Annotated in this window: 40 protein-coding genes (1 of these 40 running past the window's edge); 14 read left to right on the forward strand and 26 right to left on the reverse strand. The window is 33.1% G+C overall.

Going from position 1 to position 57671, the window contains the following annotated elements; genetic code table 11:
* The 10 genes from CVU84_15490 to CVU84_15535 all read right to left on the reverse strand — a co-directional run.
* The coding region (locus CVU84_15490) for a hypothetical protein (GenBank protein PKM93389.1) at positions 1-676 on the reverse strand (676 nt) is incomplete at its 3' end.
* Complete coding sequence (locus tag CVU84_15495) at positions 673-1380, reverse strand: DNA-binding response regulator (protein PKM93390.1); 708 nt, start codon at positions 1378-1380, stop codon at positions 673-675. The genes CVU84_15495 and CVU84_15490, both read right to left, overlap by 4 nt.
* Positions 1381-1524: 144 nt before the next feature.
* Positions 1525-2628: a hypothetical protein gene (locus CVU84_15500; GenBank protein PKM93391.1), complete on the reverse strand. Its 1104-nt coding sequence runs from the start codon at positions 2626-2628 to the stop codon at positions 1525-1527.
* A 22-nt stretch (positions 2629-2650) separates the two neighbouring features.
* Positions 2651-3808: a hypothetical protein gene (locus tag CVU84_15505; protein PKM93392.1), complete on the reverse strand. Its 1158-nt coding sequence runs from the start codon at positions 3806-3808 to the stop codon at positions 2651-2653.
* Between the two features lie 39 nt (positions 3809-3847).
* The gene (locus CVU84_15510; GenBank protein PKM93393.1) at positions 3848-5926 is read right to left on the reverse strand and encodes a hypothetical protein; all 2079 of its coding nucleotides are present in this window, start codon (positions 5924-5926) and stop codon (positions 3848-3850) included.
* A gap of 55 nt (positions 5927-5981) precedes the next feature.
* Positions 5982-7610 (reverse strand): hypothetical protein, encoded by a 1629-nt coding sequence (locus CVU84_15515; protein ID PKM93394.1) that lies wholly within the window; start codon positions 7608-7610, stop codon positions 5982-5984.
* Between the two features lie 37 nt (positions 7611-7647).
* On the reverse strand, positions 7648-9021 hold the full coding sequence (locus CVU84_15520) for a hypothetical protein (protein PKM93395.1): 1374 nt from the start codon (positions 9019-9021) through the stop codon (positions 7648-7650).
* Between the two features lie 8 nt (positions 9022-9029).
* On the reverse strand, positions 9030-10730 hold the full coding sequence (gene grpE / locus CVU84_15525; GenBank protein PKM93396.1) for a nucleotide exchange factor GrpE: 1701 nt from the start codon (positions 10728-10730) through the stop codon (positions 9030-9032).
* A 30-nt stretch (positions 10731-10760) separates the two neighbouring features.
* Positions 10761-12434, reverse strand: coding sequence for a hypothetical protein (locus CVU84_15530; protein ID PKM93397.1), 1674 nt, complete (start codon positions 12432-12434; stop codon positions 10761-10763).
* Positions 12435-12446: 12 nt separating this feature from the next.
* Positions 12447-15218 (reverse strand): hypothetical protein, encoded by a 2772-nt coding sequence (locus tag CVU84_15535; GenBank protein ID PKM93398.1) that lies wholly within the window; start codon positions 15216-15218, stop codon positions 12447-12449.
* Positions 15219-15376: 158 nt separating this feature from the next.
* Between CVU84_15535 and CVU84_15540 the strand changes: the two genes are divergently transcribed.
* Positions 15377-16462, forward strand: a complete 1086-nt coding sequence (locus CVU84_15540; GenBank protein ID PKM93399.1) for a threonine-phosphate decarboxylase — start codon at positions 15377-15379, stop codon at positions 16460-16462.
* Positions 16463-17527: 1065 nt separating this feature from the next.
* Here CVU84_15540 and CVU84_15545 read toward each other — a convergent pair.
* Positions 17528-17749, reverse strand: a complete 222-nt coding sequence (locus tag CVU84_15545) for a heavy metal transporter (protein ID PKM93400.1) — start codon at positions 17747-17749, stop codon at positions 17528-17530.
* 158 nt (positions 17750-17907) lie between these two features.
* On the opposite strand from CVU84_15545, the gene CVU84_15550 reads away from it, so the two are divergent.
* Positions 17908-18750 (forward strand): ribonuclease, encoded by an 843-nt coding sequence (locus CVU84_15550; protein PKM93401.1) that lies wholly within the window; start codon positions 17908-17910, stop codon positions 18748-18750.
* Between the two features lie 162 nt (positions 18751-18912).
* Here CVU84_15550 and CVU84_15555 read toward each other — a convergent pair whose 3' ends face one another.
* Entirely contained in the window at positions 18913-21381 is a 2469-nt protein-coding gene (locus CVU84_15555) for a hypothetical protein (protein PKM93402.1), read from the reverse strand.
* 379 nt (positions 21382-21760) lie between these two features.
* On the opposite strand from CVU84_15555, the gene CVU84_15560 reads away from it, so the two are divergent.
* Together CVU84_15560 and gltD are read left to right on the forward strand one after the other, a co-directional pair.
* A complete protein-coding gene (locus tag CVU84_15560; GenBank protein ID PKM93403.1) occupies positions 21761-26290 on the forward strand; it encodes a glutamate synthase large subunit in 4530 nt (1509 codons plus the stop codon).
* 11 nt (positions 26291-26301) lie between these two features.
* Positions 26302-27768 carry a glutamate synthase gene (gene gltD / locus CVU84_15565; protein PKM93404.1) on the forward strand — a complete coding sequence of 489 codons (1467 nt, stop codon included), beginning with the start codon at positions 26302-26304 and terminating at the stop codon, positions 27766-27768.
* Positions 27769-27942: 174 nt separating this feature from the next.
* Here the strand turns inward: gltD and CVU84_15570 are convergent, their stop codons facing one another.
* Entirely contained in the window at positions 27943-28737 is a 795-nt protein-coding gene (locus CVU84_15570; protein PKM93405.1) for a hypothetical protein, read from the reverse strand.
* Positions 28738-29110: 373 nt separating this feature from the next.
* Positions 29111-29464, reverse strand: a complete 354-nt coding sequence (locus CVU84_15575; protein ID PKM93406.1) for a hypothetical protein — start codon at positions 29462-29464, stop codon at positions 29111-29113.
* 318 nt (positions 29465-29782) lie between these two features.
* Here CVU84_15575 and CVU84_15580 point away from each other — a divergent pair, with 318 nt between their 5' ends.
* Together CVU84_15580 and CVU84_15585 are read left to right on the forward strand one after the other, a co-directional pair.
* On the forward strand, positions 29783-30475 hold the full coding sequence (locus tag CVU84_15580; protein ID PKM93407.1) for a hypothetical protein: 693 nt from the start codon (positions 29783-29785) through the stop codon (positions 30473-30475).
* A 27-nt stretch (positions 30476-30502) separates the two neighbouring features.
* Entirely contained in the window at positions 30503-31504 is a 1002-nt protein-coding gene (locus CVU84_15585) for a GGGtGRT protein (protein PKM93408.1), read from the forward strand.
* A 165-nt stretch (positions 31505-31669) separates the two neighbouring features.
* On the opposite strand, the gene CVU84_15590 is transcribed toward CVU84_15585, so the two are convergent.
* The 3 genes from CVU84_15590 to CVU84_15600 form a co-directional block, all read right to left on the reverse strand.
* Positions 31670-32626, reverse strand: a complete 957-nt coding sequence (locus CVU84_15590) for a 1,4-dihydroxy-2-naphthoate polyprenyltransferase (GenBank protein PKM93409.1) — start codon at positions 32624-32626, stop codon at positions 31670-31672.
* A gap of 21 nt (positions 32627-32647) precedes the next feature.
* Positions 32648-33607, reverse strand: coding sequence for a heptaprenyl diphosphate synthase (locus CVU84_15595; GenBank protein ID PKM93410.1), 960 nt, complete (start codon positions 33605-33607; stop codon positions 32648-32650).
* 123 nt (positions 33608-33730) lie between these two features.
* Positions 33731-35566 carry a 6-phosphogluconate dehydrogenase gene (locus tag CVU84_15600; protein PKM93411.1) on the reverse strand — a complete coding sequence of 612 codons (1836 nt, stop codon included), beginning with the start codon at positions 35564-35566 and terminating at the stop codon, positions 33731-33733.
* 451 nt (positions 35567-36017) lie between these two features.
* Here CVU84_15600 and CVU84_15605 point away from each other — a divergent pair, with 451 nt between their 5' ends.
* From CVU84_15605 to CVU84_15620, 4 genes are all read left to right on the forward strand, one after another.
* Positions 36018-38885: a hypothetical protein gene (locus tag CVU84_15605; protein PKM93412.1), complete on the forward strand. Its 2868-nt coding sequence runs from the start codon at positions 36018-36020 to the stop codon at positions 38883-38885.
* A 53-nt stretch (positions 38886-38938) separates the two neighbouring features.
* On the forward strand, positions 38939-39628 hold the full coding sequence (locus CVU84_15610; GenBank protein PKM93413.1) for a hypothetical protein: 690 nt from the start codon (positions 38939-38941) through the stop codon (positions 39626-39628).
* Positions 39628-41139, forward strand: coding sequence for a hypothetical protein (locus CVU84_15615; protein PKM93414.1), 1512 nt, complete (start codon positions 39628-39630; stop codon positions 41137-41139). The genes CVU84_15610 and CVU84_15615 overlap by 1 nt, the downstream gene beginning before the upstream one ends.
* 106 nt (positions 41140-41245) lie before the next feature.
* A complete protein-coding gene (locus tag CVU84_15620; GenBank protein PKM93415.1) occupies positions 41246-42325 on the forward strand; it encodes a hypothetical protein in 1080 nt (359 codons plus the stop codon).
* 45 nt (positions 42326-42370) lie between these two features.
* On the opposite strand, the gene CVU84_15625 is transcribed toward CVU84_15620, so the two are convergent.
* Positions 42371-42895, reverse strand: a complete 525-nt coding sequence (locus CVU84_15625; GenBank protein PKM93416.1) for a peptidylprolyl isomerase — start codon at positions 42893-42895, stop codon at positions 42371-42373.
* 91 nt (positions 42896-42986) lie between these two features.
* Positions 42987-43931, reverse strand: a complete 945-nt coding sequence (locus tag CVU84_15630) for a glycosyl hydrolase (protein PKM93482.1) — start codon at positions 43929-43931, stop codon at positions 42987-42989.
* 716 nt (positions 43932-44647) lie between these two features.
* On the opposite strand from CVU84_15630, the gene CVU84_15635 reads away from it, so the two are divergent.
* Positions 44648-45760 carry a hypothetical protein gene (locus CVU84_15635; protein PKM93417.1) on the forward strand — a complete coding sequence of 371 codons (1113 nt, stop codon included), beginning with the start codon at positions 44648-44650 and terminating at the stop codon, positions 45758-45760.
* Positions 45761-45822: 62 nt separating this feature from the next.
* Here the strand turns inward: CVU84_15635 and trpS are convergent, their stop codons facing one another.
* Positions 45823-46848, reverse strand: a complete 1026-nt coding sequence (gene trpS, locus CVU84_15640) for a tryptophan--tRNA ligase (GenBank protein ID PKM93418.1) — start codon at positions 46846-46848, stop codon at positions 45823-45825.
* 214 nt (positions 46849-47062) lie between these two features.
* On the opposite strand from trpS, the gene CVU84_15645 reads away from it, so the two are divergent.
* Entirely contained in the window at positions 47063-47878 is an 816-nt protein-coding gene (locus tag CVU84_15645; protein PKM93483.1) for an aldo/keto reductase, read from the forward strand.
* Between the two features lie 33 nt (positions 47879-47911).
* Here the strand turns inward: CVU84_15645 and CVU84_15650 are convergent, their stop codons facing one another.
* The 4 genes from CVU84_15650 to CVU84_15665 all read right to left on the reverse strand — a co-directional run bounded on the left by CVU84_15650 (position 47912) and on the right by CVU84_15665 (position 51707).
* Positions 47912-48763 carry a 2-oxoacid ferredoxin oxidoreductase gene (locus CVU84_15650; GenBank protein ID PKM93419.1) on the reverse strand — a complete coding sequence of 284 codons (852 nt, stop codon included), beginning with the start codon at positions 48761-48763 and terminating at the stop codon, positions 47912-47914.
* The gene (locus CVU84_15655; GenBank protein ID PKM93420.1) at positions 48760-50454 is read right to left on the reverse strand and encodes a 2-oxoacid:acceptor oxidoreductase subunit alpha; all 1695 of its coding nucleotides are present in this window, start codon (positions 50452-50454) and stop codon (positions 48760-48762) included. The genes CVU84_15650 and CVU84_15655 overlap by 4 nt, the downstream gene beginning before the upstream one ends.
* Positions 50455-50676: 222 nt before the next feature.
* Positions 50677-51153 carry a glutathione peroxidase gene (locus tag CVU84_15660; protein PKM93421.1) on the reverse strand — a complete coding sequence of 159 codons (477 nt, stop codon included), beginning with the start codon at positions 51151-51153 and terminating at the stop codon, positions 50677-50679.
* Between the two features lie 122 nt (positions 51154-51275).
* On the reverse strand, positions 51276-51707 hold the full coding sequence (locus CVU84_15665; GenBank protein PKM93422.1) for a MarR family transcriptional regulator: 432 nt from the start codon (positions 51705-51707) through the stop codon (positions 51276-51278).
* A 597-nt stretch (positions 51708-52304) separates the two neighbouring features.
* Between CVU84_15665 and CVU84_15670 the strand changes: the two genes are divergently transcribed.
* Complete coding sequence (locus CVU84_15670) at positions 52305-52787, forward strand: S-ribosylhomocysteine lyase (GenBank protein PKM93423.1); 483 nt, start codon at positions 52305-52307, stop codon at positions 52785-52787.
* Here CVU84_15670 and CVU84_15675 read toward each other — a convergent pair.
* Positions 52784-53461, reverse strand: coding sequence for a hypothetical protein (locus tag CVU84_15675; GenBank protein ID PKM93424.1), 678 nt, complete (start codon positions 53459-53461; stop codon positions 52784-52786). The two genes, CVU84_15670 and CVU84_15675, sit on opposite strands and share 4 nt — an antisense overlap.
* A 40-nt stretch (positions 53462-53501) precedes the next feature.
* Complete coding sequence (locus tag CVU84_15680; protein ID PKM93425.1) at positions 53502-57278, reverse strand: phosphoribosylformylglycinamidine synthase; 3777 nt, start codon at positions 57276-57278, stop codon at positions 53502-53504.
* Positions 57279-57444: 166 nt separating this feature from the next.
* On the opposite strand from CVU84_15680, the gene CVU84_15685 reads away from it, so the two are divergent.
* Positions 57445-57671, forward strand: partial view of a LysR family transcriptional regulator gene (locus tag CVU84_15685; GenBank protein ID PKM93426.1) — the 5' portion only. 667 nt of this gene lie beyond the right edge of the window; 227 of the gene's 894 nt are visible here — the first part of the coding sequence; it begins with the start codon at positions 57445-57447; the stop codon falls past the right edge of the window.

The raw sequence follows: 57671 nt of genomic DNA on the forward strand, positions 1-57671 counted from the left end.
CGTCCACCAATTCATCTACTATTGGTAAGTACTGTTCATATATTCTAACCTGCTCTTCTGCATTTAAATTTTTCAGGCCATTTCTTAAAAAAATAATCGTTATAATCATTACTAACATTGCAAAAATAATAATTATAGCAATATTCTCAATTAATCCTTCGAAATCAACATTCGAAAAGGTTAATATCATCCACACAACTACTATTATATCAATACAAATGATTTTGAAGACTTGGTTCTTTTTCTCAATATAATTAAATAATATATTGATTGGAATGAATTTTACCATAATCAGAACTATTGTTATTCCTGCAGTTTGAACTATCATTCCATACGCAAATGTATATTCAATTTTACCCATGATAAGATATAAAGGGGCTAGTATTATTATCTGAATCATAATTATTAGAACCATACTGAGTATGTATAAAAAAATCGACTTTTCAATTTCTTTATATATTAAACAAATTACTACAATTAGTATCAAGGAAGTGATTAAAACGTTATATTGTTTATCTGCAAGCGTTGAAGCTTCCACACTTATTATTATGCCACCAAACATTAACAAAAAATGCCATAATTTCAAACGCCTTTTTGGGTTACATAGTTTCGTAATAACCAGAAAGAATTGCACCCAATCTAGAAATGTCATAATTACACTCTCAAAAAAACTCATAGCCACTCCCCTTTTAGGGCTTCCCGATAATTCTCTCCAAAGGGAATCTTGCCATAATCATTTGTTAAATAGATCATTTCCTGTGACTTATCAACCTTATAAATAAAGCTTTCATTTACTATAAAACCTTTATGACATCTGATAAATCTATCACAAAGCTCTTTTTCAATTGTCAACAATGTGTATGTAGAAATTGTAAATATTTCTTTAGTAGTCACCATGATGAGCTTTCGATTTTTACTTTCTATATAAACAATATCTTTTTGAGGAACAGATATACTATAGCCTTTTTGCTTTAATATTAGATTAAGCTGTTGAGTAGGCACATTGCTTATGCCATATTTAATTACATTAGAAATTGTTTTCTTGACTCTATCTACTTGAAAAGGCTTAATAATATAATCATAACAGTGAATTTCTATAAATGCATTTAATTGGTGAGTAGGTATGGATGTGATAAAGATAATTGGAGTCATTGTATAATGCTCAATCTCACGAATTTCTTCAGCTAATGTGATTCCAGAATAATCTTTGAGATGAATATCTAAAATAAACATTTCAATGATATCATTCTTTGCCATAGAAAGTGCTTTTGCTGCATATCCGGTCGTAATGACATCAATTGATAGATCAATACTAAGTACTATTTCCTTCAAACCCGTACATATAGACGGATTGTCTTCTACAATCATTACTTTTCCCATTTCCTTACCCCTCCCTTACAGAATGAGTTTATATGGCAAATTATAACAAAATTCCTTAATTTTTACAAGCTGCGAATATGAGAGTTAAATCCATATTACTGCTACCAGTAAAAAAACGCCTTGAATTGGCGTTTCATATGATTGCTATATTGAAAGCTCGTTATCCATAATCTCTTCTAATAATCTAGATAAGATAAGGATTTCATTTTCACATTGATCATAGGCTACTTTTGTACTATCCTTTTCCAACTCCAATGCTGTTTGAAGCATGTTTCGTCCTTTTTTTGATATGAAATAGTCAATATGGTCTGTCACGAAGCTTCCACCTTCAATATTGTTACGTAATAGCAACCTGTCCAAATCCTCTATAAGAGTTGCCATACTACTAGAAATACGTTTGAATTTTGCTTCATTTCTTGAATTGTTCTGATAATTCTCCCATCTCATTTGCAGCATTTCACTGCTATTCACTCTAAACTTTTTATATTCGTAATCAAGAAATTGTTGAATATTAACATATTTAATTTTTGTTTTGTTCGTAAGCTCAACTTCTCTTTTTTGAAGTTTCTGGTTTTTCTTTAACTCATGAACTAAATATCTTCTAAACACAAAAATCCACAGTCCCATAAACCCAACTAAAACTGTAACTACCAATGATGGAAGGAAAACATCAAACCCATAAACAAAAAACATCGTCGTTAAAATTAATGCCGCAATAGAAGAAAGTATAATCATACCGACCAATGCTATCTTAATAAAAGCTAGTGCAGCAAGAGCTCTATTGTTGCGATATGCTATTTCTGCTTTTTCACCCTCTAAATGATACAAATCATTTTTTATTATGCTTAATTTCGTTTCATGTTCTTCCATTTGAACGACAGCATTTGAAATCTCATCTTTGTACTTTTGAAGATAATTAGTTGCTGTATTCTGATTTTTTAGCAATTTTTGAAAGGTTTCTTTTTCAAGAACTGTTTCAGAATAAAGTCTCGATAAGCTTTCAAGCTCCTGAATTTCATCTTTAGGTAAGTCCTCAATTTTTTGAACCAATGTAAGCTGATTAATGATATGTTCATATTTTGGCTTCAAATCCTGTTTTTTCTGAATGGAAGCCTGCACTCTAGCTCTAATGGTTTCCCCTACTTCTTCTGAAGTAAACATGTTTTCTAAATCTATACCCTGCAATATTTCTACTTCTACCCTAGTTCTTTTTTTTAGAGCTTTTTTTATTTTATTAAAAAATTTCATAATAGCACCTCATTTACGCTATTTATTCTGTAAATCTTTGCCTTACATCATCCTTCCAAATCTTAACCAATTCATTTATTTTAGCTTCATAATCTACTCTATTTCCTGCTCTTTTAGCAATCAATGCCATTTCATAAAGGATTTCATCCTTCAATTCTTCATTTCTAGCAGCGTTAGATATCGCTCCTATGGCTTTGATTATTTGTTTTTCCTGTCTATATAATTTAGCTAGGTGTAAATATAATTTCGAATTATTCTGGCAACTAATTACTGCATTTTCAAGTAAATCAATAGCTTCGGAACTTTTGTTTAATTTTATATACCACATTGATTTTAACATAACGTAGTCTTCTTGTCTTCTTTGTTGAAGATCAATTGCTTCTTCAATAACCAAGCTTGACGGATTTATTTCTATTGTCATTTCAATTATTTTAACTAAAATATCATCTCGATTGTCTAATTTATATGCATTCGAAAATGCATCTAAAGCCTTATTATACTCGTTCTTAATTTGATAAATCAAACCACACTCATATAATAAGTCTGCTTCAAAATTAGTTTTCAAGAGCTTATTTATTTTCTCAAGTGCAAGGTCTTCCCTATTGGTCATTTTTAATAATCTAATGATATTTAAATGTATCTCTAACTTGTCGCATTCTTCTAATGCTTTATTCAACGCTACTTCCGCTTCTTGAAAAAAGTATAATTGCAAATAGGAAACCCCAATGTTGTGTTCGACAATTGGATCATAAATGTGTGATTGTGCTTGCTTATAAAACTCTAAAGCTTTTACATATTTTTTTTGTCTAAATGCCATATCACCTCGAAGCTTCAGTTTAAGTATAAGTGGCTTTTCTTCCCATTTTTGAATTTCCTTTTTGAGATCGTTTAAATGTGTTACATCCATACAAGCAGACAGTTCCAATAACCTAAGAAGTTTAAAAGAATTTGGTATGTTGTATTCTAAAATCCTAGTAAATTCTATATACAAGTCGTTTTGTAATGACACGTCAGAAATAAAACGTACAAACTCCTTCGTATCAACTATATCCGCAGCTTCCATCCAATGATGATAGCAATAACATATTAAGCCTTCAAGTGAATATACCCTTTGAGACGTTTCTTTAAAAACATATGGTTGTTGAATTTGCCTGATTGATATACTTTTATAAACCTTCAAATGAAATCCCTCTCTTTATATAACATGAAGTTTTTGAAGCTATACTCGTACTAACTCTGCAATGCTATATGCGATATTATCTAAAATATCATAGAAAGAATCATCCATACTATAATATTTTCCTTCAGATTGTATGAGAGGCTGATAAGCTTCAAGGCTATCTTTATCTTTTCTAGCTACTACATAGGTTGTAATAGTAGCTGCGTCTAGTTCACCTAAAATATCAAGGATATCTTTCCCACTAACTGTTGGAATATGAGGTGGGGCATCTGTAATTAATATAAAAATGGTTTTATGGGTTGGATCTAATTTTGCTTCATGAACTAACTTCAATCCAGTTTCTAAGGCATCTAGAGATGACTCTGGTAAATCGCCTCCATAGTTTCTTGGTATTTTTCTAATTCTCTTTTGAAATTTAAGGATATCATTCGTAAATTTGTAAACCTTTGGTTTTTCCTTTTCGAGCAAATCACCAAAGCCGATTAGTCCAAGTTGAAAGTCTACACCCTTGTCCTTAAGAATTTTAGAAAATTCAATCGCTTTTTCTTGAACACCATTAATATAAGAATCCATGCTCCCTGTTGTATCCATAATAAATACAATGTTCATACCTTTCGTTTCCGGGGTAAAGCTTCTCTCTGGCAACTTAGGCAACCGTTTAGTTCTATCGAGTTGAGCGCTTACTACTCTTTTTGTTTTTTGATCCATTACAAAAACTTCAAAAATATTATCTTCGTTTATTGAATATGTTATTTCTAGAGATGATTCATTCTCTATCCCTTCTAAAATAAGACTTCCAATATATTTTCTATCCTCTTCTAACCCTTCTTCCCATTGGTAAACATCAACTCTTACTGCACTTGAGCCTTCAGATGCCTTGAACTTATTGTCTGTAATTTGTGTTGGAATTGAGGTTCCCATTGGTATAATGGGTATTAGCCTTTTCTCCATTGTTGTTTCATTTACAATTGCCTCAGTACCAAATATTTGTCTGGTTATTTGTCCTACTTTAATTTTACTATTAGGTAAGTGGATTAAGTAATTGTATATTGCAGCCCCCATAGCAACACTTTTTGCTGGATCAGTTGCTCGATATGGTTCTTTAATATAACCAGCAACCATTCTTTTTACCATCGGTATAAGAGTTGAACCTCCTACCAAAATAACCTTTGAAATCTCATCAGGTTCTTTTGAAGCTCTAGCCAGTGCCTCTTCAACAATATTTCTACTTTTATCAACAAAGGATCTGATTAATCCTTCAAAGTCTTCCTTAGTCACTTCAAGATTAAGGTTCCTTGGTATTCCTTCATAAATTAACAATGGTGAAATCTTTACCGAGGCAACGTTTGTTATTGATAGTTTTTTCTTCAATTGCTCTGCTTCTTGCCTAAGCTTTTGTAACACTCTGCTATATTCAAGTTCCTCTAGTTCACCCAAATCTATATTTGTCATCATTTCAAATTTAGTTATCATATATTCTGTCAAAGCATGATCAAAATCATCCCCCCCTAAGTGCATATCTCCTACATCGGATAGCTCTTGAAAGGTTTCATTACCATAAATGTCTTGGTTCACTTTTAAGACACAAGCATCAAACGTTCCACCACCAAGATCATAGATTAATAATGTTTGGGCATAGCCTTGCTTATATCCATATTCAATTGCGGCAGCCAACGGCTCTGAAAGCAAATGAACAATTCTAAATCCTGCTAATTCTCCAGCCTTTTTTGTTGCAAAAACTTGTCGATCATTAAAATATGCCGGATGGGTTATGACTACTTCATCAAAGATCTCTCCTCCTTGAAGTTCAGCAGAATCCTTTAATTTCTTTAATAATATACTGCTTATTTCCTCAGGTAAAAATGAATCTCCATTGATGATTAAAGGTTCTATATCACCCATCTTTCTTTTAATTGACAGTATGGTTTCTTCCGGATAAATGACAGCTCCATTTTTTGCTTCACTACCAACCACTACTTCATCAGTATGGAAACAAACAACAGAAGGCAATACTTCATCTAAGCCCTCTATCTTAACAATATCTAATCTATCAGCAATGTTATCAAAAATAACTGCAACTGAATTTGTTGTACCAAGATCAATACCCAAATATGCCATTTTATTCCCAACCTTTCATTTGTTTTGCATTTACATCTTATCTTACATTTGCATTTTATTTTGCATTTAAGATTGTTCTTACAACCCTATTTGGAGAAAAGCTAGCCTTGAAGGCACTAGGTTCAAACATTTCAGGATACCCTAGATCTTCAACCTCTCCTCGTACGATACCACTCTCTTCTTCTACTGAAAGAGTAACCTTCAATTTTGTTTTTCCTGAAGGTCGTTCTGGAAGTCCCTCAACAAATACTTCTCCAATTAGTCTACATTTTTCAATTTTGTCTTCCTTACGCATACGTTCTAATATTCTTATAGTAAGATTCGTCATTTCTTCTTGTGTATTACCTGTTAAAGTAAATACCTGAGTCTTTTTGGCAAGTAAGTACGGCGTTCCCCTACTTATCATAGTATGAAACTCCTTTTTAGTTCCATAATCTATCTCAAATCCAATGTCATGAGGCACTGTAATTTCAAAATGAACCATTTGACCAGTTGCCATCATATCTGGATGCTCTAATAGCCCCATTTTTATTGCTGCATAATAAGTTGCCCCAATTGATATATTAAGTGCCGGCTTGTCTGATGAATAGATTTTCTCATAATCATTAAAAATGGAAATGAGCATATCCTTCACCCAAGGCATTGAGGAAGAACCACCTTCTAATAACACAAAATCAATATCAGCCGGATGAATCGCACCCATATAACCGTCTGATAGAGTTTTCAACACCAATTGTCTAGTCGCTTGAATAAATGGATCGATGATAGTTTCTATTTGTATTCTTGTAATTTCTTTCATAAAAGGAGGAATGCAGAAAGTAAATGGTACGCGAAGCTTTTTAACACCAGATAACCTCTCTTTAATATCTCTAGCACTTTGCATCAATTCAACTTTATTTTCATTTGATAGCTGATCCTTTGTAAGTCCTACCTCATCATAAATCATTGTATACAGCTTATCAAGAATCATTGCATCTATTTGATCTCCACCATGATAAGCATCTCCGCCTTCACTAATTACTTGTAAATGGATGTGATCTGATGTCATTTGAGAAACGTGAAATACAGTAATATCTAGCGTTCCTCCTCCAAAATCAAAAATCATCATTTTTTTACCTTCATTTAATGCATTTTTAAAATGATAGGTTAGTGCAGCAGCTTTTGGTTCTTCTATTAGACATATAAGTGATTCACCAAGTCCCGCCAACTGGCACGCTTTTACAGTTGCCTTTTTAGCTGAATCATCAAAATCATATGGTACCGAAACAACGACTCCCGCAATGATTCGATTAGGATTTAAACTTAAAGTATGTTGTAATAATTCCTGCAAGATAATTCCTGAGATTTCTTCTGGTAAATACCTTTGATCGCCAAGGAGTATTTCTTCGCTTGTTCCCATTTTTCTCTTAACTGATGTGACTGTATCCTGTGGATACATGATCATGGATTTATATGCTTCATCTCCAACAATCCATTCAGGACCTATTTCATTTCGAAATTGAACAACAGATGGCATTGGTATCTTCCCAAAGCCTTGACTGATGTCAATCGGTTCTGGCCTCTTACTATTGCAGTTAAAATAGCTTACTACAGAATGCGTAGTTCCTAAATCTATTCCAAGGATAAACCAGTTCTCGTTAAACTTATTATTTTTTATAATTTCTTGTCTATACTTTTCCCACACTTTAATCCACCACCTTTGGTAGCCATAATTTTCGTTATCACATTGGTAGATATTCTATATCTATTTGAGTCGCATCTTCCACCTTAGTTAACTGAAGGTTGACTCGAATTTTATGTTCAAGCGCTAGTTCATTGCTTAAAACTATTTTTTGTTCAAAAGATATCCTATTATTTTCATCCTTAGACATAATATCTAAGTCCAATTCTTCTTCTCCTTCTAAATCTATAATAAAAAGGTTGTCATGATGTTTAAGTGATACAAATATCTCTTTTTGGTCTTCTATAGACATAATACCATACTGCTTTTGTTCAAAATAAAAATGATATTCCTCATGGTTTAGCAATCTATTTGAAGCAATCATACAGCAACCTTTAGAAACCACATCATACGGATTAAGCTTTAATGTATTCATTTTTTCACCAATCATATCAACTGGCCATTGCATCTTATATCCTTTTCCAATCAATATTACCTGTTCCTGATAATTTACATACTGACAAACAAATTTATCTAGAATTAGCTTAAAGGATTTCAGTAACTCTTCTAATCTATTATAAGTTATCACTTTTTGAAAAGGTGGATATGCAAAGCTGTAATAAATCTTCGCTGATTGTCTTTTTGCATACTTTTGGAAGATCCAATGTTCTTGCTCTCGAAATAACTGGTTGAGATTTGTTTCTTCATCGTCTGAGAGTTGCTCGAGCATAAAGTGCTGTTGATACAATAATTTCAATTCTTCTTGCAGCACTATATCTATCTGCTTCATGGATATTTGGGGTTGCGATGAATCTAATTCAACTCGAATTGAATTACCTCTTTTTTCTACAATGCTTACCGTGAAATTATTATAATTATAATCAAACACAAATGTTCTTCCTTCAAAGGGCAGTTTTTTATATCGAAGCCATTCACAAATCGCTTGTGATGACATTACAACCTGCACTTGAATGCCTTCTAGCTCGTTTAATCCATCTTGTACATAACCATGAATATCTTTGTACATAATATCAGGTACTGAAACTGCAAGGGTAGAAATAGTTGCATGAGGATTAAGTTGCTTAAAGCTGTCTATAATAATTTTCACAAAAATACACAACAAAGTTTCTGGTAAATATTTTTTATCACATATAACTACTTCTTCTCTAGTTATCAATCGTTCAATTAATCGTTCGACTAATATAGTGCCTTCTACATCACGGTTTATATTAGCATGTTCACCTATGAGCCATTCATTTTCTTCATTCATATATTGCATAATGGTAGGAATAGCGACTTGACCATATCCACCGCTTCTATCATAAATCACTGGTTTTAATGCTTTATGATCTAAGTAGCTTATAGTAGCTTCCTGTTGTGCCAGTTCGATACCCACTATATAATTTGTTTCATCTATTTTCGTATTTTTCGTCATATATACCCCTACTTTGCAGCAATTACATTTGCTCTCACAACAGGTATTCCTTTATATTTATAACCTTTCGTATGAACAGCTACAATTTCTCCTTTTTTGAAGCCTTCTACAATTTCTGCCATAATAATTTCTTGCTCTTTTCCATTGAATTTATCATGTACATTTGGATCAATCAGCTCTATTTCTGCTTGTTTAATGATACCTTCAATTAATCGATAACAATCATCTATTCTTTGAACGATCTCTTTAATATTCTCGTTCTGTTGAAGTTTTAATTTTGGCAAGCAAAACTTTACTATTTCTTCTAGTGTAACCATTTCAAAAAGCAAATCTGTTTTCAAATAGGATAAATCAGCCTTAAGACTATGCTCTATTAGTTGTGATACCAACCTACTAAAAGCTTCCTTTGCATTCATAAATGATTCTTTAGATTCTGTCATCATTTTTTCAAAATAATATGTAATTTTACTCTGAAATTCTGTATTAAAATCCAAAAGTTGCTTCTCATAATCAATGTAGTGTTCCTTCTTAGATATTATATAAGCAAGATCTTTTTCTTTCAGAGTTTCATACTTAAGCTTAATTGTTTCCACTATCTCAACAATTTCTTCAGTCTCTTCAAAAGTCTTCAGTGTATCTTTTGATAGCTGCTCTAGGGCTAGTTTTAAAGCTTGTACTACTTGACAGCTTAAATATTGAACCTCAATGGATAGCTCATTGATTTCATTCAAAGTAAACATAATTGTTTTCGTTAATTCATCACTAACTTCAATCTTTAGCTTTTCAAACAGCGCTAGTTTATCTTCTTGATAGGAATTAATTAAGCTAATCAGTTTTTCATTTTTCATTACACGCTCAATCATATGATTATAATCTTTTAATTTATCAAAGGATTGCTGAATGATATTAGTAGAAAATTTCGATCCATTTACTAGGACATATAGTTCTTTTTCTTTTACATCAAGTTTATTATATAGTTCATGAATAACTGTAATAATATTTTTCAGAACATCCTTGTCTGATTCATCACCAATAGAACTGGAAAAGGTGTCAAAATGAATCGATTTAAATGCGTCTAAATTTTTTCTTGCAGATGCTACAAAGCTAATATATTTTCTACCTTCGATTCTTCTATCAAGTACATTAATCATTTTAAGTGCATACCCATGGATTTCTTTTATATTTGAACCTTCATTGTCAAATACATTGCCTAAAAGATCCTCAAGGAGTTTGCTAATTTCAAAGTCTAAAAATCCCGATGGAATATTATTTATATAGTTTTGAATTGCTTTTTGAAAAATATTTTTCATATGCTGAACTGATCCAGATACCAATTCTATTCTTTCTAGTTCTATTTTGTTTTCTGGTTCCTGTGGATAATCGTCAAGGATATTTTTCAAACTCCATATGATACCCTTCAAAATTTCTTTAATGTCCTTTGACTTAAATCTTCCAACATTTTTATCAAAAATATCGATGCATTTGGTGTAAATTTCTTTTATTTCTTCTGAAAAATAATACAATGTTTCCAATTCTTTAAATTGGTTGTGTTGCTCAAGTTCCCGTTTAAAGCTAAATAAAAACATGGAAGACTCATTCTCTAGTTGCTTCATAATGAGCTCTAGGAGCTTTTCTTCAAAGTTTTTTCTGCTAACTAATAACTTAAGCAAGATATTATCAAGCTCTTGTTCTTTGATAAATTCATTCATATACGAACCCCCATAATAAAACTACATAATTTAATACATTTTGTCTACAGAAAGTCTGGTTTCTATACCTTCTTCACTTGTACTTTTGGCTTCGACACACAGCATATTGTCTTGTCCAACACTAAAGTAAATCTTAACCTTTTCTTCACCTTTATCCTTAGGAGGTATTCCTCTCAGTGTAGTACCACCAAGCCTTTTCATACCCTTTTCATATACGAACTTTAGTCCTTGATCCTGTGGATGTGTATCCTCATATACAGCAATAGCCATACTTGTAATCCCATCATAATTCGTTTCAAGTAATTCATCAGCTTCGATAACCAATCCTTCCACGGGAATTTCAATATCTCTTTTTACAATTTCCAAAAATCTTCTACCAGAAATTTCAAGACCTAATGGATGTATGGTTTTCTCTAAAACTCTAGGTCCACTCATAGATGGTAACATAATTCTGTTACAATAATATGCTGCACCTGTAGAAATACTAAGTGCAGGACTCAGCTTCGTCTGATAAGGTTCTTTTCCAAAATACTCGGTAATGCGATTTTTAACTTCAGGTATTCCTGATGTACCTCCTACGAGAAACACTTCGTCAATATCTTCCGGAAAAAGATGAGCCATATCGATACACTTTTTAATACAAACCATTGTTTCTTGAATTAAATCTATAACACTCTTTTCATTCATTTTAATAAAATTTTCTTGTGTGTCATCTAGAATGTGTTCCCGTTTATGGTTTATAAAATTCTCTCTGGATATCTCCATATTAATGTTAACAATGTAAGGTTCTTGAATGAATGGAGCTAATACAATCTTAGTTGAAAATGCCGAAGATAGTCTTTCTTTTGCAGTATTGGCTACTTGATATAATCTAACCAATGCCATTTTTTTGTTTTTCTTCGAAACACCATCGTCTTTATGTAAATCAAATAAATCAATTGTATCTTCCGTTTGCTTCAAAAATTCTTGATATATAATATCCATCATAATTTTGTCAATATCGTTTCCACCTAAATAATTATCACCATAAGTACTTAAAATAGAAATCTCCGGTTCTATTTCATTCGTAGCCTTAATTTGTAATATACAAGCGTCAAAGGTCCCCCCACCAAAATCATATATTAAAACCTTCTTATCTTCTTGAACACTTAATGCATAAGAAATTGCAGCAGCTGCAGGTTCTAATCTTAAAAAGATGTTCTCTTCATCAAACCCAGCCATAACAGCAGCATCTTTTGTTTTTTTCTTTTGCTTATCCGTTGAGTTTGCCGGCACGGTAATAACACATCCAGTGAATTCTCCAGACATTTTAAGCGTATCTCTAATATAGCAGTCTGCTTGCTCCTTTAGATGGGCTAAAATTTCAGCAACAATATTCTCAGGTTTAAATTCATAGGTATTTCCATCTACGAAAACTTTGATTATTTCATCCGTGTCTAAGTATCTTTTAATAGACATAACCGTACTTTCAGGAAAAATAACTGCAGCTTCTTTTGCACCTATACCAAATATTCGACCAAGCTTGTCCTTCTCATCTTCATCGCTTTCAAATTGAATTACAGTTGGGAAAATATTACTTCCATCAATAGGTACTGTGTACACTTGATTGTCGTCATAATGATATATACTAACCACAGAATTGGTTGTTCCAAAATCAATCCCTAAATACATGCCTTTTTCTTTTTCCAAACCTAAAATACCCAAGGTACATCCTCCTTACAAAATATATATTTTTTTGATTTCTTTACTGCTAATATTTATATAATGTTCGACAGTCGTTTGAAGGCTAGCTATATCTTTCATTTCCTTACTCATTTCTATTGTATTTATTAAGTCAAATAAGCTTTCTGATTCCTGTTGTTCAATCATATCCTTTTTCATAAATAAATCACTACTTTTAATATCTCGATTACCTTCTGAGTCGATTTCTTCAATGTAATATTGAATGCCTTCATTATAAAACATAATAACATTAACAACATATAGTCCTAAAGCAACATGCTTCATTTCTACACTTCTAAATTGCTTATCATCATCTAATCTATAATTAAAAATAATCTTTTTTAACGAATTGCTATTGTACTCAAAGTATTGTTGTACTCTATGCCTTTCTCCTAAATAATTCTCAGGAACCAACTGCATATACCATGAAAAGAATATACCAGCATCAATTAGTTCTTTGATTAGTCTTATAATCAATGCTTCATTTTTTCGCGATACTTTTGTATACGTTTTTAACAATGCTAAATACACACCAAAATCAGACTCTTTTTCTGCAATATCTTCTAGTAATGTTATAAGATTAGGGGATACTTTTGTATCTTCAATCAGAATTTGAGCAGTGATATAATGTTTCATCCATTGATGGATTACGTTATTATCCTCTTTCAGCGCATAAGAATAATAAACATCCATTACTTCATCAGAATATTTTCTTGTTAGTATTCCTTTAAAGAGTATTTCTTCTACAACAATCTTTGGAAAAAAACCATTGCTAGTTGATACTTTATAAAAGTCCAATAAATCACTGATGGTTCCTTTTAAACCTTTAGCCAGAACCTCTAAAATAATTGGCTGATCATTATGATTCTTGTACGCCTCTCTTGCCATTTGAATCGCATATATAGGGTGAACTTCCTCAACATTTCTAATGAGTTCCTCCATCAATTCTTCAGGTATATCTAAAAGCTTTCTAGCTTCAAACAAAGAAATGATGCAATCCATCAGCTTATTTTCGACTAAATAGCGTAAATATATTACTTTTTCATATGGATCATCTGGAACCACATTATCTTTTAAGAAAGCCTTCGTGATCTGTTCAATATCTTTGGAATGATAAAAATACAAGCTTTTATACCGTTCCTTTTGTATGAATAAATTCAAATAAAAGAATTGCTTATATTTTTCATCTAACATTTGAACATCAAAAGTCATTTTCAAATACTCAATATTAAGCAATTCATTATTATGATAGGAAGCTTGAATATATTTTTCTTCTAATCCTACTATTCTACATCTTTCCGCTAAGGATTTTTTATAAATGATGAAAGCTTCTTCATCTATACGATTTGTTTTAATATAAAAAGCACAGAGTAATATAAGCATATTTTTATTTTCATCTTTTAAATATAGCTTTCTAGCAATATGTTCATTTATGTTATTATGTTGAACTAATTGGAGTGGACTATTTTCAATTTTTCGTAACCACTTCATTCCAATTGCATTTTTTGCAATAGCCCAATTTAAAACAGCCTTGTAAAATTTATCTTCTTGATAAGGAACTAGAGGGTTTGAATTTAACAATAGCACGACTTCGCTAAATAATATCCTATTCTTTTCACCATAATGATATAGTTCTCGAAATTCTTCATATCCATTTGTATAATGATTTGAATACTTATTTTTAAGAAGAATTTTCAACCAAGAATCGCGATTCATTGGCTTCCATCTGCGTAATAACTCATTTACACTTTCACCCTTTATGAGTTCTAAAAAAAACATAAGTAAATCACTTACATCTAATCGTTCTTTATCGTAATACAACAAATAATGATCGATATTATTGATTTCTTTCATTGCAAGATCTTTCTTATTACATTCAATTGCTAATAAACAGTACATTAACCTAAGCATAATATTTGTTTTATCATAATTGATAAGCGCTTTTAATTTGTCAAGCATATGGTCAACTGTTTTATTCTTATTGCCAAGCAATACCATATCACAATATTGTCTATATATTTGAACTACTACATCCTTATACTCTTTATAGGTTGTTATTTTTAACTTTGTAGGAAGTTTTCCAAGTTCGGTTAGATACGTACTCATGATTCTTTCACTTATTATGGTTCCTTGTTTCATCTGGACCTTAAAACTTAACTCAATTTCCGGATTCGTTTTTAAGGGAACTTTACCTAGTATTTTATCGAGCTTACTTATTTTGAAGCTCATCTCAACTGTCTTAGTATTTGTAACTTTAAATTGCTTTTCATTAAATACGATGTACTCATTGAGTGGCGTTAGAGAAATATCAAGCTGTTCATTCGTCGGATTTATTATTGTTAATATACCTGTGTCCTCACAGTGATAGCTCTTTTGATCTAATTCAAATAGGATCTGTTTCTCTATTGCCTTTGGATAGTGTTTTTTATTTAATGCTATTGTTTTTTGATCCACCATGACAATTTTAACAGGCACCAATATTTCTCCACCATTATATGTAATTATAATCGTATCTTCAAATTCTTTATCTATAATACAACAAGAAGTATTTACACTATATTCTATAATACAATAGTTACCCTTGATCGTACTTTCCTTTAATAGAATAATGTTGTTAACTGACTCTATAATACCAGCAAAAAGTCCCTCTCCATTGTTGAAAATTTCTAATCTACCAGTATAAGTCGTATCCTTAACAACACGCAAAACAAGCTCTGTCTCCGACAAAACTGGCATAGGTATATCTAAGTGATATGTATTTTCCATCCAATGCTCTAAGAATTTTTGCATGATATCACGTCACATTCATTATATTTGCTTTTTATTGCTTTTTCCTCTAAAATGGATATAATATGATTATATCATTTTATTAGATTTAATATCAATCATTATGTCAAAGATTTGAAGAAAAGAAAGGAATTAATATGACACATTTTCATGGAAGTGATCTTGAAAAAATAGAAGCTGCTTACGGAATAAAAAAAGAAACAATCATAAACTTCAGCTCTAACGTTAATCCTCTTGGTCTTTCTGAAAGCATCAAGACATATTTACCTCAAAAAATCGAACTTATTGCATCCTATCCTGATCGCAATTATTTAAGTCTTCGATGTGCCATTGGAAACTACATCCATATGGATAGTGAAAATATAATCGTAGGAAATGGCTCAACAGAGCTTATTTCTTTGTGCATAAAAGCGATTTCTCCAAAAAAATCTCTAATCATTGGTCCTACTTACTCAGAATATGAACGAGAGGTTGGTCTCTGTGGTGGTTCTTCAGCATATTATCCACTTCAAGAAAAAAATGAATTTGAAATAGATATTATGCACCTTAAGAACAGTTTAACCACGGATTTAGATTTGCTTGTCATATGTAACCCAAACAATCCAACTTCAACGGCTATTACTACTTCTGTGATGAAGGAAATTCTAATAGATTGTAAGAAAAAAAACATTTTTGTTCTTATTGATGAGACCTATGTTGAGTTTGTTCACGATGTTAACAATGTATCCGCCGTGCAATTGGTTCATGACCATGATAATGTGATGGTAATAAGAGGTGTTTCTAAGTTTTTTGCTGCTCCAGGTCTAAGACTTGGCTATGCAGTTTGTAGTAGTCGTTCTCATATTTTAAATATAGAACGTCAGAAAAACCCTTGGACTATAAATGCTTTAGCCGCCTTTGCTGGTGAGTTAATGCTAATGGACAAAGAATACATTCTCAAAACGCATCAACATATTGCTGATGAAAGAAAAAAAATTGTCACCACTTTATCTAAATGGGATTTTGTAAAGTTTATTGACCCTGTTGCAAATTTTGTATTAGTTAAAATCCTAAATGAATCCTTTAACGCTAGCAAGCTTTTTAATGCACTTCTTGAACGCAAACTAATGATTAGAGATGCATCAAGCTTCCCGTTTCTTGATGAACAGTATTTTAGATTTTGCTTCTTACATTCTGCTCAAAATGATTTACTCCTAAAAAGCATAGAGGAAATATTAAAGTAATGAATAATTCATATTATATTTAAGAAATGGACACACTAATTAGCGAATATAAAGGACAAATAACCTTTGAATTCGCTAATTAAATTTTCACTGAAAGGATTTAATATGAAAGAAACCCAGGATATCATTAAAAGAGTTCATTATATTACTTTTGAATATGATAGCATTGAAGAAAAAGAGCTTCACATTCATTCAATGGAAAGCAAAGACTATGAATGCTTAGATCGATTTGAGGATGCATTTAAAGCAACCTTTAGAAAATTCTTGCATGACTAAAACTAGGGCTAATGCAACAGTTCTGGATTGGAAAGATCATGCATCTCATCTGACATTTGGCAATGAGTTGAAAAAATTAAGAGTTGGCAAAGGCTCACGAAATTAATGAGTTGATAAAGAGTCGACAAAGAGGCTATACTATGTGTTTTATTCGCTCCAACCCGCATCCGTGCGGGTTAAGTCACGCCGTTCCGCATCCTGCTCCACTATCAAACACATAGTATAGCCTCTTTATCTCTGTAACGTAACCTTTGTAAGAATCAAACCTACATTACGATACATTTAGAACTTGCTTACATTTCTTAGTAGATAAGTAATAAACATCGAATAGTTTAGCTCAAGTTATCGCGATAAATCATCAAATAGTTTGGTTTATTTGTCTGTCAGATAGATATAGTGATATAATATCACTATCAGGTTGTTAACAATCTAGTTAATCTGGATTAACGAAACAGAGATAAATGCATTTTTTCTTCAAGATGAATACAAAAGGCAGTAAGTGTTCATTTTTCGCCTGACCGGCCGAAGGGTAAGGCCAGAAAAATGAACACTTACTGCCAATAATGCATACACCTATCAGACACCTATATCTCAATATAAATGCCCTTTACTTTACTTTGCTTACTACTTATCCAACGACTATACATCCCCTCTTTTAATCGATTGCTTCTTAGTCGTTCTGTTTTTATTAGCGCTTTCCCTCGTAATTGGTGTTTGCCAATCACTTTTAACCATTCTCGCAAGCTTATTATCTGGTTGACTATCCTTTGGCATTTTGCACTTCCTCCTTTATGAATATTGTTCTTCCCCCAAAACTTTAAGTCCAGTACTTCTTATGCATTCTTTAATTTCTAAAACTGATGCAGGATTGTTGTATTCGATTTCAATACAACTTTCTCCTCTATCAACAGCAACCTCTTGAACTCCTTCAATTTTATCTAAAGCATTTTTTATTTGTTGCTTTTCAATGTTATTTCTAACACCATCAATTTTAAATGTAATCTTGTTCATTTAATCACCTCTGGAATTAGTAATTTGCATTGGCTTATCATAATATGCTGGTATAGTTTTCAAATTGAATACTGTCACCCTTTTATATCTTCTTGAATACAATAAGTATGTAAAAATACCTAATTGTGGTATAATATTAACGAATATTTTGAAATGAGGTGTCTATATTGAAATTAAGATTGTTCAGTGTTTTCAAAGAGCTTGCCATACGCATACAAAGTGATGATATTTCAGCATGGGCTGCTAAGTTAACATTTTTTCTTCTACTATCAATCTTTCCATTCTTAATTTTTATTATGGAATTATTAAATCATATAACAATTGATACAGAAAGTGTATATGAGCTTACTCAATTATTCCCACAAGAAATAATCTCAATATTCACATTAATCATCGAGGATATCTCAAATGTTGAAACCTCCTCTTCGGTATTGCCAATTGCAATTGTTGCTGCAATTTGGTCCGCATCTAAAGGTATCATGGCTATTATCGGTGGTTTAAATATGGCTTATAAAGAAAAAGAAACCCGTTCATATATTTACTTACGCGCACTTTCGTTAATATATACTGTTGCATTTGCTTTCATACTATTGATTACTTTAGGCTTTATTGTATTTGGCAACAAGATTATTGGCTTATTGATGATTAACATACCAGTTCTATCAGAGTGGACCTATACCATTGATATTATTAGATTAATATCTTCTGTGATCTTAACCTTTTTATTTTTCATACTTCTATATAACGCAACCCCTAATCGAAAAATAATGATTAGAGATGTGATGCCAGGCGCATTTTTCGCAACTATTAGTTGGATTTTTGTTTCATATTTCTTCTCGATCTATGTAAATACATCTAAAAGCTTTTCTTATATGTACGGCAGCCTTACTAGTATTATCCTATTGCTTGTCTGGTTATATGTATCAAGTACAATAATTATGCTAGGTGGAGAAATAAACGCAATAAATTCGGAACACAAGAAAAAGCGTAGAGCAATTTAATTTACAATATATATCTGTCGCTTTTTCCAATTACTATATAAAACATTCAAAATTAACAAGAAAAAGCGTAGAACAATTTAATTTACAATATATATCTGTCGCTTTTTCCAATTGCTATATAAAATATTCAAAATTAACAGAAAAAGCGTAGCATTCCGTTTTTTATTTGACTGTAATTATTTCTGCTCCCCGATAATAATGCTGAAGTATTTCTTCATTTGAGTACCCTAAATCAACCATTGCCTTTGCTCCGTTTTGACTCATACCAGCACCATGACCATAGCCGCCCCCACTAAAAGTTACTTCGATTAAATTTTTTTTATCATCGTATTTTTTATCCATTACATAAAATGCACTTGGCATTAAATTCATATCCTTTGTTGTATTACCATCATTTTTAGTAATGACTACATTTGCTCCACCTTCAATCAGGTTTGTTGGGGAAATCAACGCTCTAATGTTGTATTCTGTAGATATTTTATAAACACCTTTTGTACCTTGAACAACCAATTCAGTTATAATACCACTTTCACCTCTTGAATAAATCCACAAATCTATTAGTTCACCTATATCATCAACTTCCCTACTTCTAAAAACATCTTCCTTGTCAAGCGTCTTTATTAACTTAGGTTGTATATCATATCTAGGTCCAATTGATTTATTGATAGTTGCTTCAATTTGCTTAGTTGTCATTTTTGTTGTCCATCTGTACCAAGGAAATTCCGAATCATAGGAAGGAAGCTTGTTATTTAAAATAAATTTCTTAAAGTCTTCTTCATTACTTAAGTCATCGGATATCTTGCCTTTATCATTTTGATAACTCGAAACCAGATAGGGCGAGGAAGCAGTTGGGAATTCTTTGGTTAAGTAGTTAGCCCATACATCCCCTCCATCTGCAGTAACACCGCAAGAAGTTGAAAAGAAATTGGTGGATATAACATTCCCTTGATATGCTAACAATTGACCCTTGGTTTCATTTACTGCTTTTATTGAAACATCAGTTTCGGTAGTATTATTGTAAACCTGACTCGAAACACTATCATCAACATGTGCACCATACTTGCAAAATCTATTGCCATATATTTGATTATAAGCATAACTTCTTGCACATATCGCTTGTACCTTCGCAGCTTCAACTCCATAGGAGGTCGGCATTTCACTTGGCACTACACTGTATAAGTATTGTTCAAAGTCTACCTCATTTACAATCAAATAGCCTTCTGCTACTTTTTCTACTTCAATTACCCCACGATATTGAGGATGAAACATATCCCCTCCTCCTCTTTTTATTGAAACTATTTTTATCTTCTTGTCATCTTGAGGAATAAAAGTAACTCTCTCTCCCATCTCAAGTTCCATTTTATTTAAATCCGTTATTACTTCCGCATTCACCTCTTCATCATTACTTCCATGTTTTATCGTATATGATTCAGACGCTGTTATTTGTACGTTTTCGTGGAAAACCTGCTTAAAGCCAGTGTTATTTATTAATACGCGAATATGATCAATCTTAACCTTTTCTCTTATAATTGCAGCAACCACTTGATTCTCATCCAATACGAAAGTGGCTGTATCATACCCAACTATAATTGCCTTGTAACTAGTAAAGATAGGCTCTTGAAAAACATCATAAAACTTAATGTCTTCTGCTAGCTTCATCTTTCCTATTCCTTGAATTTCAACCTCATTATCAGTAATTTTACTAATTACTCCTTTTGTAGTTCTATTCTTTTCAGTAATAGAAATGATCTCATTGTTTATAAGTTGCAAATCAGCAATAAAACCTTTTTTACTTTCTATATTTAATGACTTTTCAATCGGTATTTTTCTTGATACTCCCCCCATAAAAACTTCTGCAACTAACGTATCCTTGCTTAGATCAACAACATAGGCGTTTGTTAGTAATGGCTTTTCATCAACAATTTCTTTTATATATAATACTTCTGTATCTTTTACAGTAACTAAAATTTCCTTATTAATACAGCCGTCCATCGCAATTCCTTCAAAAGAATACTTTCCTTTATCTGTAGCCATCTCCCAGCCTAGTAACTCACTACTTAATGTTGGTGTTGCAAAAACATATAGTTTTATCTCAGTTGGTCTAACAGTGTCCTCTTGTCCTGAAGCGATGGCTTCAAAGAGCTTGAGCCAATTTGCATATGAAATCTCTTTCTGTTCATTTCCAGTAATATCTATTCCTAGACCAATTAAATCAACCTTAAACTTATCTGCAATATACTGAGCTTCCTTATATGTCAATGGATCAAGTGGATTTAAATGATTGCCTTCTGGAACAAACCACTCTTCAATAATTGCAACATTAAAATATTTATCAAACCACTCCTCTTTTTTAGAATCTTCAAATTCAATTTCTCTATCTTTTACAAGAATAGTATCCTTTTCTTCTTTTACCAGTGCAATCATTTTTATCGCCAATCCTTTAGAAATAATCTTTGGGATCTCATATTGTACCTCAATAAATAATTCTTGATTGTTGATATTTGCTTTTTCTTCTAGACCTTCTTTTTGTTTTAGTTTATTTACACCTGTAGTAGGATCTATGGCAATCATAATAATTACAACAATAACAGCTAAAAGCATCATTAAATTTGGCATATGATTCTTTTTCATTTATTTCTCCCTCCTAAGCTTATCCTAAATTCTTTGTGCCATAATTCATTATATGGTATATCTATCAAATTTAATACCATTTTATTTTTACTCAAAATGATGGATTATTCTTCAGTGGCTTCATAATTTCGAAATTACGAATGCAGTATTCTTTTACCGCTTTAACGCGTTACTGGTAATAAATCACGAAAATACCCTGTTTATTCTAGAATTTTTGTGTTTATTTATAATTGGTGGCAACAAAAATAATATAGCAGATGTATGTTTGTGAATTTTTATAATTTCCATCCTTCATTTTCTTGTATTAGCTTAGGCTTTGTGTTATAATACAAGGACGCAAAAAAGATATTTGGAATACTACTAAAGGAGGCAGTGGCTGATGAAGCATTCTTATGGTTTACCCCCTAAACAAGGTCTATATGATCCTCAGCTTGAAAAAGATAGTTGTGGAGTTGGATTTGTTGCTCATATTAAAGGCGAAAAATCTCATAATATTGTTAAACAAGGATTAGAAGTACTCGTAAATTTAACGCATAGAGGTGCAGTGGGCGCTGACGCTAATACTGGTGATGGAGCTGGTATTTTAATTCAAATACCTCATAATTTTTTATTAAAGGAAACTGAAAAAATTGGTTTCTCCCTCCCTAACGAAGGCGAATACGCTGTTGGAATGTTATTTTTACCACAAGAACCAAATGCGAGATATTACTGTGAGGGAATATGTGAGAAAGCATTAATTAAGGAAGAACTCAAATTAATTGGTTGGAGAAATGTGCCTATCAGTGAAGCAGCATGTGGTTTGACTGCAAGTGGAACAAGGCCAATGATACATCAATTATTTATAGAAAAAGGCGAATTCTCAACGGAAGCCTTTGAACGCAAATTATATGTTGTTAGAAAACAAATTGAAAACGCTGTTCGACAAGCAAAACATACTTACACTGAATCATTTTATGTTTGTAGCATGTCCAGCAAGGTAATGATATATAAAGGTCAGCTACTGGCTCATCAAATACCTGATTTCTTTCCAGATTTACAAGACGAATCAATGACAAGTGCGATTGCTTTGGTGCATCAACGATATAGTACAAATACTTTTCCATCTTGGGATCGTGCCCAACCATTTAGATTTTTAGCACATAACGGTGAAATCAATACTTTACGTGGTAATGTTAACTGGATGAATGCACGTGAAGGTATTTTAAAATCAGATGCTCTCGGCAGTGACATTAAGAAACTCTTTCCTATTATCGAACCATCTGGATCAGATTCAGCTAATTTAGATAATGCACTTGAACTATTAGTTGCTAGCGGTAAATCTTTAGCTCATGCTGTATGTATGCTGATCCCTGAAGCTTGGCAAGAATATGCTTCAATGGATGAGGATAAAAAAGGATTCTACGAATACCATGCTGGCTTGATGGAGCCTTGGGATGGTCCTGCAGCAATTGCCTTTACTGATGGCGTTCAAATTGGTGCTACTCTTGATAGAAATGGACTTCGTCCTGCTAGATACTTAATTACAGACGACGATTTGGTAGTTATGGCGTCTGAAACAGGTACACTTACCTTTGATAATAAAACCATCATTAAAAAAGGTCGTCTTCAACCTGGACGCATGTTTTTAATTGATACAAATGAAGGTCGTATTATTTCTGATGAAGAAATCAAACAGACCTTAGCTAGTGAAAAACCTTATAAAGAATGGATTGAAAACAACAAAATAGTACTAGATGAACTTGAAGTACCACATAAAATAACGCCGTTAGGTAGCGATAGATTACTACAGTTGCAAAAAATATATTCTTACTCAGAAGAAGAGTTAAAAAAAGTGTTGGCTCCGATGGCTGCTACAGGAAAAGAAATGATTGGCTCAATGGGAAATGATGCTTCCTTAGCTGTTTTATCAAAGGAACCTCAGCTTCTCTTTAATTACTTTAAACAATTATTTGCACAAGTAACAAATCCGCCTATTGATCCAATTAGAGAAAGACTTGTAATGTCTTTAATCCAGTTTTTAGGCGATCGCGGTAACTTATTATCACCTTTAGCAGAAGATAATAATGTTAATTTCATTGAACTTAAACAACCCATTTTAGACAATGCTTCCTTTGAAAAGATTGTCCATATTAATCATAAGGATTTTAGATCTATCAAAATACCTACGGTCTTCCCCGTTGTTAAAGGCGGCCAAGGTTTAGAAGAAGCACTTGAAGAAATCAACAATAATGTAGTAGATAATATCAAGGAAGGTTACAATTTAATTATTTTATCTGATAGAAATGTAGATAAGTATCATGCTCCAATACCAAGTTTATTAGCTGCAGCATCTGTACATCACCATTTAATTCAACAAAAATTACGTATGAATGTTGATTTAATTATTGAAACAGGTGATGCAAGAGATGTTATGCATATGGCATTATTGATTGGATATGGTGCTGATGCCATTAACCCTTATATAGCATTTGATAGTATTGCACAATTAATGGACAAAGGTTTGTACATTAATATAGATGGACTTACTCATGAAAAAGCTTATATCAACTACCAAAAAGCTTTAGGTGATGGTTTGCTTAAAACCTTCTCTAAAATGGGAATTGGTACCCTTCAAAGTTATCATGGTGCTCAGATTTTTGAAGCAGTTGGTATTAATAGCAAGGTAATCAATAAATACTTTATTGGTACACCTTCAAGAATTGAAGGTATTGGCCTAGATGTAATTGCTAAAGAAGTTTCAACACGACATTCCAAAGCCTTTAATACCTTAAGAAACCCTTACACTGGTCTTGATGAAGGTAGTAGTCATCAATGGAGAAAGAATGGCGAAGAACATTTATTTAATCCAGAGACGATTACAAAACTACAACAATCTTGTAGAACAAATAATTACAGCCAATTCAAAGAATATTCTGCGCTTATTAATGATCAGAGCAAGAGATTAAATACGATCAGAGGCTTATTGAAGTTCAAAGCAGGAAAATCCATTTCAATTGATGAGGTTGAACCTTTAGAAAATATCTTAAAACGTTTTGCAACTGGAGCCATGTCCTTTGGGTCTTTAAGTGCTGAAGTACATCAAACGCTAGCAAAAGCGATGAACGCAATTGGTGCTAAATCAAACTCTGGTGAAGGTGGCGAATCAAAAGAACGTTTATATGATTCTTCTCTTCGTAGCTCAATTAAGCAAGTAGCTTCAGGACGTTTTGGTGTTAACACTGAATATCTTGTAAATTGTACAGAGCTTCAAATAAAAATGGCTCAAGGAGCAAAACCTGGTGAAGGTGGACATCTACCTGGTGATAAGGTATCCGTTGATATTGCAAAAGTACGTAATTCAACACCTGGTATTGATTTAATATCTCCCCCACCACATCATGATATTTATTCAATCGAGGATTTAGCACAATTAATCTTTGACCTTAAGAATGTAAATGAAAAAGCAAGAATTAACGTTAAATTAGTATCCGAAGTTGGTGTTGGTACCGTTGCTGCAGGTGTAGCTAAAGCTCATGCAGACGTTGTATTGATTTCTGGTCATGACGGGGGAACAGGCGCGGCTCCAGTAAGCTCAATCAAATATGTTGGTCTTCCATGGGAATTAGGTCTTGCTGAAACGCAACAAACCTTACTTATGAACGATTTGCGAAGTAGAATTGTTGTTCAAACTGATGGACAATTAAAAACAGGACGTGATGTAGCTATTGCCGCCCTCCTTGGTGCAGAGGAATATGGTTTTGCTACTGCTGCTCTTATTGTTTGTGGTTGTATCATGATGAGAAAATGTCAAAATAACACATGTCCAGTTGGTGTTGCAACACAAGATCCAGAACTTCGCAAGAATTTCAAAGGTGAACCAGAACATCTTATTAATTACTTCACCTTTATTGCATCTGAACTTCGTGAATATATGGCTCAATTAGGCTTTAAAACCGTAGATGAAATGGTTGGACGTGTAGATATGCTTGAGCCAAATGAAGAAATCCTTGATTGGAAATCCAATAATATTGACTTCAATGCAATTCTTTACAGACCAGAATTACCATCTAGAATTCAACCAAGATGCGTAAAGGAACAAGACCATAATATAAGTGATATATTAGATAGACAGCTTATTGTTGATGCAAAAGCCGCATTAGAAAACGGTACTCCTGTCAAGAATGAGTATTCAATTAGAAATATCAATCGTACTGTAGGCACTATGCTTGCGGGTGAAATTGCACGTGTTACAAAAGGTGAATATTTACCTGATGACACTATTCATTATAAATTCAAAGGTTCAGCAGGACAAAGCTTTGGTGCCTTTGCAACAAAAGGAATGACGCTTGAACTTGAAGGCGACTGTAATGATTACTTAGGTAAAGGACTGTCTGGAGGTAGACTTATTGTTTATCCACCAACTGATTCAAAGTTTGTAGCAAAAGATAATATCATTGTAGGTAATACTCTACTCTATGGAGCAATCTGTGGTGAAATTTATATCAATGGTATTGCAGGAGAACGTTTTGCTGTAAGAAACTCTGGTGTTGATGCTGTAGTAGAAGGCGTTGGTGATCATGGATGTGAATATATGACTGGCGGAGTTGCTGTTATCCTTGGTAATACCGGCAGAAACTTCGCAGCAGGTATGAGTGGTGGTATGGCATTTGTCCTAGATGAAATTGGAGACTTTAAGGAAAAACGTTGTAATAAGCAAATTGTTATATTAGAGGCTCTACATAGCGATGAAGATATTCTTAAAGTGAAAACCTTAATTGAAAATCATCTAAAATATACCAATAGTAAAAAGGCGAAAGAAGTACTTGATAACTTCGAAGCTTATATTCCGAAATTTGTTAAAGTAATTTCCCCAGCTTACAAAAAAATCTTAGCAAATAAATCAGCAGCCAACCTTGCTGCAGAAAATTAGGAGGTGTAGAGATGGGAAAGATTACTGGATTTAAAGAGTTTGATAGAAAGATTGGCAGCTATAAACCTGCTGATGAAAGAATAAATAATTATGAAGATATCTATATTCCCTTAACCCCTGAAGAAGTTCAGGTACAAAGCTCTAGGTGTATGGATTGTGGTGTTCCTTTTTGTAATTATAGTTGTCCCCTAGGAAATTTAATTCCTGATTTTAATGACTTAGTTTTTAACGGACATTGGAAAAAAGCATTGCAAATTCTACACGTTACAAATAATTTTCCTGAATTTACAGGCAAGATTTGTCCTGCTCCATGTGAAAGTGGTTGTGTCCTAGGTATCATAAATCCCCCTGTGACAATTGAGCAAATCGAACTCGCAATTGCAGAAATGGGCTGGGAACATGGTTGGATTAAACCTCAACCTCCCGCAATCAAAACTGGTAAAAAAGTTGCTATAGTAGGTTCTGGACCAGCCGGACTTGCAGCTGCGCAACAGCTTGCACGTGTTGGTCACCACGTTACTGTTTTCGAAAGAGCAGATGCTATAGGTGGTTGTATGCGATATGGAATACCTGATTACAAGTTACCAAAGAATTTTATCGATAGACGTATTAAACAAATGAAGGCTGAAGGTGTCATTTTCATAACTTCTACAAATATTGGAATAGATATACCAGTTGCTGATTTACAGAAAGAATTTGATGTAATTTGCTTAACTGGTGGCTCAACAGAACCAAGAGACTTGACAATATCAGGTCGAGGACTTAGAGGAATTCATTTTGCCATGGATTTCTTACCACAATCAAATAAACGTGTTGCATCCATAGAAATACCTTCTAATCAATCTATAGACGCAAATGGCAAAAAGGTGATTGTAATAGGTGGTGGCGATACTGGTTCCGATTGTGTTGGTACTTCACTACGTCAAGGAGCGATAGATGTCACTCAACTTGAGCTGCTCCCTATCCCACCAACAGAAAGAGACGCAACGCAACCATGGCCAGTATTTCCAAGACTTCATAAAGCATCTAGTTCTCATATTGAAGCAGAAGCCGTTCTAGGTAGAGATATTAGAAATTATTCTATTGGAACTAAATCCTTTGAAGGAAAGAACGGAAGAGTTACTAAATTAAACTGCATCAAACTTGAATGGACAACACCTGAAGGCGGAGGATTTCCTCAGATGAAAGAAATCCCTGGTAGTGAGTTTTCTTTAGATGCAGATTTGGTACTATTTGCAATGGGCTTTCTGCATCCTGAGCATGAAGGTATGCTTAATTCTTTAGGCGTTGAATATGATCAACGAGGAAATGTTAAAACTGATAGTCAATTTGCTACAAAGATTGATAATGTTTTTTGTGCAGGTGATATGAGACGTGGACAGTCATTGGTAGTTCATGCTATTGCTGAAGGCAGAAAACTTGCTCAGTCTGTTGATAAAAAGTTAATGGGTGAAACATCTTTAAAAAGTTCACTTTAAATTTGAAATTGCCTAGCTGAAAATCGCTTAATTTACCGCTTAAAACCTCTTTATCGCAAGTTTGGGGATAAATGTGTCCACATATGGTATTAATGAACTAAAAAAGGATGTCTTAAAGTAGATAAAATCTATTTTGAAACATCCTTTTTGATATTCAATTTGGTATTTGATGATCTATTTAACATAACTAATTATATATTGAAGTTTAGAAGTTGATGGAATGTCTAAAAGTTGCCATCTTCCTTCAATGTTTTTTTGAGTACATAGTCTATCAAAATGCGAAAATCCGATTCCCATATCTACATATTTCATTTTTATCATATTTGTTGTTTCACAATAAAAGTGAAGCTTGTCCCCTTCTAGAACCGCTCTCCATGGTTGTCCATTCATTGCAGAAGGTGCCATTCTCATAGCTTCTAAGGGTTCGAAATATTCACCTGCCGTCAGGGCATTTAGAGGAGCATATGGTTTGTTATCATAATAAATTTCTTCAAAGCGCATTCTATTGTGATAATTTGATCCCATAAGATTTTGTACAAAGCTCTTCTTCTCGCTTTTCTTTCCAATAGCTACAACTGCTGGTATAAATAGTTCGTTTGAAAGCTTATATAGTTTAAATAATGTTCTTCTACTAAAAGAACCTCCAAGCCAACAGGTTTGCAAATCTTTCTCTGTTAAATCTAAAACCATTTTTTCAAGAACAAAACCATAATCAATCAAACTTTGATTGTCATTTTCTATTCCAGCAAACATGTAATTTGGTTTGCCCGTAATAACGCCATATGTTCCTATCCTTTTGACTTTGTTTTTTTTCATAAATTTTTGATCAACTAGTTTAACTTCAAAGGTATGACCAAAAATCGCACTATTTTCAAGGTCGATTATATTTTTTACAAGCTCTTGTTCATGTTGATCAAGTTCTTCATCTAGATAATTTCGTGTCGAAATACGTTTAATGATAGTTTCCATATATATCGCTCCTTTCTTATTGCTATCAACATTGTGATAAGAAAATTACTTCTTCATCATAATTATAGATGATAAAAATGGTATTATTAGAGTATATACGTTTTTCTTTTTTGAGTCAATCAAATTTAGAAAAATGTCAAAAAACCGAATTCTCTTACCACAAGAAAATCGGCTACGCTGAGTTAAAATTCTCGTTACCTTCTGCCGCTTTTCCAATTGCTTATGCAGAACTTTCCTTATCAACAAGAAAATCGGCTACGCCGAGTTATAATTCTCGTTACCTTCCTGCCGCTTTTCCAATTATTGAACTTTCCTAGCAAAAAATAATAGAGCTACCACAATTGATAGCTCATTAAATAGTTGTTATCGTTTTCTACTGTTTATTAACTTGTTCCATTGAAAATTTACCTACTAATGGAATTTCAAACCATTCACCTTGGTATGCTTTAATTAATACAATAATCCATAACACAAATGCGCCTAGATTTACGAAAAACAATACAATCCACCCAAGTATTGGAATAAATCCTAAAACAATGTTTAAAACAATTATGACTACTGATAATGCAATTGCTTGGATCGCATGAAATTTGACGAATTTACTATCTTTTTCCAATACCAAAATAACAATTGATGAAATTGGGCTAAATATAATTGCTAGTAATGCAGCTACATTTTCTCCCATTCCTAGTGAAGATTGACCAATTGGATCTAATTTGTTTGCCATAATAAATCTCCTTTTCCTTTTTTAATATATACTCTCAGTTACTGTTCATATTATTTTAACATATTATTCATAAATATTAAAGAGGTAGTTCAATTTTTTATTCAAAGACCATGATAACTTTTTATCAATTTAATTTAAATTTCTTTTGAATTTTCCCTCAAAATTTGGTACAATAGTAATGCATGTAATTTGACAGGTAAAAATCTGTTTTCCAAAGTAATCACTATGTTTTTACAATCAAACATTAATTTACAATGGATACTGGTTTTACTAATACATAATGTATTGCAAACTTTAATTTATGGAAGGAGATCCAAAATGATTTATTCACATGAAGTTCAAAATATGTGTGTTGTCGCTAAAGGCGCAAAACACGGCCCTGCTCCAATTCCAGAAGAGGGAAAATGGGTTAAAGCATACGAGATCAAAGATATTGCTGGTTTAACACATGGTATAGGCTGGTGTGCTCCTCAACAAGGTGCTTGTAAATTAACTTTAAACGTTAAGGACGGCATTATAGAGGAAGCTCTTATTGAAACAATTGGTTGCTCAGGTATGACGCATTCTGCTGCTATGGCATCCGAATTACTACCAGGTAAAACTTTATTAGAAGCATTAAACACAGATTTAGTTTGTGATGCAATTAACACATCTATGAGAGAATTATTTTTACAAATCGTATATGGTAGAACACAAACTGCTTTCTCCGAAGGTGGTCTTCCAATAGGTGCTGGCCTTGAAGATTTAGGAAAAGGTTTAAGAAGTCAAGTTGGAACAATGTATGGTACAAAAGCAAAAGGAACTCGTTACTTAGAAATGGCTGAAGGTTATGTTCTTAGCATGGGATTAGACGAAAATGACGAAGTTATTGGATATAAATTCGTTCACCTTGGCAAAATGATGGATATGGTTAAGGCAGGAAAAACTGCTGATGAAGCATTACTAAAAGCAACTAGCCAATACGGTAGATATGATGATGCTGCTAAATACATAGATCCACGACATGAATAACAATTAAAAAATAAGGAGGACGAAAAAATGGCATTATTTGAAAGTTATGAAAGAAGAATAGATAAAATCATTCCTGTTTTAGAAAGCTATGGCATTAAAAGTCTTGAAGATGCTGAAGCTATCTGTAAAGACAAAGGTATAGATGTACATGCACTTGTAAAATCTATCCAACCAATTTGTTTTGAAAACGCTCTTTGGGCGTACACAGTTGGTGCAGCTATTGCAATTAAGAAAGGCTGTACAAAAGCAGCTGACGCTGCAGTAGCACTTGGAGAAGGTCTTCAAGCTTTCTGTATTCCTGGTTCTGTTGCAGATCAAAGATTAGTAGGTATCGGTCATGGTAATCTTGCTGCTATGCTACTTAGAGAAGAAACAAATTGTTTTGCATTTTTAGCAGGTCATGAATCTTTTGCAGCTGCTGAAGGCGCAATTGGAATTGCTAGATCAGCTAATAGAGTAAGAAAAGCACCCCTTCGCGTTATCTTAAACGGTCTTGGCAAGGATGCTGCTTACATCATCTCTAGAATCAACGGTTTTACATTCGTTGAAACTGAGTTTGATTACTTTACAAGCGAATTGAAAATTGTTAAAGAAATTCCTTTCTCAAAAGGTGAAAAAGCTGCTGTTAGATGTTATGGTTCAGACGATGTTCGTGAGGGTGTAGCGATCATGCATAATGAAAAGGTAGATGTTTCTATTACAGGAAACTCCACTAACCCTACTCGTTTCCAACATCCAGTTGCTGGTACATACAAAAAAGAATGTCTAGAACAAGGTAAGAAATTCTTCTCAGTTGCATCAGGTGGTGGTACTGGAAGAACACTTCACCCAGATAATATGGGTGCTGGCCCTGCTTCTTATGGTATGACAGATACAATGGGAAGAATGCATTCAGATGCTCAATTTGCTGGTTCTTCATCAGTACCTGCTCATGTGGAAATGATGGGATTAATCGGTATGGGTAACAACCCTATGGTTGGTGCTTCAGTAGCTGTAGCTGTTGCAATTGAAGAAGCCTTCAATAAATAAATTTTACATTCAAGAAAATCGGCTGCGACGAGTTAAAATTCTCGTTACCTTCCTGCCGCTTTTCCAATTGCTTATGAAAACTTTCCTAGTAAACATAAAAGGCGTTCAATTAAATTGAACGCCTTTTTTATTGTCTATCATCTTTCAAAATCATTGGAATAGCAGTTAAACAAACTTTTTCAACAATACTCCAACCAAAACTGTAATTAGAAGTGCACCATTAATCAATATAAAATTCATTATAGCCAGTGAGAAGGTATCTTTCTTCGTCTGCTGTTTTCGAAATATTCCGATGTTCTTTTGAACTATAATTGATGTTAATAATACAAATAACGTTACCAATGGTGTTATCTTAAGAATAACCATTAAAATAATTGCAACATAACTTAAATAGTATAATGATGCAAATAACTTGATAGCCATCTCTTTACCAATGTAAATCGGCAAGGTATATCTTCTGTTAAGCAAATCTTCCTCTATATCACAAATGTTATTTGCTAACATAATATTTGCAATCGTTAAAGTGGCCGGAATTGAATATAAAAACACTGATAAAATTTCCGCCATATTTAGCTCAAGCTGAAATATAGCATCTGATAACTGAAAAAAAACCCAACTATGTTCAAAGGTATGTATGTAAATACCAACAAATATAATTCCAAAGCCTTGGAAAAGCCCAGAAACCAATTCTCCAAAAGGCGTTCTAGATATGGAAACAAGACCAAAGGTATACAATACCCCTATTCCAAAAGCAATCATACCAATGAACAAAACAATGATATCAGTCTTTAGAAACAATAATATACCAAAGGTTCCACTGATAGCACTTAGTAGGAACAATGTTGCTATAACAGAACTTTCCTTTAAACCATATTTTACAATAGCATTATGCTCTTCATAGCCAAAACCTGATTTGGTTTTTGCCTTTTTAAAATCGAGATAATTATTTAAACCAGTTGTAACCATATCCATTGCAATTAGAGAAACAAACATAAGCAAGAAATTGATTGGCTTAAAATCATCTCCCCTATACAGAACAAATACTGTTGCTACCAATAAAGTTGTAAAGCAAGTAACTTTGGTTGGTAGTTCAATTAGCTTTAAAAAACTTCTAACATTCATTTAAACTCTCTCCATTTAACCCTAGTATTTTCTCTTTAAAAGCTTATCTGTTATATCTTTAAGTACTGTCTTACTCTCGCCTTCTGGTAAGTGCGTAATGATATCGAAGGCCTTATTAACATATGTTTGGGCCAAATCCATGGAATAGGAAATGCCTCCATTGGCATTCACCATGTTTACAATCAGCGCATATTCTTCCTTCGTAAGATCTTCCTTATCCAGCAAATTCTTTAGCTCTGAATTTTTATCATTGTTTAATGCGTATATTAAAGGTAATGTATAATAACCTTGTTGAATGTCTTTATTGTTCTCTTTTCCCAAGGATAATTGATCTGATGAATAATCTAATATATCATCCATTATTTGAAATGCCATCCCTATATATTTCCCCAATCTACCCAAATCCTGACAAAGCTTCAATTCACAATTACCAACCTTTGCACCCATGTAAAAGCTTAAAGCAAATAATGCTGCAGTCTTTCCAGAAATTACTTTAAGATAATTCCTAACACTAAGGTTATTGTTTCTTTTATTGAAATTTTGTTGCACCTCAGCTAGACAAATAGCATTGATTACCCTTGCAATATGTTGAAGGTCTTCTTGTTCATAATCGCTTGAAAGCATTAAGAAGCATTGGCATAAGTAATAGTCCCCAATAAAAACAGCTGCATTTTTACCCTTTTCTGCTTGAATAGAAGGTTGTCCTCTTCTCATATCTGCATCATCAATAATATCATCATGAATTAATGTTGCCATATGAAGTATTTCTATAATCATGGCAAACTTTTTTAGTCTACTGGCATCATAATGTCCAAACTTGCCTGCTAGCAAAACAAAGGCAGGTCTTAACATTTTACCTGAAGAATAAATCATAGGTTCCATGACTTCTCCTAAATACTTACTCTTTGTACTTTTAATAATCATATTTCTTACTTCATTAAGTTCTTCGTTTATATTCTCGTATTCTTGCCAAAAAGACATAAATTAATCACCCTTATCTAATTTTTAGATTTACTTACGACTCCTAATGCATATCGATATTATCGACAATAAAATTTAGTTCTTGCTGTTAAACAACAAGAACTAAACAATTATAACTGATTATTAATCAATATATAAGTACCACTTTTTAACAATGCCCAGCTTTTTCCATTTTCCTTTTAACCACGGCAGTACATAATAATCTAAACCGAGTGTGCTACCTGACCCACCTATAAGCGCTATTGCCGAAATACCAAACCATAGCAACTCTTCTGGAGCCATTCCTGAGGACCAAATCATTAAACACATAAATATTGATAGTACAGACCCAAAGGCAGTAAATAATCCACCGATCAACATAAGACCAACTACTATTTCTGCAATAACCATACCAGTTTGGAAAATAGTTGCTAAGGTAGTAAATCCTCCATCTGGAGTATAAAAGAACATTTCCATCGATTTTGCTACAATACTTTCAATAAATTCAGGAACAGGTAAAGCGATTACCTCTGCAACAGCTTCTTCTGCTGCACCTTCCCAAGCTGCTGACGCAGCAGTAGCGCCATCAACCACTGGTTGTGGAATTAAAAATATATCATTTGGATTCTTTAGAACTCTTGGTATTTTATTCAAACCTTCAATCAACCACATTACCCCTAAGAATAATCTGAGTGGAAACAACCAAAAGTTTGGTGATGCTTTTGCCAGATGACCTCCAACAAAACTTCTTCTACCTTTAATATGAAAGAATTCATGCATAGCATATGTCCAAACTCTATTAAAGCCTGAAATTGTGAATAGGTATAACATATTAATCATATGCTTAACAAACATTGCAATCCAGCCTGATAGTGCCATTGGATTTTTTGCTCCTAAATTAGCAACCCCATATCTTGATCCAACCGATACCATAAACCCTCTAATGTTTGACTTAAATGCCTCTTTTTCTTTACCATAAATGTCTGCATGAATATTATGAACAGCTGTTTCAGCCGTTTGATGTGCCGCTTCAACTATTTGAGGAACACTTTTTCCATCTTCTTCAAAATATGAATTATCTCCTATAAAATAGACACTCTCGTGATCAACAGATTGCATATATTCATTGACCTTAGCTCTTCCTCTAGGACCAACGGATACCCCTAATTTTCCTACAAACTCACTACTTTGAACTCCCGCTGCCCAAATAACAGTATGGCTTGATATTTCTTCACCGGTACCGATCTTTAAACCGTTAGTAGAAACAGCAGACAATGGGCTGTTGAGAAATACTTCAATCTTTAATCTTTTTAATTTCCTTAAAGCTTTATTTGCAAGACCTTCTGGAAATGTTGGTAAAATTCTACCTAGTGCATCCATTATTACCAAGCGAACCTCATTAAGGTCAATATTATATTCCTTACATAATTGACGCTTCCATTCTCCAAGCTCACCAATCATTTCTACACCTGTAAAGCCAGCTCCAACAACAACAAAAGTTAATAACTCTTTTCTTTTATCTATGTTTTTTTCTTTCGAAGCTAATCTAAACATATCTCGTATGTGTTCTCGAATTTTTACTGCATCCTCAAAAGACCAAAGTGAAAAAGCGTTTTCTTTTACTCCTTCAATCCCAAAACAGCATGGCTCAGCACCAGCTCCAATGATTAAATAATCATATGAATATGATTCATCCTTTGAAGAAATAACCTTACTATTGAAATCAACCTTTACAATCTCGTCAAGAACTACATCTACTTTTCTTCCAGCAAATATTTGTTTTAAGTCAACTTTAACTGAATCTTCTTCTGTTCGGCTTCCTGCAACTTCGTGTAATTCAGTCATTAAAGTGTGATACGGCTTCTTATCTATTAAAGTAATAGATACACTGTCTTCTTTCTTGAATTTTTTGTGTAATAGCTTGCCAGCAAAAGTGCCTGCATAACCACCACCTAAAATGACAATTCTTTTTTCATCCATGGCTTGCCTCCTATAATGCATTAATATAAAAAATGTCAGAACAATTTAGCCGATTCTATTAACCCAGCTCTTTCATTTTATCATTTAATAGGACAAATTTCAAGGTTTATTGATAATCATTTTCATATTCATAGATAATACTTAAAATCCTCTCATTCTCCTCTATGTGTTAATCACCTTTACTAATTTTACCCAATAGTACATTCAATAAAACTACCTATTATTACTAGATACAGAAAAACGGCATGTATGGTAAAATTCTAGCTGCTAACATGCCGCTTTTCCAATATTTATGCAGAACATATCATTGTTACAGAAAATCGGCTAGTTATAGTAAAACTCTAGTTCCAAAGATATAAAATGTATAGCATTTCATCTTTATTTTAGTCGAAATATAGTATATAATAAAGCAAATACTAAGGTAAAGGTGACAAACTTGGAAACGTGCCGTATGGAAGAGAAAATTTGCCGAAAACGTAGCTTAAAAAGAAGAATCAGAAAAATGATGAACTTCACTAATTTTTTAAGCGTTCTTCTTACCTGCTTACTTATGATAGTTACAATTGGGTTTGTTGTTCAATTTTTGGGTGGTAGCTTTCTTAATTACTCTGCAATTCAGCTTTCTCAAGTAATCAAAAAAGAAATGGCTGAAGATACTACTGAGGAGCTCATACAATATTTAAATGAAATCAATCCAAGAGATAACACATTTTTTTATATGGATAACGGAAAACCCATAGAGGTTGGCAAGGATGAGCTATTACCTTCCAACTTCCTTGGTATAGACATGAAAAGTGTTAATGGCGTCGAGTTTAAGGTTTGGAAAGACAATCGTGTTATTTTCGACTCTATAACGAAAAAAGAATATGAAAACCTTGAAAAGCTACAAAGCACTCATTTTTTAATTCACATTTTATCGCAGGAGGTTGTTAGAGATATCACTGATGACAACGGCCAAGTAATTGGTAAGGTTGGTGTAAGACCAAATCCACTCATCATTGTTTTTCTATATTTTGCTATTTTTGTGCTTGGGTTATTCTTATTGATTATTAACTCAATTATTCTTAAAATAATAACAACTATTTTGTCGAACATTGTTACCAAGCCTTTGGTAAAATTAAATATAGAAATGCTCAAGCTAGCAGATGGCAATATAGAGGATGCCTTGGATCACGAATTAGAAATGAAGAAGCCCGTATTAGAAGTAAAAAATCTAATAGACTCCACTAATAAAATTATGTCAAGAATTCATGAATACACTGACTTATTGGCTTCACAAAACGAAGAATTAGAAGCGCAAACAGATGAATTGGCGGCTCAAAAGGATGAGCTTGAAGCGCAGAATACTACCTTAGCTGAACGTGGAGATAGCTTAAAGTCAATGAACGCAGCCTACATTAATCGTACAATGAAACTGCAAAATCTACTCAATAATGTTGGCCAGGGCTTCTTAACCTTTGGCAAAGATCAAAGAATCAATCCAGAGTATAGCTACGAATGTGAAAGGATGCTCTCTTCTGATGTTATAAAACACATTGGGGGAAAGAAAATTACAGAAACTCTATTCGTCAACCAGCAAGACGACTTTATTGAAGAACTGTTCCAAAAAATATTTTTAGCTGATGCAAATCAAAAGCAATTGTTTTTATCCTTACTACCTGAGGAACTTACCTTAAATGATCGTATTTTAGATATAGAATATAAACTCGTTATTGACGAACTGCAAAATGAATTGGTTCTCATCATTCTGACAGATATTACGCATACAAGAATTCTAGAAATGAAAATGGATGAAGAAAGAAACAATCTACAAATGATTGTAAAAGTTCTCCTAAACAGAGAGGAATTTATTGAACTGATCACTGAATATCAAGATTTTTCAAAAAAAGATATTCCATTTGCTTTAACAAATTATTACGAGGAAACTCTTAGAGAAATACATACTTATAAAGGGATTTTCAGCCAATACTATATGGAAAACACTACCTCGTATTTAAATGACCTTGAAAACATATTGTATGATGAAAAAGCAGTCCAAGCTCTGACAAGCTTATCTTACAATGACTTAACGAGTAACCTTGATAAAGATATTACAACAATTGAAAACTATATTGGTAATGAATTTTTATATCGTGACGGTGTTTATTCAATTAATGAAGAAAAAGTGGAAGAAATTGAAAGTAAAATCAGATCCTTACTTCCACCTTCAGAATACAAAAAAATCCAACCTATTGTAAAAAGCATACGCTATAAGTCAATTAAAGAAATATTGAAAACTTATCCTGACTATACCATTAAATTAAGTGAGCGTTTAAACAAATCAATTCAAGCCTTTGCTATTGAGGGTGATGACATCTATGTTGATCCACGTGCATACCAAGATTTTACCAAAACTCTAGTTCACTTGTTTAGAAATTGTGTTGATCATGGCATAGAAACAGAAGATGAGCGAATGGAATCAGCAAAGCCATTGGTTGCCTCGATTAAATGTCATGTTACAGAACTAGATGAAGGCTTTGAAATAATCATACGTGATGATGGTCAAGGTATAAATCCCTTAAATCTAATAGAAAACGCATTAAATAAAGGGTTAACCACCCAAAAAGATATCGATAAAATGTCTGAGTCTGATATTTTAAACTTGATATTCGTTGATGGATTAACTACGAAAGAAGCAGTGACAGCCATTTCAGGCCGTGGTGTGGGACTTGCTGCAGCAAAAAATGCAGTCGAGCGTTTAAATGGTTCTATTAGTATACAATCGACTTTAGGTCTAGGTACAGAATTCAAAATATGGTTACCCAATATCACTTCACAAGACTTAAATAAGTCAACTCCTAAAAATCTGTTGACTCATATTCATAATGTAACAAAATGCTTCCTAAAGGATTTTCAAATTGATTTAGGTAATCATCATCTAGTAATTACAGACCAAATTAATTTAAAGAAAATCAGCTCTTTAATTACGATTAAAGGTGCTATGGATGCAATTTTAATTATCAGCATTGATGAAATATTAGGCAAAATGCTCGTGGATGCATTTATGATTGAGCAAATAAATTGTGATGATTTGCCCTGCTATATCGAAGATGTCCTTGGCGAAATATCTAATACGATATTAGGTAATGTTGTTGGTAATATTGAACAAGAAGGCATTTTTCTAACAATTGGCGTCCCTGCATTGATTACAAATAAAGAAGCATATGTAAAATATTCCGAATCACAAATATATAGTATGGAATATGATGACTCCCTTTCAATCAGTTTACTCATGTTAGATTCTTTTCATTTTGAGTGCCAAGATATCAACGAACAATAGTCTTGATTACAAACTACAAAAATACTTAAATTTTCATACATAGGAGGTATAAAATGGCTCGAATTCTAATTGTTGACGATTCCATAGTAATGAGAAAAAATTTAGCTGCTATTTTAACACAAGGAGGACATACTATCATTGGTGAAGCAAGCAATGGTAGGCAGGCCATATCTCAATATACAGAATTAAAACCTGATATTGTAACTATGGACATATCAATGCCAATTATGAGTGGTGTTGAAGCTGTCAAGCAAATTGTGAAATTCTGTAATGATGCTAAAATAATTATGATCAGTGCTGTTAATCAAAAAAAAATGGTTTTTAGTGCTATTAACAATGGGGCTAGTCATTATATAGTGAAACCAATTGATCCAAAAAAACTTTTAAGTATTGTTGATGAGTTACTCTCCTCGCCTGATGATGAAGTGATCCCAAGAAATTTAGAAGCACAAAACACACAACAAGGCTTTGATATTGAAAATATAGAAGGAGTTTTTATCATTACCTTTAATCAGTTCTTAGGACTAAAGGATCATAATCTATTAGGTATGGCAATAAGAGGTTTAATGTTTATTAACCCTTTAAAGGTTCAATTCAATTTCAATGAAATTGATCAGCTCTCTGATGAAATTTTAGAACCTATTTTAAGGCTTAGTGTTGAAATAAAAGACGCCAATGGTACTGTCAGTTACAGTGCCAAATCAACTGAAATGCAGCAAAAGCTGATTAAGTGGGAGAAATAATGAGTGCACTAATCTTCTTATTAAGTGAAAATCGCGAATTACAGGAAGTGATACAATCGCTACTTAGCAAGGAACACTTATCTGTTTTATTTGTTAATAGGCATAATTTGATGTCAAAAATATATCACTCTAAACCAAATACGATCATAATTGATATTAATAGCTTTACTGAAAATGCACTACTTACCATTCAATCAACCTTAGCTGTAGAATATATACCAACCATTTGTATTTTAAGTACTATAGAGGCAACAGAAAAAGCCCACTACATAAAAGACAGCATATACTTACCGTTAGAACATATTACGACAGCTTTACCCCTGTTGGTAATTCAAGCAATCCATTTTATGAGACCCTATACAAAACTCAATCAAACACATGATACTGTTGATTTAATGAATGAAGAATTAAAATCAACTTTTGATTATTACATTAAATCTCAGCCAGAGTATGAAAATGAAATTATAGCACTCTATTTTAAATCGATTTATTTAGATAATATATTTTTAGACAACCATCCTACTGGTATTTGGTTAATAGATAAAGGATTGGTTTCGAATCAAGCAACCTTATTTTTATCAGAAAATGGAGATATGAATCACAAAACATCTTTTTCATTCCTCGGAAAAACCGAGCTATTGTTTGATGACTTCATTAAGACTGGCTTCATAAAAAGCCTAAATGAAGTAGAATATTCAGATGCAGATGATTTACATGATTTGCTTCCTGCTGAATTACTAAATGTAATAACTCCAACCAATAACATTGTTGGTTATGGAATCAATAACTTAATTATAATAGCTTTTGATTATGTTGGTACCGTATCTCAATTTGAAACACATATTATTAAAGCCTTGGCAATAAAAATAGACTTAATGAAAAACATGAAACTGTCGATGAAAGAAGTAGAAGATGCATTTATATATACTATGAATGCAATAGCTAGGGCTGCAGAAGGTAGAGATGACCTTACTGGTCACCACATTAAAAGAGTTAGTTTATTTTCCAAAATATTATGTGAAAACCTTCAATTAGGAAATGAATATACAAATCAACTGATGACTGCTGCTCAGATGCATGATGTGGGAAAAATATATATTGATGATTCCATTCTTTTAAAGCCCGGCAAGCTCACTTTAGAAGAATTTGATAAGATGAAACAGCATACTGTTTTCGGTCAATTAATTATAGGTGATTCTAGCCATTTAACCTTAGCTTGTCAGATAGCAAGATCACATCATGAAAAATTTGATGGTTCAGGATATCCAGATGGCAAAGTTGGAGAAGAAATTCCTTTGGCAGCTAGGATTGTAACCTTAGCTGATATATATGATGCTTTACGAAGTGCAAGATCTTATAAACCTTTATTTACTCATCAGCAAGCATATGATATTATTGTATATGGTGATGGTAGAGTTGAGCCAAAACACTTTGATCCTATTGTGCTAAGAGCCTTTATCGAAACTCATGAAACCTTTGATGCTGTATATAATAAATATACAGATAAATAACAAAAGGAATACCTAGGTAGAACAGAACCAAATGCTGAACGAATAGCTAGATAACAATATTCAAAATACTTTTTTATAAAATATGCTTAGATAAAGAGGTTGAATTATGACAGAAGCAAAAGTCAGTGTATCAGAAGTCCAAGAAGGCATGAAAACATCAAAAGATGTGATTAGCCAAGAAGGTATTTTTCTAATGCCTAAGGATACGGTAATAAGCAAAAACCATATTTTAAAATTACAGCTTTATCAGATGTCTCATATTACAATTTATGAGACTCCGTTAGAGCCTATATTTGTTACGCTTAAAGAATCAAAAACAGAAGATGTCATAGTTTCTCAAACTAAAGAATTTAAAGATTTTTCAACTAAATATTTATCTGGCGTAAATGCTATAGAAAGAGAATTCTCTAATATGGTCCAGAAAGGTAGCGTTGATAGTAAAAGCTTGTCATCTATCGTTGACACATTCATTCATGAGACTTCCAACAATCAACTCTTTTCATATCTATGCCGAATTCAATCTAAGGATGATGCCACCTTTTCACATAGTATGAATGTGTCAATCCTTGCAACTATTTTGGGTAAATGGCTACATTTGGATGACCATAGCATTATGAACTTGTCAATTGCTGGCCTACTACATGATATTGGCAAAACACAAATTGATCCAAAAATTTTAAATAAAAAAGGAAAACTCACTCCAGATGAGTTTGAATACATAAAAACACATACAACACTTGGTTATAAAATCATTGCAGATGCTCCTCTTGACGATGGCATTAAACAAGCAGTTTTAATGCATCATGAAAAGATGAATGGTTCTGGCTATCCATTACATTTAAGCTGGGAAAAGATTCACATGTATGCTAAGATCATTGCAATTGTAGATATCTATGATGCTATAACCTCTGACCGACCATACCATAATAGATTTCATCCTTTTACAGCGATCAGAGTACTTGAGGAAGAATGCTATGGCGTTTTAGAAACAGATTATTTATATGTTTTTCTTGAAAATATTGCACATAATTTTTTGGGAAATGATGTTCTATTATCAACAGGTGAAGAAGCTAAAATTATTTTTATTAATCCTCAATCCCCTTCACACCCTATGGTTCAAACAAAGTCTTCTAAATTTATAGATTTACTCTCCTATGATTTTATTACGATTGATAAATTTATTTAAAAGACCAACGGAAACATTCTATTGTTTCCGTTGGTCTCCCATTTCTTAAGCCTTTTCAGGCTCTCCATATTCTACTCCCCATGTTTCAACTGTCATTTTTACAATCATTTCCGGTTCTAATGGTCTATCTGAATGATCTCTTTTTACATTCACTATACGTTTTGCTTCATCCATACCTTCAATTACCTTACCAAATGAGGCATATTGTCCATCTAAATGTGGTGAATTTTCTACCATAACGAAGAACTGTGAACCTGCAGAATTAGGATTACCTGAACGTGCCATAGATAAAACACCTTCTGAATGCTTAAGTTGATTTGCAAATCCATTCTTAGTGAACTCACCCTTGATTGAATATCCTGGGTTACCCATACCTGAACCCTCAGGACATCCTCCTTGAATCATAAAACCAGGTATTACTCTATGAAATATTAGACCATCATAATAACCCTTATTTATTAATGATATAAAGTTATTTACTGTATTAGGTGCTATCTGTGGATATAACTCTGCTTTCATTTTATTACCACTTGCCATTTCAAATGTAACTATAGGATATTGATTCTCCATTTTCTATTTACCTTCTTTCATTTATTTTCATTCCAATTATTATAACAAACCTAAAAGGAAATAGAAAGCAAAAAATATTTCTAGATATTGTCTATATGCCTGTAATACCTGCTGCTATTTTTATAGCATTTTGATGATATGAATCCATCTGACCATCATTATGTCTTGTACTATTTAAAAAGTGTATATCAAAATGTCCATCAAATTGATTGTTACCAATATATTGAACACCATGAGGCATAAAAGACATAGATGCAGCTATTTTTCTTCCATCTACTTCAATTATGATAGGCCTGACCTTCCAAGAAAACTCTCCCCATATACTTTTGGCTATTTCTGTATCTATATATGTTAATGGTTCAGTGTCTGAATGATTCGCTCCGATTGTTCTTTTAACGGTAAAAGTTTTTCCAGTTTCAAAATCTGTTACCTTAACCACTTTATTAATTGGAACAACATATTGTGCTTCAGTCCACCAATCCAAGTGCTCACCATACCTAGCACCTATTGTTTCTTTTACAGGTATATTGTGAACTGGAATCCTAATGATTTGCCCAACAGTTAGCATGCTACTTTCATTTAGCCCATTCACTAGCATGAGTTCACTTTGTGGAATGCCCCATTCTATAGAAATTTTCCAAAGATTATCTCCTGATTTGATTTGATAATCCTTGTAGGATATGGTTGGTTGTAAAGATGGAACTTCAGTTTTTAATACCTGTCCTACAAAAATTGTATCCGTCTGAAGATTGTTGATCTTTTTTAATTGATCAATTGACATATTAATCTTTGTAGAAATTTTCCATAAAGTGTCTCCTGCCACAACCTTATAAGTTCCTGTTTCTGATAAAGGTGGTGCAGTTGTTGTTGCTTGTCCAACAATGATTAGGGTTTGTCCGATAAAAATCGTATCACTCGTCAGATTATTGATGCTTTTAATTTTCGCAACATCCGTACCATACAACAGTGCAATTTTAGATAACGTGTCACCGGCTTGTACAGTATAAGGAAAAGACTGGCTCGAAGTATTGGGTATCTTTAATATTTCATTAAGAAATATCGTATCACTTAAGAGTGAATTAAGTGTTTTGATATCACCTACTGAAACTCCAAACTTTTGAGAGATTTTCCACAAGGTATCACCTGACATGACCTTATATTCAATTGTTTCAGCAGGTTGAGACATTGATGTTTCAGTAGCGGCGAAAACTGCTGATCCACTTGCTATAGGAATCGTTGCAACAAGTATAGAGCCAACCATAATTTTACATAATGGTATTTTAATCTTTGGAAATTTATCTTCAATATGTGATTTGATATCGTCATAGAATCGTTTCTTTCTTAGCTCATCTGGTTCACCATATTCATTTGAGAATTCCGTATCAATTTGATCTAGCTGGACAACAAGTACATAATTTCCTCCTTCTTTTATTAAATGATAGCTTTTTATTCCATTCATGGTTGCCTCCTATCTAATTCAATCAATGTAAGAAAATCGGCTTAGCAGCGTTAAATATTTTTGTTATTTATACGCTAAGTTAAAACACTCGTTTCCTATCTGCCGCTTTTCCAATTGCATATGCAGAACTTTCCTAATAAACTTCAAAACCTCCCTGCGGGTGACTTCTTCCATTTGGTTAAAATGGTATGTTTTAGTATGTGTTTTAGATAGCAAGCTTATACAAAACATATTGTCAAGTAAAATACCAAGTGATATACTTTAATTAAACATTTTAGAAAGGATGCTAAAGAATGAATCAGAAAAAAGACTTTAGTTTTATTAAATATCTACTTTTTGCTACAGTAGTGATTTGTATAGCTAAATTTATATTTGCTGGAAAAATTGGGGAAGTTACCGTTGCCTTTAAGCCATTTATCTATGCTAGTATTTTCATATATTTGTTCGGTCCAATTGTAGATTATTTAAACAAGAAAACTAAATTAGACAGAATATGGTGCATACTCATTTCATACATAACTTTTTTTATTTTTCTTGGATTATTCTTATTAATGATTGTTCCAAGTCTTATTGATAGTGTCCAATTACTTATTAATAACCTTTCAACAATGAATGAAGATAACATCATTGCATTGCTAAAAGATATCCCGATCGTTTCCAACTATATTGATTATTCAACTCTTAGCAACTTTGTGAATGATATGGAAGAATTTGTTATCAGTTATTCTTCTAATATATTGAAATACTCAAGTAATATCCTATCTTCTATTGGATCGGTGTTAATCACTATTATATTACTACTATTTGCAATTTGTATGTCCTTTTATGCTCTTAGAGATACACAAAACATATCTGAGAAAATGGAAGATATCGTACATGCATTTTTTACTCAAAAAACCGCATACCATATCATTAGAATCGCAAAATTAACTGATACAGCTATCAAGAAATATTTAATCGGCAAGCTATATACCTGTTTAATACTTGGTATATGTACAGGACTTGCTATTGTCATAGTAAACATTGTAACCCCACTACACATACCCTATGTGCCTTTAATTGCTGTTATAATAGGGATATCTAACATCATACCTTATGTAGGTTCAATTTTAGGAACAATACCCTGTATCATTATGGCTCTATTCTCTGGCTTTTGGGAAGGCATTGTCCTATTACTGATCGTTATCATTATCCAACAGATTGATAACATCATTATTACCCCTAAAATTATTGGCGATTCCGTAGGTTTACAACCCTTTTGGGTTATCGTTGCAATTACAGCTGGTGGCAGCTTATTTGGTGTTATCGGAATGGTAGTCTCGGTTCCAATCGTTTCAGTAATCCTACATTTAGTCGAAGAACGGGTAGTTCATTATAATCAACACCTCGAATCAAAAAAAGAATAGAAAATGGCATTTAAAGGGGGCGCAACAAATTTAAAATTTGTTACGCCCCTAATTATAATCATTTATTCTGGAAATCCAATTTTCTTTTTGACCTTTCTGAGAGTCTTATTGGCTAAATAAGAAGCTGTCTCTGAATTCTTCTTAATAATTCCATCTAAGTATGATTTATCTTGCTTAATCTCTATAAATCGCTTCTGCACAGGCTCCATTTCTGCCACCAACGCCTCACCTACTAGTCTTTTAAGATCACCATACCCTTTTCCTTCTAATATCTCTTTCGTTTTCTCTAATGTTTGTCCAGTTGCACAAGAATAAATGTCCATAAGATTCTTAACACCAGGTCTGTCCTCAGAATAAACTGCTTCAGTCTCTGAATCTGTGACTGCTCGTTTAATTTTATTCATTACCACACTTGGCTCATCTAGTAATGAGATAAATCCATTCACATTTTCATCAGATTTAGACATTTTCTTCAAAGGATCTTGCAAACTCATAACCTTAGCACCAACTTTCCCAATATAAGGATTTGGCACCTTAAATACATTTCCATAAATGTTATTGAATCTTTCGGCTATATCTCTTGATAACTCTAGATGCTGCTTTTGGTCGTGACCTACTGGAACTAAATCCGTTTGAAACAACAAAATGTCTGCGGCCATCAGTATCGGATAGGTGAATAACCCCGCATTAATATTTTCTACATGCTTTTGAGATTTTTCTTTAAATTGGGTCATGCGGTTAAGCTCACCCATATAAGTATAACATCCTAAAATCCAACCCAGCTCCGCATGTTGAGGTACGTGAGATTGATAATACATAATATTTTTTTCAGGATCTAAACCAGCCGCTATATATAATGCTAATAAATCTCTTGAGCTTTGTCTTAATTTTGCTGGTTCTTGCTTAACTGTTATAGAATGCAAGTCTACAACACAAAATAGGCAATTGTATTCATCTTGAAGCTTAACCCAATTCTTTAAAGCGCCAAAATAATTACCAATTGTAATAACTCCAGTAGATTGCATTCCACTGAATATCGTCTGTTTTTCATTTGTTTGCTCGCTACTCAATGTGTTCACCCTTTTCATCATATGTTATTTGTAAGTTTAACATAATTATAAGTTGATGTAAATATATTATCTAGCTGGTATTTCTATTTAAGGTGACTAAGTCATCTAAACCTAGTGATTATTGTGTTTTTGGAGAAAAGAAGAAACTCAACAATGATAATTACCTTTAAATTATTCATTAAATATGGTAAACTGTATCCATCAAATAATAAAAATGGAGAACAATGTTATGATAAATAGCTTACAAGATTGTACAACCCTCAATAACGGCGTCAAAATGCCATGGATTGGTTTAGGTTTAAATCTAGTTCATCCCGGGATTCCAATGAAAAGAGCTATAAAAAGTGCACTTGATGCTGGTATTAGAAGTTTTGATTCATCAAGACAATATATGAATGAAAAAAGCTTGGGAGAAACATTAAAAGATATAGGGATCCCCCGAGAAGAAGTTTTTATCACTGCAAAACTTACCAACTCCAATCAAACTGCTTCAGCCACTTTTAAAGCTGTAGAAAAAAGCAAAAAAAATCTCCGTGTAGATTATATAGATTTATTCTTAGTTAATAATGCTTCAACTAGATATGACGAAACTTGGCGTACATTAGAAACACTTTATAAAGAAGGACAAATAAAAGCAATTGGAGTAAGCAATTTTAATATTACACATTTAGAATATCTTAAATCAATCTGCGAAATAGTTCCAGCAGTAAATCAAGTGGAGTTTCACCCTTGGTTTACTCAAGAAAAGCTTCTTGCTTACTGCCAAGAGAACGGAATACAAATGGAAGCCTGGGGTCCTTTGGCACGTGGAGAAATCCTTGACAATAAAATAATAAAAGGTTTAGCGAAAAAATACGGAAAAACTCCTGCCCAAATTATTCTCAGATGGGATTTACAAAAAAAAGTTGTAACGATCCCAAAATCAACTCATTCAAGCAGGATTCTTGAAAACACAAATATTTTTGATTTTAATCTAGCTGACGAAGATATTTTAGAAATATCAAAATTAAACAGAAACAAAAGATGGATGTGGTCCTACGGCTCTTAATGTTGAACTTTATTATTCTCCATATTGCAACCATCACACCTGAAGCAATTGGTTTACCTTTTTGATATCTCTTTTGCGAAATACGATTGGGGTTTGATCATTCTTATATATATTAAGTTGTTGTTCAAAGGAAGGCTTGCCTTCCTTTTTGTATAGAATTCCTAAAGCATACCTATCAGTATCAATCACCTTCTCCATAGCATTTCTTATTTGACTAGGGTCATAGTTATCCTCAACATAATAAGAATGATTTTTATACCAAGCAAAAGTATTGATCTTATTAAATGTCACACACGGATGGAAAATATCAACTAAGGCATAGCCTTTGTGCAAAATTGCTTCCTTAATCAACGTTTTCGTTTGCTCCATATCTCCGGAAAACGCTCTACCAATGAAAGTTGCACCTAGAGATAGTGCTACAGCCAATGGATTGAAGGGTTCGTTCGTAACACCATTGACTTGAACAGGAGTAATAAAATCCTTTTGGCTGGTCGGTGAAGCTTGCCCTTTCGTTAATCCATAAACCATATTATTATGAACGATATGGGTAATATCTGGATTACGGCGAATATTATGAATAAAATGATTGCCACCTTCTCCATACATATCTCCATCACCTCCTTCTGCAATCACTGTTAAAGAAGGATTGCTTGCTTTAATAGCTACTGCTACAGGCAAACCTCTGCCATGCAGGCCATTAAAATAGTTCGCATTAATATATTGTGGCATTTTAGCCGCCTGACCTATGCCAGATGAAAAAACCACTTGTGTTGGGTCAATATCTAATTCCTGTAATGCTCCAATTAAGGCAGTTCTAATATTAAAATTGCCACAACCCGGGCACCAAGCTATATCTGTTTTAGGATCTAATTCAAAATTCTTCATAATAAAACCTCCTTTAATCTTTTCTCCACCTCTTCAATAGAAAAAGGTTCTCCATTATATTTCAAGATTTTATGATCTATTTTTACATCTAGTTCTAATTTAAGCAAGTTGGCAAACTGTCCTGTTGCATTATTTTCTACAACAATCACTTTTTTTGCTTTATTAAAATAAGCTTTTAAATATTCATGTATTGGGAACACTTGCTTAATATACAAAAAAGCTGTGTCAGAAGTCCCACTTGTTTCAACAAATTCGCTTAACACTCCGTAAGTCGATCCCCAACCAACTACTAAATTTTTATAATCTGATGGACCAATTAATTCTGCATCTGAATATTCCTCTAATAAAAGCTCGCGTTTTTTCAAACGCTTATCATTCATTAAAATTCTTACATCAAAATCCTCTGTAATTCCACCTGCCTCATCATGCTCATCGCTATCTACCTTTACAAGTCCATCACCATATCCCGGAATCCCTCGAGGTGAAAGTCCCTCTTGTGTTAGCAAGTATCGCTTATAATCTACATCCGTCTTTGTTATGAAGCTCTCTAAATATTTTTCATCCAGTTCAATATATTCCATTTGACCTAGCGATTCTAGAAAGAATTGATCAGTTAAAATAAAAACTGGCACTTGATATTTATCAGCTAAATAAAAAGCTTTTTGAGTTAATTGTACAGCATCTTCCAACTTACCTGGCGCAAAAACGATTCTTGGAAATTCTCCATGCCCTGCATATACTACCAAATTTAAGTCAGCCTGTTCTGTTCTTGTTGGTAATCCAGTCCCTGGTCCTGGTCTTTGGGCAACGTGAATGACGCAAGGCGTCTCATTGATTCCCGACAGACTGACTGCTTCTTCCATTAAAGCAAAACCTCCACCTGAAGTAGTTGTTAGTCCTCTCGCTCCAGCATACCAAGCACCAATTACCATATTTAAAGCTGCAATTTCATCCTCTGCTTGTTCAACCAATATTTCAAATGCATTTGACTTTCTTGCTAGATATGTTAACACACCAGTTCCTGGTGACATAGGGTAAGCAGCTACAAAATTACATCCTCCTGCTATCGCACCTATTCCTACTGCAGTAGTGCCGTCACTCATTTTATATGTGCTTGTTTTTGTAGATTTATTAATGTTCTTTTGTATTGGATATTCCCTACCTCTTGTATATCCCATATCAAAGGCAGCTTTGTTATCACTTACTAACTTTTCTCCTCTTCTCTCAAATCGATTCATAATTTGATTTTTACAACTATCTTCATCTAGATTAAGCATTCCTGAAACAAATCCAAATAAAAGGGTATTGGCAAATAATGCTCCTCCTGCTTGTTTAGATAATTCACCTAAGTTAAAGGGCTGAAAGGTAGCTTTCTTTTCTTCTATTACTGATTGATCGGCAAAACCTTCCTCACCAAATATGATTGTTTTTTCAGTGATACGTTTTGTTAACCTGCTAAAAGAGTGATCATTTAACAGAAATAACATGTCAATGGTATGCTGATATGCATATACCGACTCATCTGATACCCTAATCTCAAGAGTGTTGTTACCTCCACGGACTCTACTCATTACTTCTTTTGTAGAAAAAACATAGTAAGACTTGGCTATTGCTTCGACAAGAAATCCTTCTATGGTTTGCAATCCTTGACCAGCTTCTCCTGATAAGACAATTGTTAGTGAATTCTTCATAATAAAACCTCCTTCTTATATTTCAGTTTGCACGCATGCAAATAATTACACCGTCGTTATTGATAATGATTATCATTTAGCATCATTTAACATCATTATACTCTTTATTTATTGTAAATGTCAATGTTTCAAAAATAACAGATGCAGACCTTTATCATAAATACAAGTCAAAAAAGGACATCCAGGGATGCCCAATCAAACCTTTTATTCAAAATCAATCTATTATTTCAATAAATTTTCAATGTCATCTTTGATCTTTAACGGAGTTACTGTTGGTGCATATCGTTTCATAACATTGCCTTCTGAATCTATCAAGAACTTAGTAAAGTTCCATTTTATTTTCTTACTAAACAACGCTTTGGATTTACCCTTCAAATATTTATATAAAGGATGTGAATTTGCTCCATTGACTTCTATTTTTTGAAACATTGTAAATGTAACTCCGTAATTCAATTGGCAAAACTCATTTATTTCTTCATTACTACCAGAATCTTGTTTTGCAAACTGATTACACGGGAAGCCTAAAATCTCAAGCCCTCTGTTATTGTATTCCTTAAATAACTCTTCTAATTCTTTAAACTGAGGGGTTAATCCGCATTTACTTGCAGTATTGACTATCAAGAGAACCTTCCCTTTATACTCCTCTAGCTTTATCTCTTGTCCATTCATTTTTGTTGCAGAAATATTATAAAGATTCATAATTTGTTATTCCTTTCTCTTTTTAGTTTTGTCATGTTTAATTTTAATAAATTTAATTGGTTTCAATTGTTTTAATTAAAAATATTAAGTAGTTACTTTACCCTACTTAATATGATATGTCCCTAGGTTAATTTCATTAATAGTTCATCTAAAGTCTTTTTCAAACTCTTAATTTCCTCTTCTGTTGCTCCTACTTTACAATAAATTTGTTCTGGAACATCGATTATTTTATCCTTCAGCAGTCTTCCTTTTTCAGTTAATTCAACTATAACTACTCTATCATCTTTTTTATCCCTATATTTGATAATGAATTCCATGCTATCTAACTTTTTCAATACAGGTGTAAGCGTACCAGAATCGAGATGTAATTTTTGTCCAATTTGCTTTACCGTCAATTTTTCATGTTCCCATATGACTAACATTGTTACATATTGCGTATACGTAAGCTTATATTTATCAAGAATCGGCTTATATAACTTGATTACTTCTCTTGATAAAGCATATAACGGAAAACATAGCTGATTGTCTAATTTGATGTTTTTGTACTTATCCATTTTGTACCTCGTATTATCAATTTTGTTAAATTCAATTTTGCTCAATCAATTTATGAGTTAATTATACAATCTATAATTATTCTTGTCAACTAATTTTCAGCTACCACACTTTATACTTCTTTTCAGCTACTACACTTTATACTCTGATTATACTCTGATTCAACTCTGATTCACATATGATAATGTCCTAGTGTACCACATTTGATTATGTCCCATTTCAAATGCATGGTTTATAATATAACCTCATGAATATAACATCGAGGTGATAACCACTCAATTCACGAAATAGAGATAAAAGCATTTTTTCTTCGAGATGAATATGAAAGGCAGTACGTGTTCATTTTTCGCTAGACCGGCCGAAGGGAAAGGCCAGAAAAATGAACACGTACTGCCAATACTCTATACACCTATCAGAAAAAATGCTTTTATCGACAGTCATATCATCAACTATAACTAATGCATATGTTTTAGATTCATTAGGACATTTTGAAAAATGCTTGACACTTTATTTTCAGCTACCACACTTTATACTATTCACAATGCGTAAAAACAGTGGTATACTTTGAGTATCAATACTATATCCAAGGAGGTAGCGCTATGGAAAAAATTCCTAGCTTTACAATAGATCATCTTAATTTATTACCTGGGATTTACGTCTCACGTAAAGACCATATTAACAAGAATACCATTACAACTTTTGATGTGCGAATGACCCGCCCTAACTATGAACCTGTTATGAATACTGCTGAAATGCATGCAATGGAGCATCTAGCAGCTACTTTTTTAAGAAATGATAAGGAATATGGAAGTAAAATCATATACTTTGGTCCAATGGGCTGTAGAACCGGCTTTTATCTACTACTTAGTGGGGATTACGAATCAAGAGACGTTGTAGATTTGATGATCAATACCTTTGAGTTTATTGCAGCCTTTAGTGGCGAAGTACCTGGCGCAGCTCCAAGAGATTGTGGAAATTATTTAGATATAAATTTGCCCATGGCAAAATATGAGGCTAAAAAATACTTAGAAAACATTTTATATCATATTTCAGATGTTAACTTAAATTACCCTAATGCTTAATTCATTAGGGTAATTGTATATAGTATTAGCAAATGTGTAGGGTAGAATATATAAAATAAATATTTTAAGCGCAAACCTTTCTTACCGTTGTAAACAAATATAATTGGCAAGGCAAGTAATTCAAAAAGCTGTGCACTGGCTCTAAGGGTCAATTGATCTAGATTTGATACTTGCAATGCAACATAAATTCCATTTATAATTAGTAACCATAATAAAATCTTAATTTGTTGATTTCTATAGTGATAAAACCCGAGAATGACCAGCACTCCAATCATGCTATAGTCGCCTCTAACAAGTGCATTCAACATAACACATAACATAGTACCAACTACAGCAATCACAAGGCTTTTACGTGCGTATTTATCATAGATCGCTATTGCAATAAGACCAATAAATAGAGTAAAAAACACATTTTGAGAACCAAACTCTAACCAAGCATGATTGAACGCTCTATCAAAGGGAACTTCTGATAACATTGCAAATAGTCCTAACCGTATAAAATATTTTTTTAAATCCTTCGTATGAAAATAACCTTCAACAATAAGAAATGCAAATATTGGAAAGGCTAGCCTACCAATGATTCTCAGTAAAAAATATTGTGGAAACAACAAAACACCTATATGGTCAATTAACATAATCAAACATGCAATTATTTTCAAGTTTGAAGAAGTCATGTCATACCCCCTTTATCATCTACTCGTAAAGAAGAAAGATTTATTTGAAATATTCAATACCTGACTTAAATATCTTTTGATCCTTCTCACCTCTAATGTTTTTATACACATTGCTTCCTATTCTCTCCGAATGACCCATCTTGCCCAATACACGGCCATCTGGGCTAGTAATACCTTCAATCGCATAAACAGATCCATTTGGATTATGCTCAATCTTCATAGAAGGCTTGCTTTTCATATCCACATAGGTTGTAGCGATTTGACCATTTTCAAATAGTTTGTCTACTACTTCTTTTGAAGCCAAAAATCTTCCCTCTCCATGTGAAACTGGAATTGAAAACACATCAGATACTTGAACATTGGCAAGCCAAGGAGATTTATTTGACATTATTTTTGTCCTAGCAATACAAGATATATGTCGGCCAATCGTGTTATAGGTTAACGTCGGTGCTTCCTCATGAATATCAATAATATCACCATATGGAACTAGCCCGAGTTTAATAAGTGCTTGGAAGCCATTGCAAATTCCTAACATAAGCCCATCTCTATTATGCAATAATTCAGAAATAGCCTCTTTTATTCTTTCATTTCTAAAAGCAGTTGCAATAAATTTACCTGAACCGTCTGGTTCATCCCCAGCACTAAAACCACCTGGGAGCATTACAATATTGGCTTCATGAATGAGCCTTGTCATTTGAAATACAGATTCTTCAATGTGCTCTGCTTTCAAATTTTTAAATACAAATGTAGTAACTTCAGCTCCTGCTTCCTCGAAAGCCTTCTTACTGTCATATTCACAATTTGTTCCTGGGAAAACAGGAATAAATACCTTTGGTACAGCGATTTTATTTTTACAAACATATATTTCTTTAGCTTCATACTCCCGATCTAAAACATCTTTGGTTTCAGCTTTCACTTGTGTAGGAAACACTGCTTCTAATCTACCTTGCCATTTAATTAATGCATCATCAAGTTCAATAATTGTATCTCCATAGGAAATAATTGCATCTCTTTTTGTATTTCCAACTTCGAAATATTCGATATCGTCTAATAACTGATCAATATCTGTCCCTTGTTCAAACTCTAGTACAATGGAACCATAATCTGCAGCAAAGAAATTTTGTTCAAAAATCGTCTTGTTAATATCAATACCAATCATATTTCCGAAGGCCATTTTTGAGATGACTTCACAAAGACCACCAATTCCAATTGTGTGAGCTGCTAATACTTTTCCTTCATTGATTAATTGATGAATACGTGTGTAATTATTTTTAAGCATTTTAAAATCAGGAAGTTCATAATTGTCTCTACCAAGTGGTATGCATACCACGGTACTTTGAATTTGTTTAAATTCTGGTGATATTACCTTCGTAACATCAACAACATCTACCGCAAAGGATACTAAAGTAGGCGGAACATCAATTTCATGAAAGGTTCCTGACATACTGTCTTTTCCACCTATAGATGGTAACTCCAATTGATCTTGGGCATAATATGCACCCAGTAGAGCACTAAATGGCTCACCCCATCTACTGGCATCTTTATTCAAACGTTTAAAATATTCTTGGAAAGTAAAACGAATTTTTGTATAATCTCCACCAGTAGCCACTATTTTGGAAACTGACTCAACTATAGCATAAACAGCACCATGGAAAGGACTCCAAGATGACAAATAAGGATTATATCCATAGCTCATTGCTGTACCGGTTGTAGTATCCCCTTTTTCAAGTGGAATTTTAGCAACCATAGTTTCCATTGGTGTTAACTGATGCTTGCCACCAAATGGCATAAATACTGATGATGCTCCAATAGAACTGTCAAATCTTTCAATGAGTCCTTTTTGAGAACATACATTTAAGTCTGACATTTTTAATAACCATTTTTCTTTTATAGAAGTATTACTTGATGCCTCATCAAAAACTGTTCTAAAATAACTTGTCTCACTTGGCGCCTCAACCAAAACTTCTGTTTCGTCGGTTGCTCCATTTGTATCCAAAAATCCTCGACTAATGTCAACAATTGTTTTACCCTTCCATTTCATTACTAGTCTTTTTTCATCTGTTACTCTAGCTACAACGACTGCTTCTAGATTCTCATCATCAACATATTTAATAAACTTCTCAACATCTTTTTCATCAATTACAACAGCCATACGCTCTTGAGATTCAGATATAGCAAGCTCTGTTCCGTCTAAACCTGCATACTTTTTAGGCACAACATCAAGGTCAATGATAAGTCCATCCGCTAACTCACCAATCGCAACAGATACGCCACCTGCCCCAAAATCATTACATTTTTTAATAAGCTTACTTACTTTTTCCTGTCTAAATAAGCGCTGAATTTTTCTTTCTGTTGGAGGATTTCCCTTTTGTACCTCTGCGCCACAAGTATGAATAGATTCTTCTGTATGTTCCTTTGAAGATCCGGTTGCACCACCACAGCCATCTCTACCTGTTCTTCCGCCTAATAATACAATATAGTCTCCAGGATCTGAGGTTTCTCTAATTACATTTTCTCTTCTTGTAGCAGCAATAACAGCTCCGATTTCCATTCTTTTTGCTACGTAGTTAGGGTGATAAATTTCTCGAACTTGTCCAGTTGCTAAACCAATTTGGTTACCATAGGAGCTGTATCCATGTGCTGATTCTGTCACTATTTTTCTTTGGGATAACTTCCCTTGTAATGTCTCTTCAATAGAAACTGTCGGATCAGCAGCTCCAGTAACTCTCATTGCTTGGTACACATAGGAACGACCTGAAAGTGGATCTCTAATTGCACCGCCCAAACAAGTTGCTGCACCCCCAAAAGGTTCAATTTCAGTTGGATGGTTGTGCGTTTCATTTTTAAACATCACCAACCATTCTTCATCTATTCCATCCACATCTACATCAACAATAATGCTGCATGCATTTATTTCGTCTGAAACTTCTAAGTCATCGAGTTTTCCTTCTTTTCTTAGCTTTTTCATAGCCAAAAGTGCCATGTCCATAAGACATATATCCTTTTCATCTGCCTTATCACCAAGGGCAACAACTCGATCCTTTAAATATTTATCATAGGTTACTTTTACCGGTTCATTATAATGCCCCTTCATAAAATCAACCTTATTTATTTTAGTTAAGAAAGTAGTATGTCTACAATGATCTGACCAGTAAGTGTCCAATACTCTAATTTCTGTAAGACTTGGATTTCTATTTTCTTCATTTTTAAAATAATCTTGTGTGAACTTTAAATCTCTAATAGTCATGGCTAGTCCTAGGTCTTGCCACAGTTTGTGAATTCCCTCTTCATTTAAATCAATAAAGCCCTCTAATATTTCAACGTCCTCTGGCGAAATATAACTAAGCTCTAACGTAATTGGCTTATTAAGGTGTGTTTCTCTTGAATCTACTGGATTTATACAGTATTTCTTTATCTTATCAATTTGTTGATTGTTTAGCTTTCCTTTTAAAACAATTATTTTGGCTGTTCTAACGATTGGAGCTTCTTTCGCATTCAGTAATTTAATACACTGTTCACAGGAATCAGCTCTTTGATCATATTGCCCAGGTAAATATTCAATGCCAAACACAACTTCATCCTTACCAAGCTCAAATTTTTCTTCATATAGAATGTCTACAGTCTTTTCTGAAAAAATTGTATATTTTGCTTGCTGATAAGCCTCTTCAGATATATTATCAACATCGTATCTATTTAAAATACGAACATTTATTAACTGGGTAATAGCTAGGTTGTGTTGTAGATCCTCTAATAAATGCTTTGCCTCTACTCTACAGCCCTTCTTTTTTTCAACAAATACTCTTTTAATCGAATTCATAAAATACCTCCAACCAGTTTATTGATACCAATAGAATAACACAGTCTTATTTAGAAGTAAAATTAATGCTACTTATTAAATTGATTAGCTGTCCTTATAGAAAACTCTTTTTCTATTTCTTTTCATATGTTATAATCGGTTAATAAAGATGAGGTGATTAAAAGAAATGGACATTAATCTTGAATTGTATAAAGTATTTTACCAAGTAGCCAAACAACTAAGCTTTTCCAAGGCATCCCGTGCTTTGTATATTTCTCAATCTGCTGTTAGCCAATCCATTAAAACACTTGAAGAGAAGCTAGATACGACACTTTTTATTCGATCCACCAAAAAGGTTTATTTAACTCCACAGGGTAAGTTACTTTTAGAACATATTGAACCTGCAATTAACTT

The organism is Firmicutes bacterium HGW-Firmicutes-1 (assembly GCA_002841625.1).
In the GTDB taxonomy this organism is placed as follows: domain Bacteria; phylum Bacillota; class Clostridia; order Lachnospirales; family Vallitaleaceae; genus HGW-1.

Bases quoted from the DNA above. Each gene is read 5' to 3' on its own strand.
- CVU84_15520 (PKM93395.1), bottom strand. From the start codon at position 9,021: ATGACGAAAAATACGAAAATAGATGAAACAAATTATATAGTGGGTATC.
- CVU84_15535 (PKM93398.1), bottom strand. From the start codon at position 15,218: ATGGAAAATACATATCACTTAGATATACCTATGCCAGTTTTGTCGGAG.
- CVU84_15605 (PKM93412.1), top strand. From the start codon at position 36,018: ATGGAAGAGAAAATTTGCCGAAAACGTAGCTTAAAAAGAAGAATCAGA.
- CVU84_15500 (PKM93391.1), bottom strand. From the start codon at position 2,628: ATGAAATTTTTTAATAAAATAAAAAAAGCTCTAAAAAAAAGAACTAGG.
- CVU84_15655 (PKM93420.1), bottom strand. From the start codon at position 50,454: ATGAAGAATTCACTAACAATTGTCTTATCAGGAGAAGCTGGTCAAGGA.
- trpS (PKM93418.1), bottom strand. From the start codon at position 46,848: ATGAAAAGGGTGAACACATTGAGTAGCGAGCAAACAAATGAAAAACAG.
- CVU84_15660 (PKM93421.1), bottom strand. From the start codon at position 51,153: ATGAATCTTTATAATATTTCTGCAACAAAAATGAATGGACAAGAGATA.
- CVU84_15540 (PKM93399.1), top strand. From the start codon at position 15,377: ATGACACATTTTCATGGAAGTGATCTTGAAAAAATAGAAGCTGCTTAC.
- CVU84_15580 (PKM93407.1), top strand. From the start codon at position 29,783: ATGATTTATTCACATGAAGTTCAAAATATGTGTGTTGTCGCTAAAGGC.
- CVU84_15615 (PKM93414.1), top strand. From the start codon at position 39,628: ATGAGTGCACTAATCTTCTTATTAAGTGAAAATCGCGAATTACAGGAA.
- CVU84_15665 (PKM93422.1), bottom strand. From the start codon at position 51,707: ATGGATAAGTACAAAAACATCAAATTAGACAATCAGCTATGTTTTCCG.
- CVU84_15590 (PKM93409.1), bottom strand. From the start codon at position 32,626: ATGAATGTTAGAAGTTTTTTAAAGCTAATTGAACTACCAACCAAAGTT.
- CVU84_15595 (PKM93410.1), bottom strand. From the start codon at position 33,607: ATGTCTTTTTGGCAAGAATACGAGAATATAAACGAAGAACTTAATGAA.
- CVU84_15570 (PKM93405.1), bottom strand. From the start codon at position 28,737: ATGGAAACTATCATTAAACGTATTTCGACACGAAATTATCTAGATGAA.
- CVU84_15650 (PKM93419.1), bottom strand. From the start codon at position 48,763: ATGAAGAATTTTGAATTAGATCCTAAAACAGATATAGCTTGGTGCCCG.
- CVU84_15625 (PKM93416.1), bottom strand. From the start codon at position 42,895: ATGGAGAATCAATATCCTATAGTTACATTTGAAATGGCAAGTGGTAAT.
- CVU84_15600 (PKM93411.1), bottom strand. From the start codon at position 35,566: ATGGATGAAAAAAGAATTGTCATTTTAGGTGGTGGTTATGCAGGCACT.
- CVU84_15510 (PKM93393.1), bottom strand. From the start codon at position 5,926: ATGGCATATTTGGGTATTGATCTTGGTACAACAAATTCAGTTGCAGTT.
- grpE (PKM93396.1), bottom strand. From the start codon at position 10,730: ATGAATGAATTTATCAAAGAACAAGAGCTTGATAATATCTTGCTTAAG.
- CVU84_15560 (PKM93403.1), top strand. From the start codon at position 21,761: ATGAAGCATTCTTATGGTTTACCCCCTAAACAAGGTCTATATGATCCT.
- CVU84_15610 (PKM93413.1), top strand. From the start codon at position 38,939: ATGGCTCGAATTCTAATTGTTGACGATTCCATAGTAATGAGAAAAAAT.
- CVU84_15545 (PKM93400.1), bottom strand. From the start codon at position 17,749: ATGAACAAGATTACATTTAAAATTGATGGTGTTAGAAATAACATTGAA.
- CVU84_15555 (PKM93402.1), bottom strand. From the start codon at position 21,381: ATGAAAAAGAATCATATGCCAAATTTAATGATGCTTTTAGCTGTTATT.
- gltD (PKM93404.1), top strand. From the start codon at position 26,302: ATGGGAAAGATTACTGGATTTAAAGAGTTTGATAGAAAGATTGGCAGC.
- CVU84_15670 (PKM93423.1), top strand. From the start codon at position 52,305: ATGGAAAAAATTCCTAGCTTTACAATAGATCATCTTAATTTATTACCT.
- CVU84_15680 (PKM93425.1), bottom strand. From the start codon at position 57,278: ATGAATTCGATTAAAAGAGTATTTGTTGAAAAAAAGAAGGGCTGTAGA.
- CVU84_15620 (PKM93415.1), top strand. From the start codon at position 41,246: ATGACAGAAGCAAAAGTCAGTGTATCAGAAGTCCAAGAAGGCATGAAA.
- CVU84_15635 (PKM93417.1), top strand. From the start codon at position 44,648: ATGAATCAGAAAAAAGACTTTAGTTTTATTAAATATCTACTTTTTGCT.
- CVU84_15675 (PKM93424.1), bottom strand. From the start codon at position 53,461: ATGACTTCTTCAAACTTGAAAATAATTGCATGTTTGATTATGTTAATT.
- CVU84_15575 (PKM93406.1), bottom strand. From the start codon at position 29,464: ATGGCAAACAAATTAGATCCAATTGGTCAATCTTCACTAGGAATGGGA.
- CVU84_15495 (PKM93390.1), bottom strand. From the start codon at position 1,380: ATGGGAAAAGTAATGATTGTAGAAGACAATCCGTCTATATGTACGGGT.
- CVU84_15585 (PKM93408.1), top strand. From the start codon at position 30,503: ATGGCATTATTTGAAAGTTATGAAAGAAGAATAGATAAAATCATTCCT.